This is a genomic window from Saccharicrinis aurantiacus (assembly GCF_001660705.2).
Classification (GTDB): Bacteria; Bacteroidota; Bacteroidia; order Bacteroidales; family Marinilabiliaceae; genus Saccharicrinis; species Saccharicrinis aurantiacus.
The window spans coordinates 115,344-159,857 of sequence record NZ_LYBV02000013.1 but is presented as its reverse complement, the minus strand read 5'-3'; the positions used below and the strand labels follow the sequence as shown (position 1 = coordinate 159,857).

Here is a 44,514-nt window from a genome sequence, read left to right as displayed (position 1 = left end):
GGGAAAAACCTACCCCAGTGGCTATAACAAACCGTTTTTTGGTGACCCCGCTAGTTACCCCTTGCACGAGGTAACGCTAGACAGCTATTACATGCAGAAGTACGAAATTACCTATGGTGAATTTGACTTGTTTACCAAAGCGGTTGGTATAGATTCAATATATTCTCAGTTTATAGGCTTAGATTTACGAGGCCCTAAAATGGCGGCAACAGGCATGACCTGGTACGAGGCACAGGATTATTGCGAGTGGCTGGGCGACATGGTGGGGGTGCCCATGAGCTTGCCTACTGAAGCACAATGGGAATATGCCGCGCGTAGCCGGGGGCAAGCCGTAGCCAACGCCACCGATGATGGTACTTTGGATAAGGGGCGAAATTATTTTGGAGGAGGTATGAAAGGTGAGAGATATGAGACACCTCCAGGCTACTTCCCCCCCAACCCATTGGGATTATATGATATGTCTGGCGGATGGGGCGAATGGATATTCGATTATTGGTATCCCTTTACCGAAGACCCCGTAACCAACCCAACATGTACCGATAGTACTTATAGTTCTAATAGAAGTACACGTGGCTTTGGAGGTCCTAGTGGTAATATGTATCGCCGATCGGGCAATAGAAAACCCACTAACAGAGGTAGTGGCGTAGGCATGCGGTGTGTGGCCAATGTTACAAAGGATACCATTAGGTAATGATAAATTGTGTTTCTTGATAGAGACACAATGCCAATAACATAAAAAAGCATTTATCCACTCCAAATAAGGATGGGTAAATGCTTTTTTTAACATTACAAATTGCTATTGTAATTGGATACTATTTAAGTGGGGCTTCCTGTAAATTATTAATGTGTTTTTGTATAGTTCTCCATTTCTTACTTTCGTTGGCATACAAACTGTTTTTTAATAAATTATTATTATACAGCGCTCTGTTCGCTCTTTCTTTTACCTCCTCTTCACTTAAGCTTTCGCGGTTCTTTTTATCGCTGCTGCTTACATAGGCCTCTGTTGTGTTGGTTTGTGCCATATGTTCAAGGGTTTCTTGCCAATCGCGCTTGCTTACAATGCCCTTGGTAATCAGCTTAAGCGCGGCATCTTCAAAATCTTCGTTTATACCACTAAAGGATATTTTTTCGTACCAGCTTCGCTCAGTTGTACACAGTAGGTATAAAATGCGGCCCTTGGTTTCGGGTGTTAGGCGCGTTATAAAATCATCGTTACCGTTAATGCTAGCGGCTAAGTCTTCAAGGTTCTCCTGTTTTTTTGAATTTCTCTTATATTCAATAGTTCTTTCTGTATGTTGGTCCAAAAAGGCGGCGGCAGCTTTTAAAGTTGTTTTACGTGTAGCTAAATATGCAGTACCGGCTACCAAAGGGTGCCCTGTTAGTAAGAGGTGGGTGCACATGGCATTAAAAATATCGAATACATCTGTCTCCGATTCCTCACCTTTACCCTCAAACATATCCACAAAGCAAAAGTCTTGCGTCATCAGTTGCTCGTATACCAAGCAAGTAAAGTCGTATAAGTTATTTAAACTTACGGTAACAGATAGGCTACCTCCCAAACCAAGCCCCCAAGCAGCTTGCGCTTTCATTTTAATTACAAAACGCTTGCTATCAGGGTCAAACCCAATTTTAAACTCACCCGCTATTGAGGCACCTGCAATACCTGTTGCTGTATAACCCACACTGGCCAGGCTATTAAATAAGGAGGCCCCAGGCTTAGTCCACTCCAGGTCGGCTTTTACACCAGCTTCAACCTTTATACCAGCAATGGCTTCGCCTTGGCCACCTATATCAGCATCGCCATTTTTACTGTTCTGATTTTGCCTAGCCAACTCCTCTTGTCCCTGCTGGTTTAAACCGGTAAGCGCCATTTTACCCTTGGGGCACTCTATATTAACGCCCACAGATACACTTACATTAACACCAGCCCATGCACTCATAAAGCCCTCTACATGCAAGCGCATAGTACCCAAGTTAATTTTTGTTTCTACCTTTCTATCGGCCTCTTTATCTTCAACAATACGGTAGGCTTTAAACCCAATACGCCTATTGCGGTACTCTCTATCGCCGGTATATATTTTTGGTTCAACGGCACCTTTTCCGTCTGTTTTACTAAAATCAATATTAGATAATTCTTCGGGCCTTGTAAAAAAGCTAGCGTATTCTATTTTATCAATCCCGCTATACCTTTGGGTTAAATAGTTAAGCAATTTATTACGGTACGATAACACAATGGCTACATCATTATCAATATCCTGCTTCTTTAATGTATTAAAGTTTAACTCCGGAATACCAACATAACCAGGTCTATTCACGCTCATCATCGCTTCATACTCTATGTTGAGGAGTGATTTTTTACTTGGTTTAGGTTCTGAGTAATATTTATCCAATAATATTTTTTTACGCTCCTTAATATCTGTTAAGCTATCAAACAAAGGGTGCTTTGTTATTACAGCATTAAAATCTTTCAAATATCCAATGGGCTTAACTACCACCTGCTTTTTTTGGGGTGGAATATCTTTAAATATTGGATGGCTAGGTACGGCATTTTTTACATACTGGGTATCTGCAATAAAACATGCTTCAAAATCCTTGGGGCTGGTTTCTAAAAAATATATGGCAGCTAGCATATATTGTTTTTCTTCAATACCCCAAGTTTTATCCTTAACAAAATCGAACAATGCCAACATATCATTGCTTAAAAAAGCATACATGGCTTTTGCACGGCGATCGCTTAAAGATAAATTATAGCTTTCTGTTCCTGGCTTATCGGTATGCCCCACTACTTGTACTATATACGAGTCTATTTTTACCTTGCTTTTATCGGTTAAAAACTGACAAGCACTGGCAAGTGCATAGGGAGTTACTAAAGAGTTATCGAAATAAAAATAACAAGGTAAATCTTCGCCTCCAATTTGAGCATCTATGGGTTTAAAGATTTGCTTACGTACTATGGCGTTAAAAGCCATTTCAAAACCTTTATCGTTGGGCAAGTATCCATCTATGTTTGCCTTCCCTTGGGCCAAGGCATAATCGGCCTCAGCTGTAACACCAGCTTTAATAACCCCTTTTGATAAGTCCACGGCAAAACTAGCATCCGATTTAACGGCATAGCGCATTAACTGCGCCCCACTTGAGCAGTCCCAATAAACGGGCGGTAATGTAGCAGCTTTAACTTTTGATATTAAAGCATTTTTTGTTCTGTTAGAATCGGCAACATCTTTGGGTGTTTTACCATTTTTTATATCAGAAGATTCAGCATCATCCCATAAATCATCAATGTAAACAAAAGCTCTTTCAGCCTCGTCAATCTCAAAATCTTTTTGTTCTAAAAGCGCAAGTAACTTTTCTTTCTTTTTTTCGTTTCTACCCTTTGCTGTAGCGTGTTCCTTATTAAAATTAGCAATCCAGCTATCGCATAATTCATAACTTTCATCAGATATAAATTGAGCCAAAATAGGCGATACAAACTTAGCGGCTGTTTTAGAAGATATCTGTCCGTCATTTTTGTATATGTTCCAACTGGCTTTTGCTTCAGCACTCACTTTTTTAAAAGCCTCACTTACTTTTTGCTTATCCAACTCTCCATCATCGTTTCTGAAAGCTGAATATGAATCTACAGGCTTATTCTCATCAGTAGCAGGCGCACTAACAATACGAATTATTTTCTTACTATGTATATCTTCCTCGGATCTTATTCGCTCAATAAAATGATTGGGTATCATTTTTGAGCGCTGGGCACCAAAGGCCATACCTTCAGTTAGTTTACTACTAGAACCACTACCTGAAGCTAGAGCCGCATATTGAGATTCGGCTTTCTTTTTCGCTTCTTCCTCCGATATATTTTCGCCAACCTTAATAAGTACAGTATTCAATTTATTATTGGCTTGGCCTAAAATTGCGTCTTTTTTCTTTTGCTCTTCAATAGCTTGCTCTTCGGGCAAACCTATTACACTAATTTTATTTGCTTGGTCGCAGGCTGCTCTAAAATCTGTTATAGCAGTATCCATTTCCTCCACGTAAGCATCAAGTTCCTCCAGATCATCTTTAGTTAACAAAATGGATTCACCCGTTGACGGAAGGTACATTATTTCGGCTGCTATTACGGGCTCTGGCGCCTTACTTTGAATAGCAGAACCACTTCTTTTTAAAGTTGCATTAGCCATAATTTAGGTGTTTTATAAGATTTGGTTTATTATTCTGTTTGTCTTACTACTTCTAAAATAATAGTCTCATGGTTATCGCTTATCTCAAAATCAAGCAACATATCATTTTCTAATATTTCATTATTGTATTTAAAATTGTACATATCATTGGCAAAATCAATATCAATTTTTTCCCCTATACAATTTTCAGATATTAAATGAAAATGGACCTCATCTTCACGTAACACCTCAATGCGTTCTCCTTTAAAGTTAGTATAGTAACTTTCAATTAAATTGGCTTCGCCAGAAACAACTGGCTCATCCTGCGCTACTGGCCCGGGGCCAAAGGCATTGCTGCTAGGTGTTATATCGGTAACTTTCCACACTTTTTCGTGTTCGGCACTGCGGTTACGCGTAATACCTGGCGATAAACGCAGGTTCATCATCATGGCGGTGCTTCCTATGGCCGTCATTTGCTCGCCTACACCAACACAATAGCAGTCCCAAAACTCAATTTTAAAAGCTTGGTCGAGGTCACCATCGTAAAACACCAGTTTACCTTGCTTGGTATTGCCCTGCAGTAGCCACTCGTACAAAAAGTCGTCGTCGCCAGTACTTTGCAGTTGCATATTAAAAACACCCCCAATTTTATTCATATTTAGTTTAGCCGTTGGATTGTCCAATGGCCTTAGGTAATTATCGTAGTTATAGCTAAAGTTAGGGGCTATACCGTAATCTAAACCTGCCTTATGGCGTGCCAATGCCAAGCTATTATAATAGGCTGTTTCATATATCTCATCGCCAAATTCTCCTAAACTATTGCTAAATAACTCAGGAGGGCTAAAAAATGAAGATTCTAATTGGCGCTTACATTCGGCTTCTAATTTTTCATCAAGTAAACTAGGCCTAATAGTGGGTACATTATGGCCTTTTGCTTTTACTTTATCTGCATCGCCCGCTTTATAGGGAAAGTTTTTTTGCAGAAACTGCCTGTACAATTGTTTATCTACTTCTACAGGACAGAAATACTCATAGTGCAGCGTTGATACCCAACGCTCGTGGCTATCAACCACTAGTTTTATTTTATACATAAGTTTTGGGAAATGGGTAAGATACTATTACTTTTGGCATTTAAGTTTGGGATAAAATATTTCACTAAATTTGGTAGTACAATTATAACATAAGATTTTTTAACTAACAAAGATACATTCTATATTTTGACAGCTTTAAGCCTCAAAACTAATCACTTTGATACAAAAACCACTTAAGTTGTAGTTAACACATACGAGCAAACACACGTATTCATTGGCTTCTGCTCATTTTCATTTAAAAGCTATGACTAGGTAATTAAAAAATGAACTTTATTGCTAAAAAGCAATCTGTCATTCTGGTAATTCCCCTCCAGCCTTATGAAACTTTTACCAAATGCATTATTGAATGATTGATAAGAAATTGATTATTTTATAGGTTCTGCAATCACTATTGCCCTAAAAAATAGAAGTTGTTTAAGGTTGAAGGGGAATTGCGAGAGTGACAATTTGATTATCAGTGGCAAAGCTTAATTTTTCATTGCATAGCCGTAGCTACGGAATAAAAATTAGCTGAAGCCAATGAAACGAGAGTTCTATGAGACAAAATAAAATACACATTTTAACCTCATAAAATCAAGATATTACTCGCAGATTTTCGATACAACTTTAAACGGCTTCATATAGCGTATTGGATTGAACCAATTAAGAATTGAGTATTCTTAATTGATTCCTATGCTTGGTTAAGCACATGCCTAAACTAGCACGGCTATGTATTGCAATTTATACCGCGATTTAAAACCACATGATGCTTCACTTTAGCTTAAGCTCTGTTTGATATACATCAACAAGCTTTTTATTTGAATATATCTTAGTAAGGGCTAAATAGGTATCGGACTTTTTTTCGTTTGGAGATGAAGAACTATTGAAAGTAAGCACTTGTTTTAAAATAGTTGTGCCAGGTTTAAGAATATAACCCGGATTTTTAAGCTCTAGTATTGGTTTCTCATTCGCATCAAAAACCTCTGTTACAACATCAACCGTTTGGTGGTTTGAATAAGCGTTATAAAGATTAATGCTTAACTGATAACTCGCTTGGCTATTTGCTGATTCTACCCTATTTAAATGAGTTCCTTCTATGGGAATATGTAGCTTATTAAGCTTAACCAAATACACATTTTTACACATGCCATAATGCGCGGTATCGTTAAGCGATGGCACCAATTTAAACATTACCTCATTCACACTTCCATCACTTGTTATATAGTTGCTTATATCGTAATAAAAAGATGAATCTCTGCTTTGCCTATTATCTAGCTTATGGCCATTTATCCAATATTCTGAATCATCAGATACGCCATTAAACCATAAATAGGCTTTTTGATTATATGATAGATTAAGATTAAAATGCTTTTTATAATAGGCTACTTTTTGAGCTAACTCAGACAATACTTGGGGTTGATGCCAAGTATGAGGAAAATTGACTAATTCCCATACACTATTTTGAGACGCATTAAGTGTAGATATTGTATTATCTGAAAACGTAAAATACCAATTTTGGTTAAAATCGAAATTACGTTTAAAAGGCTCTTGTTCTTTACACGATATAAGAACAAATAGGATCAGGAATAGAATAAAACCATTTTTCATGAGATTTTATTTTTTACGCTTTAGTTTAAAAACACCTAAAATCCGCAAGGAATCATCTATTGCACATTCAAACATCACTTCCTTGCAGAATTTAGGTAATCATTAGCTATACCAAAACCTAATTACGGATATGGTATGTTGATTTCATTACCTTCTAATCAATATTTTTTGACTATGCAGTCCTGTTTTTGAATGCACAACTACTACATAAACTCCATTAGCATAATCGCCAATGGGAATTCTTGAATTTGATTGATTGATATTCTGCGACAATATTTTTTGTCCGTGCACAGTAAATAATTCTAGCTTTTCTATTTGTTGCGAACCCGAACTTGAAACTTCTATAAAGGATGATGCTGGGTTTGGTTTTAGGCTAAATTCAGATTGCTTAATGGGTTTAACTGCGGTATCTTTTTGTTGGGTTCTATCAATTTCTCTTGAAAAAGAAAAAGCTTGTAAAGCCACACTTGATATATAGCCTCCATCATCAGAAAATTTAACCGATATATTGTTATCCGTATCTAATAATTCATATGGAACTGCTACCTCAAGCACGCCAAAGAAGGTATCACGGTCTTTCTGGTCATCGCCTTTATAATCCATTATTACATCTAAAGACACACCATTAAAATCTATACTAGGGTAGATTTCTTTACCATGATTACGACCTACGCCAATTCGCAAAATAGCTTCTCCATAGTTTGATGTAGATACGTTTTTAATTTCAAAATGATTAGCCGCATTGGCTGCTATTGGTTTATAGTATTCTGTAGCGTAATATTTTACTTCGTTTGAAGTTTCATCAATAACAACATCATCGTCAAAAGTATACTCGAGTACCAAAGTGGCCTCAGGAGCTATTTCAATAGCATCTGGTAAATTATTATAAACCTCCTCTGTTATTACAGGACTGTCCTTATCTGTTGTTCCGTTTAAATGGTGGTGTTTCGCTTTTAAGGATTGAATGGCATTTCCTTCAATTCCAATATTAACCTTAACCTTGTAATTCTCAGTTAAATCTAAACTATTTACGATTACATACACTTTATTATCATCTACATAACTATCGGTAAGTACATCTAAAACATTTGGTTTAGAATCTACTCTGATACCTTTTACATCCTTCCACAGTTCGTAAGTTTGTACCATTTCAGAATACACCCAAGTTCCGGTATAGCTGGCAGGTTCATCCTCTCTACGTAACAAGCGATGATTATAGGTATCATTAGCTCCATTTGTACCCCAATCGGCTTTAACGGGTAAAAAGTTGATGGTTTTATTAATAATATTGGCACGGCTCATAAACTGCATCATCATACTGTTAACCGATTTTAAGTGCAACCAATCGCGGTAAGGCGACCAGGCTCCGAAATAATCGTGCATTTGTGCACCATACTCCGATACCATAAATGGTTTTACCTCGTCAAACAATAGGTAGCTGTATTGCTCCATCATATCGAAGGTAGCTTCCATTTGAGCACCTTTACGATACTTTTGTTTGCCATTATTTATGGATGGAAAATCATAAAGGTGAATAGTCCAGTAATCAGAGTTTTCACCTGCTATATCCATGTATAGTTTCCACCTTTCTTCCCATTGTTGAAAGTTGTTTTTTTCGATATCTGGAAAAGCTGTACAGAAACCACCTACCAAAACATCATCATTGTATTTTTTAATTTCTTTGGATACGGCATTATGAAACTCAAAAACTTCTTCGGGAGTATTGGTTTTATCCATATCAACCAAATGCCAAAGTGGCTCGTTAATTACCTCGCAATATTTTGGTTTAATATTACCTGTTGTTCCTCCTGTACCATAGTACTCTTTTAAATAGCGCCCCATAAATTCACCAGTGGCAGTTCCGAAAGGTTCTTCATCTGTATCTGTTTGCGAAAATGCCCAATCGTTATAGCCCATCTTTTGTCCGTCGGGCCAAAAGGGATGAAGTTGTGCACATAGTATTTGATCGTTTCTATGTTCGTAAGGGTGCCATTCTGTTTTTGTAGCATAGTTATTTTTTTCGCGAGTTGCATTGCTTACTATATTGGCCGGATCGGCAAAACCCTCGCGAGCCGGATCTTCTTTGGTCCAATAGTTTAATTGCCACGATAGGCCTCCTGTATTTCTACCTAAATAAACATCGTAGCCATTTAAAAAATGATCGCGTAAATCATCGGTAAAGTTTGGTCCATAATTATCATCCCATTCATTTTCGCCAACATCGGCATGGATGGTTACAAATTTATTTCTATCGAAACTCGATACTTCTCCGAGTATATGTTTAACATCAACATTAACATCAACCGTTACCGTATCGGTATCCGACGCTTTAATCGTGTTACTCATGAAAAAGCACAGAAGTAGTAAGCTATATTTAAAATAGTATTTTATCATGCGTGTATTGTGTAGTTAATTACTCTTACCTAGAAAACCGGAAGAGCAGTGCTCTTCCGGTTGTACATGTTTCTTTACCTTATTATGGTCTTTGTTCCTTTTTAATTAACTGCATATTATCGATATACATTTCCATTGGCACAGTACTACTTGCGTTATAGCCTCTAATATTAAAAGACTGTGGATCACCGCCACCAAAATCCCACTCAACGCTCATATAAGTCCACTCTCCGATTGGAGAACTATCATTGAAAAAGAAACCTAGTTCTTTTCCATCAGTAGGGAAGAACCTTAAATCAGGACTCCAGTTATCTCCAGTATCTGCATTACCTAAATTTTCAATATAAACCCAAATACCTAACTCATACAAACCTTTATCCATAGTAACTGTGGCTGGATTACCTCCTTTTTCGTGTGTAAAGATTGCACCTCCTTCAGCATACATATTTAACGACATGCTTTTTGCACCATCTAAGAATTTATCCGACGTTAGATCTAATGAGTACTCGCCCCAAACGCCTCCCCACCAAAGGTATCTCCAATCGGCGTTTGTTGATGTTTCAAAGCTATAGTCAATATCACTTCCAATAAACATATTTGGTCGTATGAATTTAACGTTATTACTAAATGTTTTAACTTGAGTGTAACTAATTGATTCTAGATTACCTTTGGTTTCATCATAATTTACAGTAACAACATCACTACTATATAAATCTTGATCTAGATTTAAATACATTACATTCTTCAAAACCTCATCTTGAGTGATACTCTGAATAACAACATTTATAGCACTACTTCCATTAGTAACATCTAAATTAAATGCTTCAATTGGACATGTAGTAACATCGTTTAACTCTGAATCAAACTCTATTTCAATCCTATTTCTTTTATCAACAGTATTCGTAATTGATTCTAAAAGAATTGGATCTTCAGTATTAGCTAAAACTTTTATATAGTCTGTATACATAAGTGTATCTCTGCCAAAATTACTTGAAGAAACCATACTAAGTTTATATACACCTAAGCTACTTAACCTTACATTAACTAAACCATCTACTGCGCTAAACTCACTTGTAAGTCCGTCTTCTTTAGTAAAAATATACTTTACATCAGTTGGTTCTCCTGTTGATAAATCCGTATAAAGAACGGGTCTCCCGGCTAGTACTTCATTAAGTGCTCCATTTGAATTTGTAAGCACCGAATTATCTTTAACTCTCATTGCTTCAAAATTAGCCCTAACACTATCCAATACAGTTATTGTTATGCTAGTTGTATCCAAGTGAGTATCCTTAAAACCGCCATTAGAATATACAGTATCACCAAATACTTGATATAGCTTTACTATTTTTTCTCCAGGCTCTGTGAAAATCACATCAATTCTTTGATCTGAAGAAGAAAGTAATTCTTTACCTTCTAAATCAGTCGCATCTGCGGTTAACTCCCAAGTTCTTGACTCTATTCCTCTAGAAAAATCATATAAATAGAATGATCCATTTACCTGCACCTCATTTCCAGTGTTCTTTATTGAAGACTCAATCATATTATGATTAGGCTCTCCTGTAGGTGCATCATATTCTTTTTCGCAAGACGCAAAGAACAACGCTAACATTGCGATTAAACTGAACTTTATATATAGTTTATTCATTGTTATAATTTTTAATTAGTGACTACTATTGTAAAGCCTGATTGGATTGTTTCTCAATAGCAGGAACTGGTAAATAATCATGAAACTCACTACTGTAATTGGCCGCAGCTTCTCCATAACTTGGGCGAACTCGCTCAGTTAAATAAAGAGGTTCAATTCTCCAATTCTCTTTTGGAATATCAATAGTGCCATCAGGAACGCCTAAAACTGTTTTAATATTATTTTCTTCGTCCAGTCTGGTATTAAACACCTCGCTAGTAATTCCCCATCGTACTAAGTCGTACCATCTATGACCTTCGAAGGCAAGCTCTAATGGACGTTCAACCATACGGATATGATGTAATAAATTGTCAGAATTCATTGTAACATATTCGTAATCGCTTAAGCCATTGGCAAATTTCACCTTATCTAATTTTGGGAATGTTTGCCCATTAGCATCCAAATAACTTTGTAATGATACTACGCCTGCACGTGCTCTTACTTTGTCTATATATTTTAATGCTTCTGCAGTATTACCGGTACCTTCTAATATTGCTTCAGCATACATTAAATAAACATCAGCAAGTCTTATTAAACGAATGTTAATACCGCTTCGTGCTTTTGTTAAGGGATCTTCATCATCCTTTTTATGCCAATTAATATACTTACGTACTTTTGAACCTTGTCCGTAAGCAAAATTTGCTTTACTCTTTTCTCCTTTTGCATCTTCGGTATCTTCAGTATCAAGCAATGGTGCATTATAATACCTTTCACCATCAACACCCCAGTTATTATCATCACCTTTTTCAGCTAATGCAACAATAGTAGCGTATGATCGAGAAGAAACAAACCTTCCGTTATTAATTGGATTAGTACTATCCATTTCATCTCCTGATACAAAAAGTTCTTGTAACCAGTAGGTAGGCATTAATGAGTTATAACCACCAACATGTATACTTGCAAGGAAATTTGCCCATGTCTGTGCTTCTGCACCTGTTACATCACCTACATCATCAGTTCGATCTCCTATTACACCTTCTTTGTAATTATCAGAATAAGATACTTCAAGAATAGACTCACTATTGAACTCATTGTCATCAGTGAAGTTATCCATAAAGTTATCAACCAAATGGTAAACACCTTCGTTGTCAGCCTTATCTATTACTAGTTTAAAATGAGCAGCAGCTTTTTCCCACTCTTTATTATACAAGTATGCTTTTCCTAACAAAGCAGTAGCTGCTCCCCATGTAAAACGTCCGGTATCACCTTTATCACCCCATTGCACGGGTAAGTGCTGCATAGCAAACTCAAGGTCAGGCTTAATAATTACATTATACACTTCTTCCATTGTGCTCAATGGTTTATGCATATCTTCTTCTACAATTGGTAGAACCTCATGTATTACTGCGGTTCCATAATCGTTAACAATCCAGAAGTAATTTAGAGCTCTTAAAAACCTAGCCTGCGCTATAATTAAGTTCTTCTCATCTTCTGTATAAAAATCAACATCTTGTATATAATGCAGTATTTGGTTAGCGCGGAATACTCCGATGTATAACTCAGACCAACGACGCTCAACATACTCTGTGGCATCATTCCAAATAATATTATTCCATGGATAAGTTCCCATCCAAGTTTCTCCACTACCAAAATCACTCCTACTCATAGGAGGAACTGTACCCCCACCGCAAACATTGTTAAACTGTAAGGAGCTATACAAAGCATTTTGAGCCTTCTCAAAGTCACTTTCACTTTGCCAAAAAGTATCTGTTGTTATTGCATTTGGGTTGTCTTGGTCTAGCAACTTATCTTCACAACTACTTAGTAAAGAAACTGCCAGTGCAACTCCCAAGGTATATTTTATTATTTTCTTCATTTTCTTAAATTTTAATTTTTAGAGTGTTGTATACTTATTGTTTATACTTACTTTATCGAGTAAGCTCAATTTGTATATCAAATTAAAAATCAATTTGTACGCCTATTAAAAACTTACGTGTAACAGGGTAGTTTCCTTTATCAATACCTCTTGTAGAAACACCATTTCCTCCTACTTCAGGATCATACCCTTCGTATTTGGTAAATGTTAATGGGTTTTGTGCTGTTATGTAGCATCTTAACCTATCAATATTATTATTAAATACTCTTTTAGGAATGGTGTATCCTAACGAAATATTACGTACTCTTAAAAATGAACCATCTTCTAAGAAATAATCATTTCTTGATCGGAAATTGTCAGCTTTAGCATCCGGACGAGCTGTAGGAATATCTGAAGTTGGATTCGCAGGTGTCCACATATAATACATATCTTGATGACGGGCATTCGCATATGCAAATAATTTAGAACCATTATAAACTTGATTACCATGCGAATAATACAACTGCATACTTAAATCAAAACCTTTATAGTCGCCTGTGAATATTAACCCAGCTTCAAAATCAGGCATACCTGATCCTTGATAAACACGATCTTTTTCATCAATAACACCATCACCATTAGCATCAATCAGCTTAACATCACCTAGTTTGGCATTGGGCTGTATAGGAGTACCTTCAGCATTAACGTGAGCATCTAACTCTTGTTGCGTATTAAAAACACCATCTGTTTCAATTAAAAAGAATGCACCGGCTTCATAACCTGGTTTCATATAAGTTGTTAAATCTTGTCCGTTAATCCAACTAGTAGGTTCACTACCTGCTAATGCGATCTCTGTCATTGATCCTAGACTGGTAATCTCATTAATGTTTTTAGTAAAAGTACCCGTTACTTGCCAGCCTAATCCCCATTTAGTTCTAGACTTATAGTATGACGACAATTCAATACCTTTATTGGTCATATTTCCAATATTTCGCATAATTGCCTTATATTCATTACTATAATCATGCTCTACATTAGTACCTGAAGAGGTTGGGAGATTCACAGCCAACAACATATCCTTTTTATCATTTTTATAAACATCAGCTGTAAAATTGAATTTTCCTCTTAACATGGTTAAGTCAACTCCAATATTTCTTGAAATATTAGTTTCCCACTTAACTTCTGGGTTTGCATATCCACGAGTTATTGAACCTGAGCCTAAATTATCATCAGCTTCAGTACCCCATACATAATCGATATTTGGGTTAACATATGCAGCATATAAATAAGAAGGGATACCCTGATTACCTACTTCACCATAACTACCTCTAAGTTTTAAATTATCGATACTTTCAACACCATCCATAAAACTTTCTTCACTAATATTCCAACCTACTGAGGCTCCTGGGAACGCTGCATATCTATTTTCTTCGCTAAACACTGAAGAACCATCATAACGAACACTAGCACTAAATAAGTAACGGTCATCATAATTATACTGCACTCTTGCTAATTTACCTACCAATCGGCGATATTCGTCACTTCCTGTCATTGCAATCATCTCTGAGCCTGCATCAAACACGGGTGTTGAATTACTCTGAAAATCTCTTTTAGTAGCTGATGAAGAAAATGTATCAAACTGTTCTATTGTATAACCTAAAAGAGCAGAAACTGTATGCTTATTAAACGTTTTGGTATAGTTTAATAAGTGCTCCATCGTATATTTTAAGCTTGTTGTATTATCTTGTCTCAACTCAGCTTTCTCTCTACTACCTAGCGTATTTAAATTTCCAGCATCATCATAAATCAATAATTGAGGTTGAAACTGATTTCTGGTATAGTTGTAATAGTTCATTCCTAGATTAACTTGATAACTTAATCCTGGCATAATCTCATATTTTAAGTTTGCTGCCAAATTATAGCTATTCTCCATTCTGTCGTCAGTAACATTCATCTGACGGGCTAAATATCCAACATGATCAGGGTTAGTACCTGAAATCACCATTTCGTTAACATCAGAATCAATTTGCTGCAACGGAGGTCTGTAAGGACCTTGGTACATTGCTAATTCATAAAGTGCCCATGGCTCAACTTCTTTATTAGCATGCATCATACTAATACTAGCAAATGCAGAAAATTTACCTTTCACCAAATTAGCATTTGCTCTTGTTGTTAATCTCTCATAGCCTGAATTAACCAAAATACCATCCTGAGCAAAATAGTTTGTATTAAAGTTATACGTTAATCCTTTTGAACCTCCTGATAAGGATAAGTTGTAGTTCTGTATTGAAGCATTATCATTCTGTACTGCTCCAACAAAATCAGAATCGTAATTCATTGCATCAGGATTATCTCTAATTATTGGTGAACTTGAACCAACTAGAGATTGCCTCCATTCATCCACATAAATATGATCTTCTGAATTTAATAATTCTGTTCCTGAGGTAATATTTTGGATACCATAATAAGCAGAGAAGTTAACCTTCATCTCGCCTTCTTTACCTCTTTTGGTAGTAATTAAGATAACACCATTGGATGCACGAGTACCGTATACTGCAGCTGCTGCACCATCTTTTAAGATATCTACCGTGGCAATATCTTCTGATGCAATATTAGGGTTACCCTGATATGGAATTCCGTCAACTACATATAGTGGCATAGTAGTACCATTAATAGAACCCAAACCACGAATTTGAATATTCGCCTCATCTCCAGGTCGACCACTACTCTCTGTTACATTTACCCCAGCAACTTGACCTTGCAAGGATTTGGTAAAATCAGAAGCAACAATCTTAGTCATTTCTTCCGCTTTAATTTGAGCTACAGCACCTGTTAACTCTTTCTTTTTCTGAACACCATAACCTACTGCTACAATTTCATCTAAAGAAACAACATCAGCATCTAAAGAAATGCTTAACGATGTTTTACCTGCTACATCAACACTTTGAGGTTGATATCCAATAAAAGAAAATCCTAATTTAGCATCGCTTGCTGCATTTATTCTATACTGCCCGTCGATATTAGTAATTGTTCCATTTGTTGTGCCAACAATATATACACTAACACCAGGGATAGGATCTCCTGTTTCCCCATCTGAAACAACCCCTGTTATTTCTAAATTCTGGGCTAACACTGAAACACTGTTCATGGAAAAGAGAACTGCTAGTACTAGCAATACCCGCCATGCATTTGTTTTCATTCTTTTCATAAAACTCTAAATTTTTGGTTTAAATCCATTTTTCATCTTAGATCGAGCATTAAGTCTTCGAATCATGTTAACAAATGTAAATAGGTATTAAACAGTGTTACGGTCGTGTTTTGACGTTTGAAAGTTGCTATTTGAACACATAGGGGGTAATAGTAAACCACAGGTAGGTATTTGATACCGACTATGTATATAGATGGCTACATTACTTTCTAAAAACTTTACATGCCATACTAAATAGACAATAAAATTTATAATTTTGGGATTGAAACATGTTAATCAATATCCACTATGAGAAATATAATTTTCACATGCCTTAACATCTTATTAATATTATTATATTCAATAACTCTATCAGCAAATAATATTGATAAAGCCCTTATTAAAATACGTACCCTAGAGAACCAACCTCAAAACGAGGTAAACTTTATATTTCAGGATAAGAATGGTTTTATGTGGATTGGTACTTTGGATGGCTTGCATAAGTATGATGGATATACTTATAAAACATATCAAGTAGAAAATAATATCAATAGCATATCAAGCAACCTTATAAAAAGTATAGCGGAAGACAGTAAAGGAAATATTTGGGTTGGAACCTACGATAAGGGTATTTGTAAATTAGACCCACGCACAGACGAGTTTACTAATTATTATAATACCCCTAATAAAGAACTTTTTAATACTAATGATATTACAACCTTAATAATTGATAACAACGATATTATATGGACTGCAAACTGGCAGGGTATTAATAGAATAAAAATGGATTCAACAATGGCGAATATTGAATCTATTGATATAATACCATTTGATACAGGCAAAGAGGGATTTATTAAAGTATTACATCAAGATAAATTCAATAACATTTGGATTGGAACCAATAATGTACTGCTTAGACTATTAAACCCTGATGCTGCTATATCCAATATTAAATATCAAAGTTTTAATATTAACAGTGAAACAATCTGCAATAGTGATAATGGTATTTACATAGGAAGTGTTAGTGTATACCATATTGAAACCAAAGATATAGGCAAAAATACACAAGCTCAAATAATTGATGCCAAACCAAGTTCTGCATTATTCTGGCATAATAATATTTTATGGATTGGGAATAGAAATGGCTTATTCAAAAAAGAAAAAATGAAAGACCATTGGCTAGATACATTACCTTTCATTGATGATTTTACTGGAAATCAGATTAACTGCAATATCGTTTCGTGGATTACCTCCGACAAAAATAACCAAATATGGATTGGAACGAGAGGTGGCGGTGTTAACATTGCCAGAGAAAGTAAAAAACCATTTGAACACTATAAAAATACAACTCAGAAAGGTAGCTTAAGCAATAACCTATGCAGAAGTGTATTTGAAGATAGCGAAGAAAATTTATGGATTGGTACCGAAGAAGAGGGCGTCAATTTCTTAAAAAAGGGATCAGACTATAAATCAGGATTTATTAAACTCGATGTAAATAAAGACAGTACTAATAATAGGGCGTATGCCATTGAAGAGTCTATTCATCCAAAATCAACAAAGCACAAACGAATAATTTGGGTAGGAACTAGTCATTCTACAAACTTATGCGGTATAGATGCTAATACACTAAAGGAAGTTGTAACTCCTCCATATATTAGTTCGTTAGGGTTTGTGTTTACCATAAAGTGCTACAAAAATAAATATTTATGGGTTGGAACTTATGGCGAAGGCCTATATCGCCTTACTTTAAATGAGCAAGGTGAAATTAGTGCTTACTTAAAAATGACACCTTCATCGAAAGATAACTCATCTATTTTATCACATATAATCAGAAGTATTAACATTGATTCTAAAGGCAACCTATGGGTTGGTACCGATAAGGGATTAAACGTACTTCCTTCAAGTGAAATCAATTCAGACAAACCAAAATTCGCCCGCTATACTAAAGGTAGTGCAAATGGAGAGTTAACTCATGATTATATACTACAGGTATATGAGGCAAAAAATAAAGATATCTGGATTGGTACCATGGGTGGAGGCTTGATGAAATTTAACGACGGTATTGGAGGTAACAAACCTATTTTTACAAATTACACTAAAACCAATGGCCTACCAAACAACACTATAAAATCTATTTGTGAGGATACTGAGGGAAACCTTTGGTTAGCAACAAATAAAGGAATTTCTAAATACAATACTAAAAACAAACAATTTACCAATTACGATAAAAGCCACGGTTTACAGGATAATGAATTTTCTGAAATTTGTGCCATCACTCGTAATAATGGCCAAATTGTAATGGGAGGAATCAACGGCTTAAATGTATTCTCTCCTGAAAAAATAAAAAAAGACCTTCTTAAACCGAATATGTTCTTTACTAATTTTTATATCGATAATCAGGAAATAACAACGCATACTGAAGGTGAATACAAAGGAATATTGAAAAATAACATTCAATATACCAAAGAGCTCGAATTAGATTACGATAACAATAGCTTTTCTATCGATTTTGTGGCATTAAACTATACATCGCCACAAAATAATAAATACCAATATAAACTCGAAGGTTTTGATGAGCAATGGTACAAAGCCAGTGCAGGCTACAGAACAGCTAAATATACCAATGTTCCGCCAGGAACTTATACTTTTAAAGCTATAGGTTCTAATGGAGATAATGTTTGGAGCGATCATCCGGCTAGTGTAAGCATAACCATAAAACCTCCATTTTATAGAACTTGGCTTGCTTTCATATTCTACTTTATAGTTTTAGCAATGCTTGCTGTTTTACAAAGAAGAACAGCTTACATGCGACATAAAAGAAAAAATGAGTTGATTATCGCAAATATTGAAAAAAATAAGATTGAAGAAATTTCTCAAATGAAATTAAAATTTTTCACCAATATTTCGCATGAATTTAGAACTCCCCTGACTTTAATTTCAGGACCAATTGAGAAGTTACTGAAAGACAATAATAACTCAAATCCTACCGACAGAAGATCGTATCTAGAATTAATTAATCAGAATGTAAAAGTAATGATGCGATTAATTAATCAGTTGATGGATTTTAGAAAAATGGAACAGGAAAAATTACTGTTAAAAGTGAATGCTTTTAATATGGTTGAGTTTACCGCTACTATTTGTAATTCGTTTGCTGAATTAGCAAATCAAAAAGAAATCAACTACGAATTCACACACACTCAAGAGAGTATCCAAATTTGGGGCGATCAAGATAAACTTGAGAAAGCCATTTATAACCTACTTTCGAATGCCTTTAAATTTACAAAGAACAAAGGATCAATTAATGTAAAATTGAAAGTTGATAGCAAAAATGCTTACATCTCAATTAAAGATACAGGTTTAGGAATCAGCAAAGAAAATCAGCAACATGTTTTTGAACGATACTTTAGAGACCGAACACATTTACAAAGCAATGCTGGTGGCACAGGTATTGGCTTAGCGCTAAGTAAAGGAATGGTTGAATTGCATAGTGGTAAAATTACTTTAGAGAGCGAACCTGATATTGGCAGTACATTTACAATTATATTACCACTTGGTAACCGCCACTTTAAAAAAGAAGAAATAGAACAAACTTCAACTGCATATGCATTCAACCAATTATCAACGAATCAAAGCTATACCGAAGAACCAACGATAATTAATGAAGATGAAGTTACTATACAATCTCCTGCCCATAAAGCAAAAATATTGATTGCTGAAGACAACAATGACCTAATGGTATTTATTACAAAAATGCTTAAGAGTCATTTTACAATTATGCAGGCTGAGGATGGAAAAGCTGCCCTCGATCTGTGTAAGAAATCGATACCCGATCTTATTATTAGCGATATTATGATGCCTAATATAAATGGCATAGAATTGTGTAAAACAATAAAATCAACAGAACTAACAAGTCACATACCAGTTATTCTGTTAACTGCTAAAAATACCATCGAATCACAAATTGAAGGCTTAGAAACCGGAGCAGATAGCTACCTAAACAAACCTTTTAACTTTGAAGTACTTTTAGCTTCAATAAATTCAATACTACAAAACAGGGCGCAGCTACGTAAAAAGTTTCAAAAGGAAATTGAAATTAATCCAACCATTATTGCCAATAACTCAACTGATACTAAGTTTATTGATAAGATTCTCGCTATTATAGAAGAAAACTTATCCGATTCTTCTTTTACTGTTGAGAAATTAGCGGAAACCTATGGCGTTTCACGAATTTATTTAAACCGAAAAATAAAAGCCTTAACAGGAGAAACTTCGAACCAATTTATTAGAAATATAAGACTAAAACATGCTGCTGAATTATTGAAACAAGGCAATATGAATGTGTCTGAAGTTACCTGGATGGTAGGTTATAACGATTTGAAAACTTTTAGAGTTAGATTTAAAGAAAAGTTTAATATTAGTCCTTCAGATTATTCTCAACAATTTAACTAACTAATATTTTAGATAGAAACCAATCATACAAAAAGGAGTTTGAAAAATACACTTCGAACTCCTTGAGTTACGCAATTAGATATTATTATTTAACAATAACCTTCTTTACAAAAGAATCGTTCCCTCGAATAACTTTTAATAGATATATTCCTTTCAAACCATCCGTATTAAAAGTAACCTTTGAATATACATCTATTGAAGAACGAATTAGTGTACCCTTTAGGTCATTTAATTCTACCGTAAACAACTGATGTTCATCACTAAACTGAATATTTAAATTACCACAAACAGGATTTGGAAATACTCTTACCAATTCGCTAATGCTAACTTTATTATGAGCTGTTGCATCTTTAAGGTCAGAAACTAATTGAAACAATTGATGATCAGACGACACTGATGAACTTGTGCTCCAATAACTGTTACGAACATATTTATTATTGTTTGCTTTTATAGCATAAATACCATCCTCGAATTCCTCAAGAATAAACTTTTCCAAGTTTCCTATATTAACCGAATTACAATCCATCACAGCATCGCCATTGTTAGAGCATATATACTTTCCATTACTCCCTTTTATTGCAACCTCATTACCTTCTAATTCAATTACCTCAAAAATTTCCGTATCACTTATTTGTAGTTTACCCGATAATTGGTCTGCATTAGATGAACTCATATATCTGGTACTACCCATATTTAAAAAAGAATAATAATTTCCAACATCAGATCCTGTAACCTCTAATTCACATGTTGCATTAAAAAAGCCTTCGGAACTAATTACTGTAATAGTTGCATTCCCTTCTGCAATTGGAGTTATTACGCCACCTGTTGTAATTGTTGCAACCGATTCATCACTTGATGTAAACCAAACTCCTTTATTTGTAGCTGACTCAGGGATAACACTACCTGTTACATAAGCGGTTTGTCCGATCTGCAGATTAAGGCTTGTAGGAGATATACTAACACCACTCACCTCTGTGCCTTGATCTTCAACAGCCTGATAGGCTCTAATCCAATCTATTTTTAGAATATGATCTTCTGGTCTTTCTGAAATCTCAGTATCTGTAGGATGACGCCCTAGAACAGCGTTCCATCCTTGAATTGACATTTGCATTATTATTTTCTCTGATTTTGAAAGATATGTACCTCCTGAATAGTTGTATTTATCTATTACATTAAAATCTTTAGTTTCACTAACTAGTACTCCATTCTGATTTAGATATTCCACTGTGTTTCCTGATAATGTTCTCACCCATTTTCCATCAATATAATACTCCAAATGCTGCGGATTTTTCCAGTACACACCAATTCGATGATACTCTCCTATCCAAGTGTCTCTGCCCGATTCCCAATACCAAGTTCCTGGCACATCCTCTTTATCTGAAGGCTGATAATCTTGAAAAGGTGAACGCACAAACATATGATGACTTAAATGTTGCCTTGCTGCATACCATGAATTTCTATTATCATCTCCTTTACCCCCATAGCACTCCATTATATCTATCTCTTCAGTATCATCAGCACTTAGCATCCAAACGGCTGTAGCCATCACAGCATCAGGAATCCAGTTACGAGACTCTATAAAAACAGGATATTTAACAGTATATTTTGAGGTTACACACCCCATTTGTGTAGCAGCCATTGTATAACTATTACCTGCCTCTGTAAATGTTTTTGTGGTGCCGTTACGAGTAGCCTCTATGTTTAAGGAACCATTAGATACATTAACATTTGAGTATCTCCATTGAGTAGGCCCTGGCCCTTCCCATGTATTGTGGTAATAATTTATCCATTGATCACCAAATTCCGTTTCTACGCTAGAAGCACTAAAACTATAGTTAAAATCATCAGATACATTTTCTTGAAGCTGCCAAATGTAGCCATCACCAGCATCTGCAGGCACAGGAATATCCTTCCAATCCTGAGCATACATATTAAAGCACAAAAGTGCTGTAAACAGATTAAGCATTTTTCTTTTCATAATAGATTCTTAAGTATATAAAACTGATTAATACATTAGATTTCAAACAATAATGGTATATCAAACCACTGAAGTAGGAAGTGCTAATAATTTGTGATAAAAATGTTTAGTATAAATGTATCCTCGAATTGTAGATCAAACACCCCCTATTTTTTAAAATGTAAATTTTTTAAAACGAACAACACCACTAAACACTGTTTATGTGAGGATTACAAGCTAAAATGAAAAAATAAAAAGTAGAGATAATAATGCTAAGAACCGGGGAAAATAGCCTTTAGTAACCTAATGAATATTTTTTACCCCCCTTTTAAAACAAAACATTTCACTTAATTTAATACCCAAAGAGATTCTCTTAAAAGAAGAAATATCCAAATGATGAGAAAATATAAATCTATTATTTTATTATTCCTTTTTACTTTCCCGTTATTATCTATTAAAGCGCAGCCAATAGATTCTTTGTTATTAATATTAGAGCATACTATCCAAAACAAAGAATTGTATAATTCTATAAAGCAAAATAAAATTAAACAACATAAAGAATCCCTGGGCTCAGGCGAGTTCACTGTAGATTTATATGAAACAAATAAAAAGCTAATTAACGAATACAATTACTATAAATTGGATTCAATGCTTAAATACATAGAATTGAATTTAAAAATTGCCACTAAAATTAATGATCAAACACTTATACACGAGTCTACTATTAAAAAAATAAAGATATTACTTAATGCGGGAAAAGAGGTTGAGGCTTTAAAAAGCTTAGAAGGCATATCAAGATCCATATTGCCAGATTCTTTACTTTTAGACTATTTTCGAATTCAATTCAATCTTTATGCACAGTTAGCTTACAAAAGTATAAGTGAAACTCATAAAGCAGAATGTAAAATAAATATGAGTTGTTATTTTGATTCGTTAATGCAAATAATTCCCTTGTATACCGGCCCTTATCTAGAACTTATGGAAATGAACCATTACCATAATAACGAACTTAACGAGAGTTTATCGTATAATACGCAAAGACTATTAGAAACAGATCATAATTCGGAATACTATCCTCAAATTAACTTTTATAGAGCACTATATTATAAAGCCCAAGGTAATTTACAAAGTGCAAAATATTTTTTGATACAAACAGCAATTGCCGATTTAAAACGTGCTAGAAAAAACAATGGATCGCTAACTCAACTTGCAATGATACTAGCTGAAGAGAACGATTACAAAAGAGCTAATAAATATATTAATATTGCAATGGAAGATGCCGTTTATTATAATTCAGATCTTCGATATTTATTTCTTTCTAAAGTTCTTCCATCTATCAACAACTCATATCAACATGAAGTTGATAAAAAGAACAATGAATTAAGTATTTATAGTAGTTTATTAGCTATCGCCTCTTTTTTACTCATCATAATAATGTACTTATTATATAGGAAAAATAAGAAACTCAATTTGCACAAGTTACAACTTAAGAAATCAAACCTAAACCTTAAGCAATTAAACTTAGTATTAGAAAATACAAATACACAACTAAAAGAAGCAAATAAGATTAAAGAACAATACATAGGCAACTTCTTCGACCTATGCACTAAATATATTGATAAACTCAATAATTATAGAAAAATGGTTTATGAAGATGTTATAAATAAAAAGACTGCTGAACTAATACAGAAAACCAAATCGGATAAAATTATCATTATGGAAAGAGCCAACTTCTACAGGTATTTTGATGCTACATTTCTATCCATTTATCCATATTTTGTTGAAAAAGTAAATGATTTAATTATTCCTGAACATCAAATAAAATTAAAAAACAAAGAACTACTAACTCCTGAACTTCGACTATTGGCATTAACCCGACTAGGAATTAATGACAGCACAAGGATAGCACGCCTTTTAGGATACTCTGTAAATACAATATATAATTATAGAGCTCAATTAAAAAACAAATTAAAGGATGATCGCACTTTATTTGAAGATCGTATTATGGAAATTGACTCTTAAGTCTAACTATTAGGAATAGATTGATTGCATAAAGAAAGGGACCCTGTGGTGAGTGCGAGAGTCCCTTCTAAACTAGTCAACTATAGATTACTTTACTATATACACCTCTCGTGCAGCCGACTGCTTTAACCTATCTTGATATAACTTGTTATATACCTTTTTCATTTCTTGATTATATGGATAGGTTTGAAATAGAATATTATTAATATTCTTTTCATTCCATTCGTTCCAAAGTTCTGCTAGTTCTGCTTGCTCCTTTTCATGTTTGCCTTCAATATTATTCTCTTCATACGGATCTTCAATCATATTAAAAAAAGAAAGACCAACATTAGGTAGTGGCTGATGCAGATACTTGTATCTTTCAGTTCTTATAGCCCATAGGTTATCTGCCTCCTCTAATCTCCAGTATAAAGCCTTGTGCGGTGATCCTTTTTCTTCACCAGTGAAGTAAGGCAATAGGTTTATCCCCTCCAATAAATTGTCTGGATCAGTAGCTCCACCAATCGCTACAGAAGTTGCCGCTATATCGAGCGATGATACAAGGCCTTCAAATTTACGTGGTTCAGTTATTTTTGCAGGCCAGTGAGCAATAAAGGGTACGTGAATCCCTCCTTCGGTTAATGCAACTTTCCCTCTTCTGAAAGGGTAGTTATCCGCCCAGTCAAAACTCTTACACCATTCTTCCGGATACACTCCACCATTATCTGAAAGGAAAAAGATTAATGTATTTTCAAAAGTATCTGTTTCTTTCAGAGCATCAATTATTGAACCTATTCCTTGATCCATTGCTTCAACCATTGCTAAATAAATACGTCTTTCTTTATCCTCAATATGATTGTATTTATTAATGAGTTCTTGAGGTGCTTCTAAAGGTGCATGAGGCGCATTATATGCCATGTACAACATAAATGGATTGTCCTTATTTCTTTTAATAAACTGAACTGCATGCTTACTTAGTGCTGTAGTTAGATACTCGTTAAACTCACCTAAACCATGATTTTCTTGAATAGGAATTTTATACGGATTCCCTCTAAGGTCAACATCTTTAGGGAAATAATTATGTCCACCACCTAAAAACCCATAAAAATAATCAAAGCCACGTTGAAGCGGTTGAAAATGCGCAGCTGATCCATTGTGCCATTTTCCAATTATAGCAGTTCGATATCCAACTTCCTGCAACCTCTTTGAGAATAACTTTTCTGTTAATGGCAAACCATGATATGGATCAGAAGGGGCGTGTTCACAATTATTTTCCATACCAAAACGAGCTTGATACCTACCTGTTAACAAACCTGCACGCGAAGGACCACAATAAGAATGAGTAACATACCCATTAGAGAAAATTATTCCATTATTAGCCAAAGCATCAATTTGTGGTGTATTCACCTCTTTTGATCCATTAAAGCCCACATCGTTATAGCCTAAATCATCGGCTAATATTACAATTATATTTGGGCGTTGCTCACCTCTTTCTGGTTCATTTCCTTTACTAGTTGTAAAACAAGAAAATACTAAGAGTAAAAGAAAACATTGTTTTAATACTGTACTAATCATTTATGAATATTTGTGTAAAAATCTCTTCTGCACTGAAAACAGCAGAATAAATTACATATTTAAGAACTCAGTTTAATTAATAATTACTTTACCTTTTATTGTTTTAGTATCACTATCAATTGATACTAGATAAATTCCTTTTCCATTTTCAATTTTAATATTCTTTTGAGATTTCCACATACTGCCTGAATATACTATCTGACCTCTCATATCAAAAACAGTAACTTGCGCATTATTGGTTTCTTGAAGTAACTCAATTGTAAATGTACCTGAGGTTGGGTTAGGATATATTTTTAAATCTTCATTTGCAAATAACTTTTTAACACCAACATCGCTCATATCAACCGTAGAGGTGAACACCTTTAAAGTAACAGTACTAACATAACCTCCTCCATCTGGGTACAATATCTCAACCACATTATTTTCTTGTAGGATATCTCCAGGAATTTTTACATCAAGCATACCAAAAAACTGATTTCTCAAAGCCTGATCATCTCCACTGTAGTTAGATGAAGGTGTTAAATTAACGCCATTAAAAGATACTTGAGGCAATTTTTCCCCGGTATGATCTCTGCCAATCCCAATGCGTAACTGACCTGAAGTATATGATTTATCGGCTTCTAAACTAAGACCATCAATATTAAAATGGAGTGCTTTATCAGCTTCTATTAATTTCTTATAATCATCTGCATAATATTTAACTTCCTCCTCTAATTCTTCAACTTCAACATTGTTTGTAAATGTATACTCAAAAATAGCGGTAGCCTCTGCATCTAATACAAACGTGGCATTTGCATCAGCCGTTAAAATAGACTCGGATAATTCTGGAGCATTACCCACTAGGTGTAAGTGCTTTACCGATATTGACTCGATGGTATTATTAGTCCTTTCAAAAATATTCAAGTTTATTTCTTGATCTTCAAGATCAATATTACTTGCGATAACATAAGCCTTATTGCCATCAACATAGGCATCTGTTAATACATCAGAATTTGCTGATTTTACAGCTACTCTAGTACCATTAACATCACTCCATAATTCATAAAACTTTATTAGCTCTGTAAATACCCAATCTTCGCCTGATTCGTTGGGAGCCTCTTTAGCTTGGCGCAACATACGCCATGGGTAAGCCGCATTACCAGTATGATAAGTAGCTTTAGTCATAATGAAAGGAATTGCCTTTAAAATATGATTTGGTCTATCCATAAATTGCAACATCATTGGACTCATTGACTTCATAAAATGCCAATCGCGTTCAGGAGTCCAATCTTTCCATTCAATGGAATGATCTCTCCCTCCATATTCTGTAATCATAACTGGTTTAACAAAATCCCACTTCATCATACTGTATTGTTCCATCATATCTAAAGTAGCTTCTATCCTTCCTCCCCTATAATATATCGGTCCGTGAAAGGCTGACCCATTATTATAATGGTGCTTATTAAAATCATATAAATGAATTGAAAAGAAATCCATTTCTTCACCAGACATATCATAAAATAGCTTCATTCGCTCATCCCAATTGGTAAATCCTTGTTCATCAAAATATGGAAATGCAACTGTAAAACCTCCAATCATTACATCTGGAAATACTTTTCGAACCCCAGCTGCTACATCATTATGAAATTGAAATACTTCACTTGGAGTAGATCTTTCATCTTCTGGAATTGTTGTATCATCAATTAATGAATAAAGAGGCTCGTTAATTACTTCTAAAAATTTTGGGCGCTTCATACCTTTACTAACAGCATCTCCCTCATTCCTGAAAAATTCTTTCAAATACATTCCCATCCAGTCACCTGATGCATCTGCATTAGCAATAGGCCAACCTACTTTTCCGCAACAAGGATTGGTTGACTTACCTAACCAAAAGGGATTATATTGCCCTCCTATCACTAAATCTAACCTATCATCAAACTGATGTCTTACCGTGGTATTTTGCCCCCAAACGGTTTCACGTGTATATTGACCTTGCCGTGAAGCATAAGCTGGATCAGCATATCCTGGTCGTAGGGGATCTTGATCAGCCTGATTCATACTCCAACATATTCCACCATTGTCGCGCCCCAAATACACATCTAAATCGTTGAGTAGATATTTTAGTTTATCTTCAGATTCTTTCCAATCATTGTCGGATAACGTTGAATGCATAACCATGTACTTCTCCCTATCAAAAGTAGAAACATCACCCACTTTATGTTTCACATTGACCGCAATATTCACATCTGATTGCGCAATAATTTTATTGTTTATAGCTATAAGAAGCAAAAAACAAATGATAATTTCATAATTAATAATATTCATAATAATGTGCCTTTTAATGGTTAGTTAGATTTTACATAACGGTTTACTTTATATGCGATATAAATAGTTACGCAAGAGAATAATCCAATCTCTGGCAATAAACTACATTGAAATAAGCCTATCTTTTTAATCTACTTAGATGAAAATCGCCTTAGCCATTGCTAAACCAAAGTTTCAGCCTTATTTAAGCAATAATTAATAAAAATATTTAAAGGCTTATTTCTCAAAATAACTGGCATTAAACTATTTGACAATAATTTTCTCCACAATAGAATCAACACCATCGCTTATTAATAGTGAATATAATCCTGGAACCAGATCCAAAGCAATCACTTCTTCTGCGTTTGTAACTTTTATTACTTTAACAACGCTGCCCACTACATTTATAATTTGAATATTCGCATCGTTCTCAAATAATAAACCGCTAACATGCAAGTTATTTCCAGATACTATAGGATTTGGAAAAACTGTAACTTGAGATGCTAAATTAATATCATTTGAAGTAGGGGTACTAGCAATAATTATTGGAGCTGCGTTGGCAAACGTTGGTAACTTATTATCATCATAAGCTACTTTAACCTGAATTAAATTTAAATTACCAGCACCAGATTCAAAATCATCTGATAATTTTGCATCATAAGGAATTTGAATATCATAGTTAAAACTTCCTGTTAGTTCATTTCCTGAATCAGAACCTTGCTGATAAAATGTATATGTTTTTGAGGGAACCCAAGCAGCCATCTCTGACAATGTAATTGTAAAGCCTGTTGCATCATAACCGTTTGCAACCATATCATAAGTACCTGCAACATTTATAAAGTCGCCTTGCTTTACTTGACCCGCAGACCACCATCCGTCGTGATTTTGTTCTTGAGTAACATTATCTCCGTGAGTAAAAACAACCTTTAGTCTATCTGAACTAGCTGCATCTCCAGCAGTTACAACAGGTGCGCAATTAACATAAGTATTTACCTGACCCACTGGAGTAACACTGTTGTCGCCATAAATAATACGTACTTGAATTAAATTTAAATTACCTTCGCCAGTTTCAAAATCGGCTCCCAATTTTGCATCAAAAGGAATAACAACGTCATAATCAAAACTTCCTGTAAGAGGGTTATCACTATGTCCACCTTGCATATATGTATCATACAAAGTTACAGTGCTCCATGCGTTCATCTCAGAAAAATTTATCATAACAGCAAAAACATCATGACCATCAGCTGACATGTCATATGTTCCTGCTACATTTATAACTTCCCCTTGTTTAATTTCACCAGCTCCGTACCAACCGTTATGATTAAACTCGTTAGTTACAACATCTCCCTTTGTAAATACCACCTTAACTCTATCTGCCTCTGCAGCAGAAATAAATAATGTAAAACTTAATAACAAATTTAATAAGTAGATCTTTTTCATGATTAAATGTTTTAGTTTATATTTTGTAATACTGGCATACAATCTTCACCAGCTATTAACAACTAAGCACGTACATTTAACACAATAAAAATGGTTGTAAAAAAAAATTAATCGGTGTGTGTTTGATACATTAATTGCATATTCTTTTAATAAACATTAAATATAACGCCATGATAATTCTCACAAAAGTAAAAAACAAAATTCACACAATCATCTATTTACCAAAAACATAGAGACACATCAACTTGCAAAAAGTTTACAAAAAGCAAAGCGTATTTGTAAATCGGAAAAATGCACCACCATTCTTAAAATTTTCACAAATACGCTTTCAAACTCCAATAACAAATCTTTCTTCTAAAGGCTAAATTCCTCCTTAATTTTAGAGGTATGCTCACCTTTCATTGGCGACCCTATTTCTGATTTTAATAATGCTCCATTAATTTGAATAGGACAACGTGTGGTTTTGTATGAAAATCCATCGCCCATATTTACTTCCTGAATCATATCGAGTATTTTAAAGGCCTCGGTATCAAACAGTGTTTTCCAATCCATAATTTCAGCACACCAAATATCTGCGGGTTCTAAAACTGCTAACCAATCCGTAGTGTCTTTAGTTTGCAGGTGCTTTCCAAGGATATCTTTAATTTCATCGCGCTGCGTAAACCACGATTCTACTTCTGTAAAAACTTTAAGCTCTTCGCAATTTAACAGCTCTCCTAAAAATGGAATTTGCCCCATCGCTAAAGCGATAAAACCATTTTGTGTTGGATATACACCGTAAGGTGCTCCCAAATAAGCATGTGCACTATTGGTTTTAGCTCGTACTGTTGGTTGTCCTCCATCTGTAAAAAAAGCTGTGATAGATTCAAATTGATATTCTATGGCCGACTCTAACATACTTACTTCTACCCTTCCTCCAACTTGAGCATTTAACTTGCGATATAAACAGGCTAATATCCCTTGACAAAGGTGTGCTCCTGATAAAATATCAATTACAGCTAACCCTATTGGTACAGGCCCTGCTCCTTCGTTACCATTTAAGGTAGTGAGGCCCGATATTGATTGTAACATCAAATCTAATCCGGGTCTATCTTTCCAAACACCTTCTTTGCCATACCCGCTTAATTCGGCATACACAATTTGTGAATTAATGGCTTTAACTGCTTCAAATGAAATGCCTAATTTTTCAGCTACTCCTGGTCTGAAATTATGCATTACCACATCTGCTTTTGCAATCAACTTATATACTTTTTCTCTATCAGAAACTTCTTTCATATTGGCCTGATAGCTTTCTTTATTTCTATTAATGGCATGAAACATTGATGATTCGCCATTCATCACCAAGTTTGAGAAGTACAACTCACGTGTACTATCACCAGTAATGGGTTGCTCAATTTTAATTACCCTAGCTCCCAAGTCGGCCAAACGCAAACTTGCTGAAGGAGCAGATAAAAACTGACTAAAATCGACAACTAATATTCCTTCTAATGGTTTTGACATGACTCTAATTCAATTTAAATTCTTTTTCTATTGCTTCGTTATCTTCTCCTGGTTTCGGTGCCGATTTGCGACTAAAGAGCTTCTGTCCATCAATGTGAATAGGGCATCGCGTTGTTCGCATCTTAATATGATCTGAAGTTTCAACTTCTTGATCCATTTGTAGCACTTTATAACCATCGTGATTGAGGAGCTGCTCATAATTATAAACAGGCGCACATTTTAAATCGAGAGCCTCAAAAATATCCATCCAAGTATCCGTACTTTCCTTAATAAAATACCCGGCCAATAATTCCATAATCTCATCGCGATGCGTAAACCAAGTATTTTTATCGGCATATATCGAAGGCAATTCAATTTCCATAGCCTTGGTTAAGATATTTAAAGGTGTTAATGCAATGGATATATAACCATCCTTAGTTTTATAAACACCATATGGCGCTGCTAAAAAAGCATGGGCATTTCCTTTTTTAGCTCTTTGTGGTTGCTTCTGTCCATTGTTTAAATAGGTAGTAATTAATTCAAACTGAATATCTAAAGTAGACTCTAATAAACTCACTTCAACAATGGACCCTTTACCTGTTTTTGTGCGATCTATTAAAGCAGCTAAAATACCTTGCACCAAATGAACTCCCGTAAAAATATCAGAAGTTGCTAATCCGCTTGGGGTTGGATTATCATCCGCATTTCCGCTTAAATGATTGAAGCCTGTAAGGGACTGAATCAATAAATCCTGCCCTGGTTTTTTTGCCCAAGGCCCTTTTGAACCATAACCAGAAACCACCCCATAAATAATACGAGGATTTATAGCCTTCACCGTATCATAATCCAAGCCAATCTTTTCCATCACTCCTGGGCGAAAGTTATGCGTCATCACATCTGCCTGTGCAATTAATTGCTTTACTTTTTCAATATCTACAGCATCCTTTAAATTGGCTGCATACGATTGCTTGTTGCGATTGGCAGTATGAAATACCATACTACTTTCATCAATATATAAATTTTTGATGGCAATATTTCTACCTGCTTCACCAGTACCCGGACGCTCTACTTTTATAACTTGTGCTCCTAAATCGGCCATTTTTAAACCTGCCGACGGACCTGCCATAAATTGAGCAAACTCCAATACTTTTATTCCTTTTAACGGTAACATATATTATTTTTTCGACTGTTTATACAAAGTATTTAATGTGTGTAATACTTCTTTAGCATCACCGCCATTCATCATAAACTCACGTATCGGTGCTCCTGCATTATCCTGAAAGAACATGTGCCCATGGTATCTCGGACGAAGAAAGGCTCTATCCAAAGCAGGCAAAGTATCTTTAAAACAATCCATACTATTAAAATTGACATAAGTATCTTCCCATGCTTTTCTGTGACCTGGCTGACCTCCATTATCAAAGAACAAAGTACTTTGAGTTAACGGGGCTGCAAAATACTCAACATACTTAGCTGCAATATCTTTATGCTTACAATCTGAAGAAATAGCCAAACCGGTACCTCCTAAAGTAGAAATCAATTTCTGATTATTAATAGCCACCATATCATGGAACTTTAGCAATTTATTGGCATACCCCCTTTTTGAATAATTGGCATAACCATAAGCAAATGGCGAATAAGCGTATTTATCGCCTAAAGTCATAGCCTCATATACTTTAATTGGGTTCATATCGTAACAGGCTGCATCAATGTACTGACCTAAATTACGTAGCATTTCTAATGCCTTAAGTCCAACCTCATCGCTTATTACTTTATCTTCTGATTTACATACATCTTCACCCAAAGTAGAGCATACCATATAAAAGCTCATCAGTGTATCCTGCGGAATACCCGGAATAGCAACTTTACCTTCTTTAGCAAGGTTTACTAAATCTTCCCATGTTGTTGGTAATTCAGGCAGTAAATCAGGACGGCTTGCAGCTACTGGAGTAGCAGCATCAATGGCTAGTGCCCACTGATGATTATTGTAGCCATAGCTCTCGTGAGATTTACCCACAGTATTCTCTGCTAAATCTGCCATAAAGGCTTCTGGCAAATGTTCATCTAAAGGAACAATTACGCCTGTACGTGCAGCAAAACCAGCCCATGGGTGGTCGATAATTAATAAATCGTAACGTTTTGCCAATTCATTAATAGGCTCATCGGCGAAAGCCTGAAGAGAACGTTTTTCCCAAACTATTTCAACATTTGGATGCAATTCATGAAACCTTTGCGCTGTAGCTACTGCTGATGTAAAACCTCTACTATGATCCCATGTAATCCCCTTAAGGGTGATATTTTTTTGACTCATTTTAATATTATTGTTATTTTTTATTTACAAGAATAGATTTTCAATGATTGCCTAAACAGTCACTCAACTAACTTGAATAATCCATGTAAATGGTACGCTTTTGTAAATATTCTTCAATTCCATAAACACCATCTTCGCCGCCAAAGCCACTCTTCTTATGTCCGGAATGATAGCCTTGTATGTAACCTACGATGTGCTTATTCATAAAAATAGTTCCGATTTGAAACTCTTGAATGGAGCGCATCATTACATTATGATTCTGAGTATATAAGTAGGCTGATAAGCTATCATCTCGTTTATTCAGGAGTGCTTTTGCTTCCTCGTAACCATTAATTTTTACAATTGGTAAAACAGGGCCAAACATTTCTTCTTGAATAGAAGCGTGATCATCTTTAACATTTACAAGAACAGTTGGCTCATACCAGTTTCCTTTTTCAAACTCAGCTCCTTCTGGTCGTTTTCCTCCCAAGGCTAACTCGGCACCTGCTGCAATATTTTGCTGAACTATTTCATTAATTCGTTTCAATCCAGCTGGGCTAACATTTGGTCCCATATCAACTGCAGTCATTGGATTACCCACTTTAATTTGCTGAACACGTTTTAATAATTTATCCGTAAACTCATCTGCAATTTTATCATCTACAAAAACCATTTCGTTACAAATACAAACTTGTCCACAATTGGCATAACGCGAAATTACTGCAGCTTCAACTGCCTTATCAATATTCGCATCTTCGAGCACAATGAATGGGGCTTTGCCGCCCAATTCTAAAACTAAACCAGCCACATTGGTTGATGCCGATTTGTAAATAGCTTGCCCCGCACGCGTGCTACCGGTCATAGATATTAAGCGGGTGATAGGGTTTTCAACTAAAAACTTACCTAAACTAGGCCCATACCCTACTACCATACTAATAACACCCTTTGGCAATCCTGCATCGTGCACGAGTCGGCAAAACTCAGAGGCCGTTATTGGAGTTAACTCTGAAGGCTTAATTACCATAGTATTTCCGGTAATTAATGCAGGCCCTATTTTACGACCAATTAAAGCCAAGGGGTAATTAAAAGCCATAAGTCCCACTGTAACTCCATAAGGTACTTTATGTATTGATAATTGTTCATTGGGATTATCAGATGGGAATATGCTTCCTTGAATACGCCTTCCTGCTTCAGCAGAATAATTAATATAGCGAATGGTATCGTCTACTTCTCCATATGCTTCGGCAAGAGTCTTTCCTTGCTCCATTACCAATAATTTGGCAAAATGTTCTTTCTCCTTCCCTAATCTATCAGTGATGGCGTATAAGTATTTTGCACGCTCATTAGCTGGTAACATTTGCCATGCAAACTGAGCTTTCTCTGCACTCTCTAAAGCTAATTGCGCTTCGCTCTCATCGCTCACATACATTGAGGCAAAAACTTCACCATTTGCAGGGTTCTCAACCTCTATTTTTTCTCCAGAGCTTTTTCTAATCCACTCACCGTTAATATAACAATCGTAGTTTTTAATTTCCATAGCCGTAAATTCTATTATTTAAAATTTGGATTCCTCTTTTCAACAAATGCCAAACTACCTTCTCTAGCATCGTCAGTATCATATAATGTATCAACTAGCTTCGATTCTAATTGCAAGCCCTCTTCTAAGGATAATTCTATTCCCTTTTGCACACTCTGCTTCACTGCCGCTATGGCTTCCAATGGTCCATCTGCAATTTTTTTAGCAAAAGCATGTACTTCTTCCTCAAAAGTATTTTGCTTAAGCAGATGATTAACCAGCCCTAATTCAAATGCTTTGGCAGGAGATAAGTTATCTCCGCTTATTAATAATTCTAAAGCCTTACCTGCCCCAATCAAACGAATTAAATATTGCGAACCTCCATTACCTGGCATTAAGCCCAATTTAATTTCTGGTAAACCCAAAAAGTAGTTCCCTTCAGAGGCCAAACGTATGTCACATGCCATAGCTAATTCAAGTCCTCCTCCAAGAGCATGACCCGCAATAGATGCAATGGTTATTTTTTTGCTAGTATGTAATAAGTTGGCCACTTTTTTAGCATACTCAACCATCAGCTTATTTTCATCTACACTATTTTGTTGAAATACTTTCACATCTGCACCTGCACAAAAGAATTTATCAAGCGCACTTTTTAAAACGATTGCTTTAATATTGTCATCTTGTATGGCTTCTTCTATGCAACTCAATAACTGTTTATGAAAATTAATTTCGTAACAATTGGCTTTGGGTCGGTTAATTATAATATAACCTACTCTTTCTTTTATCTCTAATGATATTACCTGATCCATTATTTTGGGATTTAGAATTACAATCACATATAAATCAATGTTTCATATATGAAATTATATAAAGTAAAATTATCTATAAATCACTATAAATATGAGTGGTAAATACATTGGAAAGATGCCCTTTTTGATAACTAAGTATAAATCGATGTGAATTTATGTACAGTTTTTAACTAGACAACGATCAGACATTGAGGTTAACAGTACATTAATCATTGTATTGCAGGATTAAATACATTTCAGCAATCACATACTCAATAACTACATCTATCACTTAGCATTCAGTAAATTAAGAAAAACAACATCATTAACCCATTTGTTAATATGTCGATTTACATGTTATACAACATACTTTTTTAACAAACATTATATTTAACAAACAGTATACTTGCACAAAGTAAATAAGTGAAGATTTATTCTTTTAAAACACTGTTTAATATTTGTAACTAATACAAACATCAACTTTAAACTCACTTTTTCATAATTATGAACAACCCAAACAAGAGGAATCTCGCATACGAGAATTTCAGATTGTTCTACAAGGACTCTGCCCAAAGTGGGGAAGCTTTAATCAGTGCATCGTCTATCAAACTTAAAGCAACACGAAGTTTAATTACGGAAAGAATTACCTTATTAAGAAACTCTTTACTTGTACCTTCTGAATTTGCATGGGCTCTGAATTATATTTCTATTAATTTAGAGATATTTAGCAGTCTTTTGGCATCACATACTAAAGTTTTAGACTTAAACAAAAAAGATAGTCTAATAACGCTATGTTGCAGCTATATAAAATCAATGAAAGGCGCATTACTTAAAGGGCCTGTTACTATGCCTGATGCAAAGGAGAAAATACACAAATTAGAAAACGAAGCTGTAAAGAATAAGGTAAAAATTGTATGCCTTGAGGACCATTGGATTTTAAGAATGCCTAAAGGTCCAAGCTCATTTATATTAAAACCTTTACTTACTAGCCTTAACACAGAGGTGGTTACTAAAAAACAGAAACCAGAATTAAAATCTATAGAAACGACAAAACATAACTTTAAACTTAGTGTTGACTTTGGAAGTGGTTTTAGTAAACATATATTACATAATGAAAAATACCACATTGTTAAACAAGGTGATTTTTCTTCAGGTATTGATTACCTTGTTTTTCTTGCTGATATAACAAAAGAAATAAATAACACTAAAGATATATCTCGTGGCGCAGCAGGTGTTGGTAGAGATAATCCAATTTTAAAAAACTTAGTAAATTGTCAAACTTCAGAGGTGAATACTTTAATTCAAGATTCTGACAAGAAACCAAAAGCTAATTTAAGAGGCCTTTATGGCTATATTACTACAAAGGCCATTAAGTTGCTTCCCCGAGAACTTCAAAACGGAGCAGAGATTTTCCTTACTGGGGGTGCAGCTAAACACAGAACATTGCAAAAAATATTTGAGGAAAAAGTTTTACTATTATTAAACCTAAACTTGAAATTAACCCTTAATACATCTTTGCTTTTGGCTCTGCTATTTACATATAAAACCTTATAATTTTAATAAATATGAATACTTTTCTTTTAGGCTTAACTGCTATTAATTTATCAGCAGCATGTGTTTGGCTAATAGTTTACAAATTATTTAAGAATACTTTTATTCTTTACATAGGCACTATTATTTTTATTACCATTACAATAATTGCCAATGTTTGCTATACAATTGGTATGCAAGGATTAATGCACCTTACATGGGGTGTTCCTGTATCAGGTTTTTCCGTTATTTATAGCTATGTCATACTCGCAAAAAGGGTGAAAGATCCAATTACCCATGTTACATCTATTATTCAAAAGATGAGTAATAAGGACTTATTAGTGGAAATTGACGATAAGTATAGAAACGAAAAGTATGAAATAAAGAATATAATGATTGCCATTGAAGAGCTCTTAAAAAATAATAAAGAGTTAATCAATCAATTGGATGAAGGTTCTGATAACATACTCAACTCGAGTACACAAATTAGCTCCAGTGCTAATACAATTAGCACTGGAGCTTCTGAGCAAGCCAGTGGTATCGAAGAGATTTCTACATCCATCGAAGAAATGACCACTAGTATTCAAACAAACTCAGAAAATGCCAACGAAACAAAGGATATTTCTCTAATATCGTATGAACAGCTAAAGGTATCGCACACAAAGGTTGCCAAAACTGTAGCTTTAATGGATTCTATTTTTAGTGAAGTATCTAAAATCTCTACAATAGCAGATGAAACAAACATTCTGGCTCTCAATGCTGCCATTGAAGCAACAAGAGCAGGAAGTGCTGGAAAAGGATTCTCAGTTGTAGCCAACGAAGTTAGAGACCTTGCTACAGAATCGAATCAATCTGCTGAATTAATAACACGTTTGGCAAAAGAAGGTGTAACTTCTATTAATGAAGTTATGAGCGATATTGAGATACTCAATGAGAAAACTTCAAAATCTACTGAGTTAGTAACTGAGGTAGCCGCAAGTAGTGTAGAAATGTCATCGGGAGCAAATCAGATTAATTCTGCTATTCAAGAAATGAATTCTGTAATTCAACAGAACGCTGCGTCAAGTGAAGAGTTAAATGCTTCATCGCGTTCGATGCTTGATTTTGCGAAGCAACTATCTTCAGTAGTAAAAGAATATCAATACAAATAAAAAAATCCTAAGTAGAATATACTCAGGAATCTTTAACCACAATACCTTAACCTAGGAATATCCTATACCTTAAAAAATTGAATAAGTCTCTGTAAGTTCTGAGCTTGTTCTGTTAAAGCTTCAGAACTTGCAGACACTTCTTCACTTGAGCTAGCTGTTTGAGTAGCAATACTACTTAATTCTGTTACTACATTGTTTACTTGCTCAATCCCTCGCTGCTGTTCTTTAATGGCTTGATGGTTTCCCTCAATTAATTCATTGGCTTTATCTAAACTAGAAACCATACTCGCCATTTGTTCTTTTGTGGCGGAAGTAAGCGCAAGACTATCGCCCGATAGGGTATTAATTTCACCCCCAGCCTGCTTACTCACATCAGCTAGCTTGCGCACCTCGTTAGCAACAACGGCAAATCCTTTTCCGTATTGTCCTGCTCTAGCAGCTTCTACTGCAGCATTCAAGGCTAATATATTTGTTTGCATGGCAATATTATTTATCACAGAAGTATGTTTCGATATCTCAACAGAAGCTTCCATTGCGTCGCTCGTTTTATGACTGAGTTCATCTACTTTACCAGAGGCTTCTTTTGCTATCTCAGCAGTTTTATTCGAGTTATAAGTATTTTCTTGAATGCTTGATAACATTTCATCCATGGTAGAAACTACCTCTTCAACTGAAGCGGCTTGACTATTGGCACCTCCAGATAACTGAACAGAAGTTGCTGTTAGTTGTGAACTTGCTGAGGCTACATTATTACTACTCTCTCCAATTTCGGTAACTACACTCTTTACTTTTGTAGTCATTGCATTTAACGCATTTGCTAGTTCTCCTACCTCATCGGCTTGAGCCAAATTAATATTTTGCGTTAAGTCACCACCTGCTACTTGCTGTGCAAATTGCACTACGTTACCCAAAGGTTTTGTAATAGAATTAGCTATAAATCGGTTTACCATTAAAAATAGAACCATGATAACCAATACTGCAATCAGTAAAGTATTTCTGATGGCAGATACTGACTCTGAAATACTACTACCAAATATGTTTACGAGTATGTAAGCATCAATAATATCAACATAACGGTAGTACACAATTTGCTCATCTCCCTTTACAATAAAAGATACTTTGCTTTCTTTTGAATCTCTTCCTTTTATGAGCTTATATAACTCTGAGTCTGCAATATTTTGCTGTTTCTCAGTTGGATGAATAATATAAGTCCCATCGGAATTTAATAATGATGGAAAGCCCTTATTTAAGTACTTTCTTCTTCCAAACGAATTTGTTAAAAACTCTAAGTCTTTTTCTTTTACTGCCGATGTAAGCATACCTATAATTTTACCATGCAGGTATATACCCTTATTAGCTGTCATATACCACTCTCCATTATGTAATTCTTTACTTGAAGAATAGGTACCTGTTTCAATTACTTTTATGAGTTCCGAATCATTTCGAATAAATTTACCAATATCAGGTTTTCCATCCTCCCGTAATATATTAGTAGAAACACAAACATATCCGTTATCTGCTTTTTGATAGAAACGGGTGTAACCATAGGTAGCTTCTTTAACTTGGTATGCAAAAATGGTATCTCCCAATAATGGTTTATGATTAATACTAACCATTGGGATTGAACATGAGAACTTCTCTTGAGACTCGCAATCAATAGCATCAATTGATTCTACAATTGATTCATCAATGGTCAACAAAGATAAATAGTTCAATTTACTTAACGCGGACTTGAAAGTGCTGCTTAAAGCATATTGATTAGCTATTGTTTGCCGAACTAATAATTCTCTTAAATCATCGGCCTGTTGATTCATAAATGAATCTGTATTCTGATATAGCTGTTCTTTTTGTTTGGTTTGAATAAAGGCTCCAAGTAATAGAAAGCATATTATTACAGTACTTCCTAACACTATATTTAATCTTTTACCGATACTAATATTTGTAATAAACTTCATCTCTCTCAATTTTAGTTCTACAACCTCCCTGCAAGTAGGTTTTATTAAAGTATCATTTAACAACAATTATATTAAGCCAAAAAAAGGGAACATAATGCTCCCTTTCTTATCACAAAACTAATCTATGTTACTCATCACTTCCTGACTCTCCAATTGCAGTGTGATTTTTTAAAGCTCTTGATCTAAATCCTCTTATATATTGCCAATTGTAATTTTTATACTCATGCGTTACACCCCAACGTAAAATTTCAGTTGGATGCTTTTTAGTATCTGCAGTTCTATTTAAGCCAATGGCATGAGGTGCCCCTTTAATAGCTGCTTTTATTTCGAAGTTAATTCCATCTGGCGACCATTGCACTGTATTTCTTTCTGGTCCATCGGTTGTTATAAGTGCAGCAATTCCACCATCTTGTTTCCAAACACAAATTTCGTGTCCACTATTACTAATTGGGTTGTAAGGTGATTTCACATAAGGTCCTTCTGGTTTATCTGCTATAGCAACACCATGACGAATTTGACGACCACCCCAAGTAATTTCTTCTCCCATTTGCTCTCCTTTATAATATAAATAGAACTTCCCATTAAAAGGAAGAATACAAGGATCGTGTACTTTATGACTATCGAAATCTCCTTTTTTCTCTACTAAAAAGCGATTTTGAGTAGTTCCTTTCCAAACACCATTATCAGCAGGACTTAAAATAGGTTCTTTAGATTTTGTCCAAGGTCCTCTTGGAGAATCAGCCCATGCTAAACCAACCTGGTTTTTAACACGCACGTTATAAGGCGACTTAACGGTTTGGTAGCATAAGTAGAACTTATCTTCCCATTTCATAATCTCAACTGTAAATACTGAACGGTCATCGTAAGCACCTTTTTCTCCACGTTTTACAGCTGGGCCTTCTTCCTTCCAAGTGATACCATCATCAGAAGTAGCATACCAAATATCACATCTATCCCACGGGAATACTTTATCATTATCAATATCTCCGGCAAATCCATCAACTTTACCAGTACTTCGGGTATACCAAATAAAATATTTTCCGTCTTCTTTTATTATAGCACTTGGGTCTCTGCGCACCACGCCCTCTTCATAAGCTAAATCACCCTTTAAATCAAAAACCTCAAACTCCATGTACCAATCATTAGTTCTCTCGGGCCAATCTAAAGCTCTTTTAGATGCTGCACTCAAATGGTTTTTATCTGTTATCCCTAACTTATCCAATTTAGCATCGCTAATATTTGAATATTTATCTTCAGAGCAGCAAGTCTTTTTCTCATCTGCGTGGTTACACGAAACCATACCTAAGGTTAATACAGACGCTAATACAATTAGTGATTTCTTCATATACAAAAATTTATTTTTTATGATCAGCGAACGCTCCATTTAAACACTTTAAAATAAACGTTCATTTCGTTCTCGTTTTTATTACAAACCAATAATCAAATGTATAACGAATGATTCAGATACCTAAGCTGTAAATAAGCATAGTAAAAGTGTGTAAATGATAACAGGGGGTGCAAATCTATTATTACAAGGGTGGTGTTTGAAAATACACTTTTATTACAGACTATTTAGCTTTAAAGTGCTCTAGAACTATCAATAATAATGATAGAAATAGCCATTACTATTTTTGTGCAATTTTAGGTTGTGTTGACTACCAAGATATCAATAAAAATAGTATCGTTTTTAACTAGACAATGCTGAACAAATCAATCAAAACATCTTAAAACTGCGCATTATTAAAAAACACCCCCTTACATAAAATGTATATTTCACTTATTCAGTTTGTGCGTTTTTATTAAACTTGTTTTGTGTAATAAATACGTATTTATAACAAACTATACATATGAAATTAATAAGTATGATTAAGCTTGCAGCCATAGTTCTTATTATGTCTGCTTGTCAGAATTCAGCTACTAAAAAAGTGGCTAAAAAACCTAATGTAATTATCATTTATGTAGATGACTTAGGATATGGCGACATTGGATGCTATGGAGCTACAGGAGTAAAAACGCCTAATTTAGATGCAATGGCTGCCAATGGTGTTCGTTTTACAGATGCACATTGTGGTTCATCAACGTGTACACCATCTCGTTACTCATTATTAACTGGCGAATATGCTTTTAGAATTAATGCCGCTGTATTAGAAGGTGACGCGCCATTACTGATTAATCCAGATTCTGAAACCATGCCCGATATGTTTAAAAAGGCAGGTTATACCACTGGCGTTGTTGGTAAGTGGCACCTTGGTTTAGGAAATGGTCAGTTAAACTGGAATGAAGAAGTTAAACCTGGACCTCTTGAAATAGGTTTTGATTACAGTTTCTTAGTTCCTGCAACCGGAGATAGAGTGCCTTCTGTTTACCTAGAAGATTATAAAGTAGTGGGCTTAGATCCTAATGATCCGATTACGGTTAGTTATGATTCTCAGGTTGGAGATTGGCCAACAGGAAAAAGCAACCCTGAATTAGTGAAGCAGCTGGCCGACCCACAACATAGCGGAACCATAACCAATGGTATGAGCCGAATTGGTTTTATGCATGGTGGTGAGTCTGCCATTTGGAACGATGAAGAAATGCCATTTGTATTGGATAAAAAGGCCAAATCATTTATCAAGGATAATAAAGAAAATCCTTTCTTTTTATATTATGCATATCATGATATACACGTTCCGCGCATGCCAAACGAAAAGTTCTTAGGAAAAAGCTCAATGGGTGTACGAGGCGATGCTATTGCTCAAATGGATTGGTGTACGGGAGAGATTGTGAAATACCTTGAAGAATTAGGAATTGCTGAAAATACTTTAATTATTTTCTCAAGTGATAATGGCCCAATACTTGATGATGGCTATGCCGACCAGAGTGTTGAACTTTTAGGTGGTCATAAGCCCGGTGGTGCATACAGAGGTGGAAAATACAGCACCTATGAAGCCGGTACACGCGTACCAACAATTACTTATTGGCCTGGTACTGTTAAACCGAGCACAAGCAATGCCCTTTTAAGTCATGTAGATATTTATGCTTCTTTAGCTTCTTTATTAAACCAAAATCTTGAGAATGGTGCTTCACCGGATGGTGAAAATCAAATAGATGCTTTTTTAGGGAAAACTACTAAAGGTAAATCTGTAATGTTAGAGGATTGCTACAATCCTGGCCTAAGAATGGGTAAATGGAAATTTATTCCTGCAACTAAAAGAAAAGCCGATTGGATTGCTAATGCTAAAGGTATTGAAAGCGGAATGGTAAATGAAGATCAATTATTTGATGTTGAAGCTGACCCAGCAGAGCAAAATAATATTGCTAAGGATAATGCTGAAATTGTTACTGAAATGAGAGCAAAACTTAAAGCAATAAAAAATTAGAAAAAATAGGTCCCTCAGTAAAAAGAGGGACCTAAAAATCCGAACTGTCTAATATTAAATTACTCAATAAATTATCAAGCACTAATACTAAAGTTCATTTAGTCCAGTTTCGCTAAAAACTAAAACTACTTAACCACCAACTTCTGTATTTTTAGTCCAGTTGCCTGAATAAAATACAAACCCTTTTCTAATTCGCTAATATCCTCAACATAATCCGTATTAGTAGGAATACTCATACTACGAATGATTCGTCCATGAGAATCGAATAATTTTATAATACAATCCTGATCCTCGCTCGGTACATTAATTGTAATTTGATTGGATGCAGGATTAGGAAACAGCTTTAAAGCTTTCTGTTCTTCTTTTTGTTCTATTTCACCCGTTACCATACTCGCATTTTTTAAACCCCATGTAACTGCAAATTTTTCCCAATCTCCAGCGGTGCTCCTATTACACATCATTGCCTTTGTTCCATTTTCTGAACTTACGTATAAACCATTATTACCTTTTATGGCATAAACCTGATTTCCTAAATGTTCAACCGTAAATTTTTCCCAATCTCCTATAGTAGAACGACTACAGGTCATTGATTGCAATCCATCTTCTGATGATAAATATTTCCCATTACTTCCTTTAAAGGCAGTTTTGTTGTCTGAGGTAGTAATCCATTCAAATTTTTCCCAGTCACCAACCGATGTTCTATTACAGTTTACTGCTTTTAATCCATCTTCTGATGATACATATTTATTCATATTCTTTAGGGAAACCTTTTGATTAGATGTTCCATTATCAACGGTTCCACCTCTATGAACACGAACCCAATCAATCTGAAAAGTAGGCAAATTTTGTCCTTTT

At 35.0% G+C, this 44,514-nt stretch carries 25 protein-coding genes (1 of these 25 cut by a window edge); 6 read left to right on the top strand and 19 right to left on the bottom strand.

Going from position 1 to position 44,514, the window contains the following annotated elements; genetic code table 11:
* The coding region (locus A8B35_RS05635; protein ID WP_075602398.1) for a formylglycine-generating enzyme family protein at window positions 1-691 on the top strand (691 nt) is incomplete at its 5' end.
* 121 nt (window positions 692-812) lie between these two features.
* On the opposite strand, the gene A8B35_RS05630 is transcribed toward A8B35_RS05635, so the two are convergent.
* The 7 genes from A8B35_RS05630 to A8B35_RS05600 form a co-directional block, all read right to left on the bottom strand.
* The gene (locus tag A8B35_RS05630; RefSeq protein ID WP_075602397.1) at window positions 813-4,166 is read right to left on the bottom strand and encodes an OmpA family protein; all 3,354 of its coding nucleotides are present in this window, start codon (window positions 4,164-4,166) and stop codon (window positions 813-815) included.
* A gap of 29 nt (window positions 4,167-4,195) precedes the next feature.
* A complete protein-coding gene (gene tssD / locus A8B35_RS05625) occupies window positions 4,196-5,236 on the bottom strand; it encodes a type VI secretion system tube protein TssD (protein ID WP_075602396.1) in 1,041 nt (346 codons plus the stop codon).
* 750 nt (window positions 5,237-5,986) lie between these two features.
* Entirely contained in the window at window positions 5,987-6,823 is an 837-nt protein-coding gene (locus A8B35_RS05620; RefSeq protein ID WP_075602395.1) for a sugar-binding domain-containing protein, read from the bottom strand.
* 147 nt (window positions 6,824-6,970) lie between these two features.
* On the bottom strand, window positions 6,971-9,169 hold the full coding sequence (locus tag A8B35_RS05615; protein ID WP_075602394.1) for a T9SS type A sorting domain-containing protein: 2,199 nt from the start codon (window positions 9,167-9,169) through the stop codon (window positions 6,971-6,973).
* Window positions 9,170-9,299: 130 nt separating this feature from the next.
* Window positions 9,300-10,862 carry a hypothetical protein gene (locus tag A8B35_RS05610; protein WP_075602393.1) on the bottom strand — a complete coding sequence of 521 codons (1,563 nt, stop codon included), beginning with the start codon at window positions 10,860-10,862 and terminating at the stop codon, window positions 9,300-9,302.
* Between the two features lie 25 nt (window positions 10,863-10,887).
* Entirely contained in the window at window positions 10,888-12,717 is a 1,830-nt protein-coding gene (locus tag A8B35_RS05605) for a RagB/SusD family nutrient uptake outer membrane protein (RefSeq protein WP_075602392.1), read from the bottom strand.
* A gap of 82 nt (window positions 12,718-12,799) precedes the next feature.
* Window positions 12,800-15,904 (bottom strand): SusC/RagA family TonB-linked outer membrane protein, encoded by a 3,105-nt coding sequence (locus A8B35_RS05600; RefSeq protein WP_075602391.1) that lies wholly within the window; start codon window positions 15,902-15,904, stop codon window positions 12,800-12,802.
* 288 nt (window positions 15,905-16,192) lie between these two features.
* On the opposite strand from A8B35_RS05600, the gene A8B35_RS05595 reads away from it, so the two are divergent.
* Window positions 16,193-20,332 carry a two-component regulator propeller domain-containing protein gene (locus A8B35_RS05595; RefSeq protein WP_075602390.1) on the top strand — a complete coding sequence of 1,380 codons (4,140 nt, stop codon included), beginning with the start codon at window positions 16,193-16,195 and terminating at the stop codon, window positions 20,330-20,332.
* A gap of 85 nt (window positions 20,333-20,417) precedes the next feature.
* Here A8B35_RS05595 and A8B35_RS05590 read toward each other — a convergent pair whose 3' ends face one another.
* Entirely contained in the window at window positions 20,418-22,310 is a 1,893-nt protein-coding gene (locus tag A8B35_RS05590) for an Ig-like domain-containing protein (protein WP_075602389.1), read from the bottom strand.
* Between the two features lie 372 nt (window positions 22,311-22,682).
* On the opposite strand from A8B35_RS05590, the gene A8B35_RS05585 reads away from it, so the two are divergent.
* Window positions 22,683-24,311, top strand: a complete 1,629-nt coding sequence (locus A8B35_RS05585) for a DUF6377 domain-containing protein (protein WP_139314820.1) — start codon at window positions 22,683-22,685, stop codon at window positions 24,309-24,311.
* An 87-nt stretch (window positions 24,312-24,398) separates the two neighbouring features.
* On the opposite strand, the gene A8B35_RS05580 is transcribed toward A8B35_RS05585, so the two are convergent.
* The 8 genes from A8B35_RS05580 to A8B35_RS05545 form a co-directional block, all read right to left on the bottom strand.
* Window positions 24,399-25,865: a sulfatase family protein gene (locus A8B35_RS05580; protein WP_075602387.1), complete on the bottom strand. Its 1,467-nt coding sequence runs from the start codon at window positions 25,863-25,865 to the stop codon at window positions 24,399-24,401.
* Window positions 25,866-25,937: 72 nt separating this feature from the next.
* A complete protein-coding gene (locus A8B35_RS05575; RefSeq protein ID WP_075602386.1) occupies window positions 25,938-28,169 on the bottom strand; it encodes a T9SS type A sorting domain-containing protein in 2,232 nt (743 codons plus the stop codon).
* A 243-nt stretch (window positions 28,170-28,412) separates the two neighbouring features.
* Window positions 28,413-29,588, bottom strand: coding sequence for a T9SS type A sorting domain-containing protein (locus tag A8B35_RS05570; RefSeq protein WP_075602385.1), 1,176 nt, complete (start codon window positions 29,586-29,588; stop codon window positions 28,413-28,415).
* 354 nt (window positions 29,589-29,942) lie between these two features.
* On the bottom strand, window positions 29,943-31,088 hold the full coding sequence (locus A8B35_RS05565; RefSeq protein ID WP_075602384.1) for a CaiB/BaiF CoA transferase family protein: 1,146 nt from the start codon (window positions 31,086-31,088) through the stop codon (window positions 29,943-29,945).
* Window positions 31,089-31,092: 4 nt separating this feature from the next.
* On the bottom strand, window positions 31,093-32,238 hold the full coding sequence (locus A8B35_RS05560) for a CaiB/BaiF CoA transferase family protein (protein WP_075602383.1): 1,146 nt from the start codon (window positions 32,236-32,238) through the stop codon (window positions 31,093-31,095).
* 3 nt (window positions 32,239-32,241) lie between these two features.
* Entirely contained in the window at window positions 32,242-33,378 is a 1,137-nt protein-coding gene (locus tag A8B35_RS05555) for an ABC transporter substrate-binding protein (protein WP_075602382.1), read from the bottom strand.
* Window positions 33,379-33,445: 67 nt separating this feature from the next.
* A complete protein-coding gene (locus A8B35_RS05550) occupies window positions 33,446-34,894 on the bottom strand; it encodes an aldehyde dehydrogenase family protein (RefSeq protein ID WP_075602381.1) in 1,449 nt (482 codons plus the stop codon).
* Window positions 34,895-34,908: 14 nt separating this feature from the next.
* A complete protein-coding gene (locus A8B35_RS05545) occupies window positions 34,909-35,682 on the bottom strand; it encodes an enoyl-CoA hydratase/isomerase family protein (RefSeq protein WP_075602380.1) in 774 nt (257 codons plus the stop codon).
* Between the two features lie 714 nt (window positions 35,683-36,396).
* Here A8B35_RS05545 and A8B35_RS05540 point away from each other — a divergent pair.
* Together A8B35_RS05540 and A8B35_RS05535 are read left to right on the top strand one after the other, a co-directional pair.
* Entirely contained in the window at window positions 36,397-37,215 is an 819-nt protein-coding gene (locus A8B35_RS05540; RefSeq protein ID WP_139314819.1) for a hypothetical protein, read from the top strand.
* Window positions 37,216-37,226: 11 nt separating this feature from the next.
* Entirely contained in the window at window positions 37,227-38,342 is a 1,116-nt protein-coding gene (locus A8B35_RS05535; protein ID WP_075602378.1) for a methyl-accepting chemotaxis protein, read from the top strand.
* Window positions 38,343-38,404: 62 nt separating this feature from the next.
* On the opposite strand, the gene A8B35_RS05530 is transcribed toward A8B35_RS05535, so the two are convergent.
* Entirely contained in the window at window positions 38,405-40,297 is a 1,893-nt protein-coding gene (locus A8B35_RS05530; RefSeq protein ID WP_075602377.1) for a methyl-accepting chemotaxis protein, read from the bottom strand.
* A gap of 127 nt (window positions 40,298-40,424) precedes the next feature.
* Entirely contained in the window at window positions 40,425-41,642 is a 1,218-nt protein-coding gene (locus A8B35_RS05525; RefSeq protein ID WP_075602376.1) for a glycoside hydrolase family 117 protein, read from the bottom strand.
* A 502-nt stretch (window positions 41,643-42,144) separates the two neighbouring features.
* Between A8B35_RS05525 and A8B35_RS05520 the strand changes: the two genes are divergently transcribed.
* A complete protein-coding gene (locus tag A8B35_RS05520) occupies window positions 42,145-43,659 on the top strand; it encodes a sulfatase family protein (protein WP_075602375.1) in 1,515 nt (504 codons plus the stop codon).
* A 125-nt stretch (window positions 43,660-43,784) separates the two neighbouring features.
* Here the strand turns inward: A8B35_RS05520 and A8B35_RS05515 are convergent, their stop codons facing one another.
* A protein-coding gene (locus A8B35_RS05515; RefSeq protein ID WP_075602374.1) for a T9SS type A sorting domain-containing protein crosses the window boundary here: on the bottom strand, window positions 43,785-44,514 show its final stretch. The gene runs 746 nt beyond the window's last position; 730 of the gene's 1,476 nt are visible here — the last part of the coding sequence; its start codon lies off the right edge, out of view — the gene reads right to left on this strand; its stop codon occupies window positions 43,785-43,787.

Excerpts from the sequence above, each read along its gene's own strand:
- A8B35_RS05560 (WP_075602383.1), bottom strand. The coding sequence starts at position 32,238 with ATGTTACCGTTAAAAGGAATAAAAGTATTGGAGTTTGCTCAATTTATG.
- A8B35_RS05595 (WP_075602390.1), top strand. The coding sequence starts at position 16,193 with ATGAGAAATATAATTTTCACATGCCTTAACATCTTATTAATATTATTA.
- A8B35_RS05605 (WP_075602392.1), bottom strand. The coding sequence starts at position 12,717 with ATGAAGAAAATAATAAAATATACCTTGGGAGTTGCACTGGCAGTTTCT.
- A8B35_RS05545 (WP_075602380.1), bottom strand. The coding sequence starts at position 35,682 with ATGGATCAGGTAATATCATTAGAGATAAAAGAAAGAGTAGGTTATATT.
- A8B35_RS05610 (WP_075602393.1), bottom strand. The coding sequence starts at position 10,862 with ATGAATAAACTATATATAAAGTTCAGTTTAATCGCAATGTTAGCGTTG.
- A8B35_RS05600 (WP_075602391.1), bottom strand. The coding sequence starts at position 15,904 with ATGAAAAGAATGAAAACAAATGCATGGCGGGTATTGCTAGTACTAGCA.
- A8B35_RS05630 (WP_075602397.1), bottom strand. The coding sequence starts at position 4,166 with ATGGCTAATGCAACTTTAAAAAGAAGTGGTTCTGCTATTCAAAGTAAG.
- A8B35_RS05520 (WP_075602375.1), top strand. The coding sequence starts at position 42,145 with ATGAAATTAATAAGTATGATTAAGCTTGCAGCCATAGTTCTTATTATG.
- A8B35_RS05615 (WP_075602394.1), bottom strand. The coding sequence starts at position 9,169 with ATGAGTAACACGATTAAAGCGTCGGATACCGATACGGTAACGGTTGAT.
- A8B35_RS05525 (WP_075602376.1), bottom strand. The coding sequence starts at position 41,642 with ATGAAGAAATCACTAATTGTATTAGCGTCTGTATTAACCTTAGGTATG.
- A8B35_RS05550 (WP_075602381.1), bottom strand. The coding sequence starts at position 34,894 with ATGGAAATTAAAAACTACGATTGTTATATTAACGGTGAGTGGATTAGA.
- A8B35_RS05590 (WP_075602389.1), bottom strand. The coding sequence starts at position 22,310 with ATGAAAAGAAAAATGCTTAATCTGTTTACAGCACTTTTGTGCTTTAAT.
- A8B35_RS05530 (WP_075602377.1), bottom strand. The coding sequence starts at position 40,297 with ATGAAGTTTATTACAAATATTAGTATCGGTAAAAGATTAAATATAGTG.
- tssD (WP_075602396.1), bottom strand. The coding sequence starts at position 5,236 with ATGTATAAAATAAAACTAGTGGTTGATAGCCACGAGCGTTGGGTATCA.
- A8B35_RS05565 (WP_075602384.1), bottom strand. The coding sequence starts at position 31,088 with ATGTCAAAACCATTAGAAGGAATATTAGTTGTCGATTTTAGTCAGTTT.
- A8B35_RS05580 (WP_075602387.1), bottom strand. The coding sequence starts at position 25,865 with ATGATTAGTACAGTATTAAAACAATGTTTTCTTTTACTCTTAGTATTT.
- A8B35_RS05620 (WP_075602395.1), bottom strand. The coding sequence starts at position 6,823 with ATGAAAAATGGTTTTATTCTATTCCTGATCCTATTTGTTCTTATATCG.
- A8B35_RS05575 (WP_075602386.1), bottom strand. The coding sequence starts at position 28,169 with ATGAATATTATTAATTATGAAATTATCATTTGTTTTTTGCTTCTTATA.
- A8B35_RS05570 (WP_075602385.1), bottom strand. The coding sequence starts at position 29,588 with ATGAAAAAGATCTACTTATTAAATTTGTTATTAAGTTTTACATTATTT.
- A8B35_RS05555 (WP_075602382.1), bottom strand. The coding sequence starts at position 33,378 with ATGAGTCAAAAAAATATCACCCTTAAGGGGATTACATGGGATCATAGT.
- A8B35_RS05585 (WP_139314820.1), top strand. The coding sequence starts at position 22,683 with ATGATGAGAAAATATAAATCTATTATTTTATTATTCCTTTTTACTTTC.
- A8B35_RS05535 (WP_075602378.1), top strand. The coding sequence starts at position 37,227 with ATGAATACTTTTCTTTTAGGCTTAACTGCTATTAATTTATCAGCAGCA.